The organism is Streptomyces sp. NPDC031111, assembly GCF_055570675.1.
The window spans coordinates 113,910-164,410 of the sequence record NZ_JBVIGS010000019.1; the positions used below are offsets into that span (position 1 = coordinate 113,910).

Annotated in this window: 47 protein-coding genes (1 of these 47 only partly in view); 25 read left to right on the top strand and 22 right to left on the bottom strand. The window is 71.8% G+C overall.

Annotated elements, in window-relative coordinates; genetic code table 11:
- A protein-coding gene (locus ACZ470_RS31885; RefSeq protein WP_468432845.1) for a Bax inhibitor-1/YccA family protein crosses the window boundary here: on the top strand, positions 1-644 show its 3' portion. It extends 253 nt beyond the left edge of the window; the window shows 644 of its 897 coding nt (coding positions 254-897); its start codon lies off the left edge, out of view; its stop codon occupies positions 642-644.
- A gap of 82 nt (positions 645-726) precedes the next feature.
- Here the strand turns inward: ACZ470_RS31885 and ACZ470_RS31890 are convergent, their stop codons facing one another.
- Positions 727-957 carry a DUF4287 domain-containing protein gene (locus ACZ470_RS31890; protein WP_184765993.1) on the bottom strand — a complete coding sequence of 77 codons (231 nt, stop codon included), beginning with the start codon at positions 955-957 and terminating at the stop codon, positions 727-729.
- Positions 958-1,059: 102 nt separating this feature from the next.
- Between ACZ470_RS31890 and ACZ470_RS31895 the strand changes: the two genes are divergently transcribed.
- Positions 1,060-1,371: a hypothetical protein gene (locus ACZ470_RS31895; protein WP_468432846.1), complete on the top strand. Its 312-nt coding sequence runs from the start codon at positions 1,060-1,062 to the stop codon at positions 1,369-1,371.
- Positions 1,372-1,390: 19 nt separating this feature from the next.
- Here the strand turns inward: ACZ470_RS31895 and ACZ470_RS31900 are convergent, their stop codons facing one another.
- The 3 genes from ACZ470_RS31900 to ACZ470_RS31910 form a co-directional block, all read right to left on the bottom strand.
- Complete coding sequence (locus ACZ470_RS31900) at positions 1,391-2,170, bottom strand: hypothetical protein (RefSeq protein ID WP_468432848.1); 780 nt, start codon at positions 2,168-2,170, stop codon at positions 1,391-1,393.
- Between the two features lie 284 nt (positions 2,171-2,454).
- Complete coding sequence (locus tag ACZ470_RS31905; RefSeq protein ID WP_468432850.1) at positions 2,455-3,675, bottom strand: acetyl-CoA C-acetyltransferase; 1,221 nt, start codon at positions 3,673-3,675, stop codon at positions 2,455-2,457.
- A gap of 293 nt (positions 3,676-3,968) precedes the next feature.
- Positions 3,969-4,994 carry an SGNH/GDSL hydrolase family protein gene (locus ACZ470_RS31910; protein WP_468432852.1) on the bottom strand — a complete coding sequence of 342 codons (1,026 nt, stop codon included), beginning with the start codon at positions 4,992-4,994 and terminating at the stop codon, positions 3,969-3,971.
- Positions 4,995-5,157: 163 nt separating this feature from the next.
- Between ACZ470_RS31910 and ACZ470_RS31915 the strand changes: the two genes are divergently transcribed.
- Positions 5,158-6,546 (top strand): cystathionine beta-synthase, encoded by a 1,389-nt coding sequence (locus ACZ470_RS31915; RefSeq protein ID WP_468432854.1) that lies wholly within the window; start codon positions 5,158-5,160, stop codon positions 6,544-6,546.
- Between the two features lie 364 nt (positions 6,547-6,910).
- Here the strand turns inward: ACZ470_RS31915 and ACZ470_RS31920 are convergent, their stop codons facing one another.
- From ACZ470_RS31920 to ACZ470_RS31965, 10 genes are all read right to left on the bottom strand, one after another.
- A complete protein-coding gene (locus ACZ470_RS31920; RefSeq protein WP_468432978.1) occupies positions 6,911-7,333 on the bottom strand; it encodes a hypothetical protein in 423 nt (140 codons plus the stop codon).
- A 102-nt stretch (positions 7,334-7,435) separates the two neighbouring features.
- Positions 7,436-9,109, bottom strand: a complete 1,674-nt coding sequence (locus ACZ470_RS31925; RefSeq protein WP_468432856.1) for an LCP family protein — start codon at positions 9,107-9,109, stop codon at positions 7,436-7,438.
- 217 nt (positions 9,110-9,326) lie between these two features.
- Positions 9,327-9,773 (bottom strand): protein-tyrosine phosphatase family protein, encoded by a 447-nt coding sequence (locus ACZ470_RS31930; protein WP_468432858.1) that lies wholly within the window; start codon positions 9,771-9,773, stop codon positions 9,327-9,329.
- Positions 9,770-10,738, bottom strand: coding sequence for a lysylphosphatidylglycerol synthase transmembrane domain-containing protein (locus tag ACZ470_RS31935; RefSeq protein ID WP_468432860.1), 969 nt, complete (start codon positions 10,736-10,738; stop codon positions 9,770-9,772). Before ACZ470_RS31935 ends, ACZ470_RS31930 begins: the two co-directional genes overlap by 4 nt.
- Positions 10,735-13,119, bottom strand: coding sequence for a PEP/pyruvate-binding domain-containing protein (locus ACZ470_RS31940; protein WP_468432861.1), 2,385 nt, complete (start codon positions 13,117-13,119; stop codon positions 10,735-10,737). Before ACZ470_RS31940 ends, ACZ470_RS31935 begins: the two co-directional genes overlap by 4 nt.
- Positions 13,112-14,191, bottom strand: a complete 1,080-nt coding sequence (locus ACZ470_RS31945; RefSeq protein WP_468432863.1) for a Rieske 2Fe-2S domain-containing protein — start codon at positions 14,189-14,191, stop codon at positions 13,112-13,114. The genes ACZ470_RS31940 and ACZ470_RS31945 overlap by 8 nt, the downstream gene beginning before the upstream one ends.
- Before the next feature lie 46 nt (positions 14,192-14,237).
- Entirely contained in the window at positions 14,238-15,239 is a 1,002-nt protein-coding gene (locus tag ACZ470_RS31950; protein ID WP_468432865.1) for a Rieske 2Fe-2S domain-containing protein, read from the bottom strand.
- Positions 15,236-16,345: a Rieske 2Fe-2S domain-containing protein gene (locus ACZ470_RS31955; RefSeq protein WP_468432867.1), complete on the bottom strand. Its 1,110-nt coding sequence runs from the start codon at positions 16,343-16,345 to the stop codon at positions 15,236-15,238. Before ACZ470_RS31955 ends, ACZ470_RS31950 begins: the two co-directional genes overlap by 4 nt.
- Entirely contained in the window at positions 16,342-17,259 is a 918-nt protein-coding gene (locus ACZ470_RS31960) for a polyprenyl synthetase family protein (protein ID WP_468432869.1), read from the bottom strand. The genes ACZ470_RS31955 and ACZ470_RS31960 overlap by 4 nt, the downstream gene beginning before the upstream one ends.
- A 76-nt stretch (positions 17,260-17,335) precedes the next feature.
- The gene (locus ACZ470_RS31965) at positions 17,336-18,136 is read right to left on the bottom strand and encodes a TauD/TfdA family dioxygenase (protein WP_468432871.1); all 801 of its coding nucleotides are present in this window, start codon (positions 18,134-18,136) and stop codon (positions 17,336-17,338) included.
- Between the two features lie 756 nt (positions 18,137-18,892).
- Here ACZ470_RS31965 and ACZ470_RS31970 point away from each other — a divergent pair.
- The 7 genes from ACZ470_RS31970 (at position 18,893) to ACZ470_RS32000 (ending at position 25,404) form a co-directional block, all read left to right on the top strand.
- Complete coding sequence (locus ACZ470_RS31970) at positions 18,893-20,029, top strand: transmembrane-type terpene cyclase (protein ID WP_468432873.1); 1,137 nt, start codon at positions 18,893-18,895, stop codon at positions 20,027-20,029.
- Between the two features lie 61 nt (positions 20,030-20,090).
- On the top strand, positions 20,091-20,969 hold the full coding sequence (locus ACZ470_RS31975) for a methyltransferase domain-containing protein (RefSeq protein ID WP_468432874.1): 879 nt from the start codon (positions 20,091-20,093) through the stop codon (positions 20,967-20,969).
- On the top strand, positions 20,966-21,625 hold the full coding sequence (locus ACZ470_RS31980; RefSeq protein ID WP_468432875.1) for a phosphatase PAP2 family protein: 660 nt from the start codon (positions 20,966-20,968) through the stop codon (positions 21,623-21,625). Before ACZ470_RS31975 ends, ACZ470_RS31980 begins: the two co-directional genes overlap by 4 nt.
- Entirely contained in the window at positions 21,625-22,557 is a 933-nt protein-coding gene (locus ACZ470_RS31985) for a hypothetical protein (RefSeq protein ID WP_468432876.1), read from the top strand. The genes ACZ470_RS31980 and ACZ470_RS31985 overlap by 1 nt, the downstream gene beginning before the upstream one ends.
- Positions 22,554-23,753, top strand: a complete 1,200-nt coding sequence (locus ACZ470_RS31990) for a cytochrome P450 (protein ID WP_468432878.1) — start codon at positions 22,554-22,556, stop codon at positions 23,751-23,753. Before ACZ470_RS31985 ends, ACZ470_RS31990 begins: the two co-directional genes overlap by 4 nt.
- A gap of 116 nt (positions 23,754-23,869) precedes the next feature.
- Entirely contained in the window at positions 23,870-24,712 is an 843-nt protein-coding gene (locus ACZ470_RS31995; RefSeq protein ID WP_468432879.1) for a MurR/RpiR family transcriptional regulator, read from the top strand.
- 107 nt (positions 24,713-24,819) lie between these two features.
- The gene (locus tag ACZ470_RS32000; RefSeq protein ID WP_468432880.1) at positions 24,820-25,404 is read left to right on the top strand and encodes a hypothetical protein; all 585 of its coding nucleotides are present in this window, start codon (positions 24,820-24,822) and stop codon (positions 25,402-25,404) included.
- A gap of 14 nt (positions 25,405-25,418) precedes the next feature.
- Here ACZ470_RS32000 and ACZ470_RS32005 read toward each other — a convergent pair whose 3' ends face one another.
- Positions 25,419-26,834 carry a type III PLP-dependent enzyme domain-containing protein gene (locus ACZ470_RS32005; RefSeq protein ID WP_468432882.1) on the bottom strand — a complete coding sequence of 472 codons (1,416 nt, stop codon included), beginning with the start codon at positions 26,832-26,834 and terminating at the stop codon, positions 25,419-25,421.
- 119 nt (positions 26,835-26,953) lie between these two features.
- Between ACZ470_RS32005 and hutU the strand changes: the two genes are divergently transcribed.
- The 4 genes from hutU (at position 26,954) to hutI (ending at position 32,491) form a co-directional block, all read left to right on the top strand.
- On the top strand, positions 26,954-28,618 hold the full coding sequence (hutU, locus tag ACZ470_RS32010) for a urocanate hydratase (protein ID WP_468432883.1): 1,665 nt from the start codon (positions 26,954-26,956) through the stop codon (positions 28,616-28,618).
- A 125-nt stretch (positions 28,619-28,743) separates the two neighbouring features.
- Positions 28,744-29,946, top strand: coding sequence for an allantoate amidohydrolase (locus ACZ470_RS32015; protein WP_468432884.1), 1,203 nt, complete (start codon positions 28,744-28,746; stop codon positions 29,944-29,946).
- A complete protein-coding gene (locus tag ACZ470_RS32020) occupies positions 29,943-31,286 on the top strand; it encodes a formimidoylglutamate deiminase (RefSeq protein ID WP_468432885.1) in 1,344 nt (447 codons plus the stop codon). The genes ACZ470_RS32015 and ACZ470_RS32020 overlap by 4 nt, the downstream gene beginning before the upstream one ends.
- Before the next feature lie 20 nt (positions 31,287-31,306).
- Positions 31,307-32,491, top strand: coding sequence for an imidazolonepropionase (gene hutI / locus ACZ470_RS32025; RefSeq protein WP_468432887.1), 1,185 nt, complete (start codon positions 31,307-31,309; stop codon positions 32,489-32,491).
- 10 nt (positions 32,492-32,501) lie between these two features.
- Here hutI and ACZ470_RS32030 read toward each other — a convergent pair whose 3' ends face one another.
- Together ACZ470_RS32030 and ACZ470_RS32035 are read right to left on the bottom strand one after the other, a co-directional pair.
- Positions 32,502-34,058, bottom strand: a complete 1,557-nt coding sequence (locus ACZ470_RS32030; RefSeq protein ID WP_468432889.1) for a ricin-type beta-trefoil lectin domain protein — start codon at positions 34,056-34,058, stop codon at positions 32,502-32,504.
- Positions 34,059-34,265: 207 nt separating this feature from the next.
- The gene (locus tag ACZ470_RS32035) at positions 34,266-35,192 is read right to left on the bottom strand and encodes an RNA polymerase sigma factor SigF (RefSeq protein WP_468432890.1); all 927 of its coding nucleotides are present in this window, start codon (positions 35,190-35,192) and stop codon (positions 34,266-34,268) included.
- A gap of 240 nt (positions 35,193-35,432) precedes the next feature.
- On the opposite strand from ACZ470_RS32035, the gene ACZ470_RS32040 reads away from it, so the two are divergent.
- Together ACZ470_RS32040 and ACZ470_RS32045 are read left to right on the top strand one after the other, a co-directional pair.
- Positions 35,433-35,810 (top strand): STAS domain-containing protein, encoded by a 378-nt coding sequence (locus tag ACZ470_RS32040; RefSeq protein ID WP_468432892.1) that lies wholly within the window; start codon positions 35,433-35,435, stop codon positions 35,808-35,810.
- Positions 35,811-36,007: 197 nt separating this feature from the next.
- Entirely contained in the window at positions 36,008-36,547 is a 540-nt protein-coding gene (locus tag ACZ470_RS32045; protein ID WP_468432894.1) for an ATP-binding protein, read from the top strand.
- A 188-nt stretch (positions 36,548-36,735) separates the two neighbouring features.
- On the opposite strand, the gene ACZ470_RS32050 is transcribed toward ACZ470_RS32045, so the two are convergent.
- On the bottom strand, positions 36,736-38,232 hold the full coding sequence (locus ACZ470_RS32050; protein ID WP_468432895.1) for an oligopeptide:H+ symporter: 1,497 nt from the start codon (positions 38,230-38,232) through the stop codon (positions 36,736-36,738).
- 513 nt (positions 38,233-38,745) lie between these two features.
- On the opposite strand from ACZ470_RS32050, the gene ACZ470_RS32055 reads away from it, so the two are divergent.
- Positions 38,746-39,423, top strand: a complete 678-nt coding sequence (locus ACZ470_RS32055) for a response regulator transcription factor (RefSeq protein ID WP_468432897.1) — start codon at positions 38,746-38,748, stop codon at positions 39,421-39,423.
- 32 nt (positions 39,424-39,455) lie between these two features.
- Complete coding sequence (locus tag ACZ470_RS32060; protein ID WP_468432899.1) at positions 39,456-40,730, top strand: ATP-binding protein; 1,275 nt, start codon at positions 39,456-39,458, stop codon at positions 40,728-40,730.
- A gap of 33 nt (positions 40,731-40,763) precedes the next feature.
- On the opposite strand, the gene ACZ470_RS32065 is transcribed toward ACZ470_RS32060, so the two are convergent.
- Positions 40,764-41,258, bottom strand: a complete 495-nt coding sequence (locus ACZ470_RS32065) for a GtrA family protein (protein ID WP_468432900.1) — start codon at positions 41,256-41,258, stop codon at positions 40,764-40,766.
- 154 nt (positions 41,259-41,412) lie between these two features.
- Between ACZ470_RS32065 and ACZ470_RS32070 the strand changes: the two genes are divergently transcribed.
- The 4 genes from ACZ470_RS32070 (at position 41,413) to ACZ470_RS32085 (ending at position 45,590) form a co-directional block, all read left to right on the top strand.
- A complete protein-coding gene (locus ACZ470_RS32070) occupies positions 41,413-42,552 on the top strand; it encodes a 5-(carboxyamino)imidazole ribonucleotide synthase (RefSeq protein ID WP_468432902.1) in 1,140 nt (379 codons plus the stop codon).
- Positions 42,549-43,073 (top strand): 5-(carboxyamino)imidazole ribonucleotide mutase, encoded by a 525-nt coding sequence (purE, locus tag ACZ470_RS32075; RefSeq protein ID WP_468432904.1) that lies wholly within the window; start codon positions 42,549-42,551, stop codon positions 43,071-43,073. The genes ACZ470_RS32070 and purE overlap by 4 nt, the downstream gene beginning before the upstream one ends.
- Positions 43,074-43,087: 14 nt before the next feature.
- Positions 43,088-44,266, top strand: a complete 1,179-nt coding sequence (locus tag ACZ470_RS32080) for a dipeptidase (RefSeq protein ID WP_468432905.1) — start codon at positions 43,088-43,090, stop codon at positions 44,264-44,266.
- Between the two features lie 196 nt (positions 44,267-44,462).
- A complete protein-coding gene (locus ACZ470_RS32085) occupies positions 44,463-45,590 on the top strand; it encodes a dipeptidase (RefSeq protein ID WP_468432907.1) in 1,128 nt (375 codons plus the stop codon).
- An 11-nt stretch (positions 45,591-45,601) separates the two neighbouring features.
- Here the strand turns inward: ACZ470_RS32085 and ACZ470_RS32090 are convergent, their stop codons facing one another.
- Positions 45,602-45,994 (bottom strand): VOC family protein, encoded by a 393-nt coding sequence (locus tag ACZ470_RS32090; protein WP_468432908.1) that lies wholly within the window; start codon positions 45,992-45,994, stop codon positions 45,602-45,604.
- 24 nt (positions 45,995-46,018) lie between these two features.
- Complete coding sequence (locus ACZ470_RS32095; RefSeq protein WP_468432910.1) at positions 46,019-46,378, bottom strand: VOC family protein; 360 nt, start codon at positions 46,376-46,378, stop codon at positions 46,019-46,021.
- Positions 46,379-46,487: 109 nt separating this feature from the next.
- Between ACZ470_RS32095 and ACZ470_RS32100 the strand changes: the two genes are divergently transcribed.
- On the top strand, positions 46,488-46,994 hold the full coding sequence (locus ACZ470_RS32100; RefSeq protein ID WP_468432911.1) for a CGNR zinc finger domain-containing protein: 507 nt from the start codon (positions 46,488-46,490) through the stop codon (positions 46,992-46,994).
- Between the two features lie 211 nt (positions 46,995-47,205).
- Here ACZ470_RS32100 and ACZ470_RS32105 read toward each other — a convergent pair whose 3' ends face one another.
- The gene (locus ACZ470_RS32105; RefSeq protein WP_468432913.1) at positions 47,206-48,549 is read right to left on the bottom strand and encodes a UDP-glucose dehydrogenase family protein; all 1,344 of its coding nucleotides are present in this window, start codon (positions 48,547-48,549) and stop codon (positions 47,206-47,208) included.
- A 181-nt stretch (positions 48,550-48,730) separates the two neighbouring features.
- Between ACZ470_RS32105 and ACZ470_RS32110 the strand changes: the two genes are divergently transcribed.
- Positions 48,731-49,888, top strand: a complete 1,158-nt coding sequence (locus ACZ470_RS32110; protein WP_468432915.1) for an acyl-CoA dehydrogenase — start codon at positions 48,731-48,733, stop codon at positions 49,886-49,888.
- A 102-nt stretch (positions 49,889-49,990) separates the two neighbouring features.
- A complete protein-coding gene (locus ACZ470_RS32115) occupies positions 49,991-50,359 on the top strand; it encodes a four-helix bundle copper-binding protein (RefSeq protein ID WP_468432917.1) in 369 nt (122 codons plus the stop codon).
- Positions 50,360-50,501: the final 142 nt, after the last annotated feature.

A 50,501-nucleotide genomic window follows, 5' to 3' on the forward strand; every position in this document is an offset into this window, starting at 1 on the left:
GCACGCTCGGTGTGCTCATCGTCACCGCCGCGCTCTCCTGGGCCCTGCTGCCGGTCGACGACGCCAACATCAGCCGGTCCTACGGCATCGGCATCGGCGCCGCGCTGATCGGCATGGTTCTGGCGCTCGTCCAGTCCTTCAAGCGCAAGGCCTCGCCGGCGCTGATCCTGACGTACGCCGCGTTCGAGGGCGTCTTCCTCGGCGTGATCTCCAGCATCGTCGACAACCGCATCGCCGACGGTGCGGCCATGCAGGCGGTGATCGGCACCATGGCGGTCTTCGCCGGTGTGCTGGTCGCCTACAAGGCGGGCTGGATCCGCGTCAACCGCCGCTTCTACGGCTTCGTGATGGCGGCCGCGCTCGGCTTCATCCTGCTGATGGCCGTGAACCTGCTGTTCGCGGTGTTCGGCGGCGGTGACGGCCTCGGCTTCCGCAGCGGCGCGCTCGGCGTCGTCTTCGGCGTCATCGGCATCATCCTCGGTGCCTGCTTCCTCGCCCTGGACTTCAAGCAGGTCGAGGACGGCATCGCCTACGGTGCCCCGCGCGAGGAGGCCTGGCTCGCCGCCTTCGGCCTCACGCTGACGCTGGTGTGGATCTACCTGGAGTTCCTGCGGCTCATCTCGATCCTCAACAGCAACGACTAGCGGACCGGCGGCACACAGCCGCGGCACCGCAGCCGTACGACAAGGGCCCCGGGTTCGTCCCGGGGCCCTTTTGTCCTGCGCGCTAGAGCAGTTTGCGCGCGGCCCTCCTCAGGTCGTACTCGTGGACGATCGCCTTGGCGTGGCCGTACGCCAGGTCGTATTCGTGGCGGAGCCAGCTGACCTTCTCCTCGAAGCGGAAGAGCGCCGGGCCTTCTTCGACGGTGCGCAGCCAGTCGGAGATCTCACGACCGGTGCAGTGGGGAATGCGGGCGAGCATGTTGCGATGGGTCTCTGCGGAGAAGACTTGGGACATCGGCGCCTCCGGACGCATGGGATGTAAGCCGGTCCTTCAGGTCACCGTGCCTGAGCGTTCGCCCGTTGGCAACAGTCCTGCCGCGCCGCGTACGCTCGCCGCGTGGTTGATACGACGCCCTTCACCCGTGCCGTGGATCATTTCGCCGACCGTCTGCGGGCCGCCCCGCAGAGCCGGCTCCAGCGGGGCGGGGCCGCCGAGGCGCTCGCGCTGGCCAGGGAATTGGCGCGGCGCACCCAGCTCGTCGAGGAGCCGGGCACCGAGCCCCGGGAGATGCCCGACGCGGGCATGTTCGCCGCCGCGGACCAGATCACCGTCGCCGGCCGCGACCTGGCGCTCGTACTGAAGAACGAGGACGAGGTCGAGGAGGCCGTACGGCTCGTGGAGGAGGCACGCGGACGCGCCGGGGTGTAGGGGTGTCCGCAGCCGGGCGTCAGAGGGACGCGATGACGCGGTCCGCCAGGATGTAGACGTTCTCCTCGCCGCAGGAGAAGGTCAGCGTGTACGCCCCCGAGATGCCGGAGCCGCCCAGCAGGAACGGGGTCTCGCCCGCGCGCAGGGCCCCGGCCAGGCGCTCCGCGGTCTCGCGGTGGCCCGGCGTCATGCACAGCGTCGTACCGTCGGCGAAGACGTAGACGTCCAGCGTGCCCAGCGGTCCCGGGCGGACGTCGGTCAGCTCGGTCCGGGCGGCGGCCAGCTCCTCCAGGGTGGTCACCGTGCGCTCGTGGTCGTTCACGACCGGCGAGGGGTTGGGGACGAAGTCCGGGTGCGAGGGGTGACGGCGGCGGGCCGCGGCCAGCTCGGGGGAGTCCCCGGAGTACTCCTCGGCGTCGGCGCCGGGCTCGGTCACCGGCTCCAGGCCCACGAAATCGGCCTGCCGGGGCAGGAACAGCTCGCTGTCGGCCAGGCCCAGCAGGGAGGGCGCGTCGGAGGCGTCACGCGCCTCCTGGGCGGCCCAGAAGGCACGGGCCTCGGCGAGTTCGCGCTCCCGCTCCTCGGCGAGCGCGTCCGCCACGGCGGCGCGTATCTCGTCGGTGCCGGCCGCGCGGGCGGAGGGGACGTGCGCGCGGGTGGCGGCGGCGCGGTTCTCGGCCAGCTCGGTGTGCAGGGCCGCGACCTGGCGGCGCAGCACCATGATGCTGCGCAGGACGGCGACGCCCACGGCGCCGGTGGCTGCCGTGGTGATCAGCAGGGCGATCGGCATGGCGCTCACTGACGTACTCCCGGTTCAAAGTCGACCCCCGACTTCCTACATCAGCTTGAAGGGCGGACTAACCATCTGTCAGTGCGTAACGTCACGAAACGGACAGGTCTTTGGTGGAGTGCCCGAAAGGGGTCCGGTCCTGACCTGCGCGAATCCCGCCGGCGAGGGAGATAGGTCACATCCTGGGGGAGATTGGATCACGAAACGGCCCGGCCCCCCGGAGTTTCCGGGGGGCCGGGCCACGGCCTCACCGACCGTACCGCGACGGCTACGGTGTGCCCGCGGTACGGGGTTCAGCTCAGGCGCTCGATGACCATCGCCATGCCCTGGCCGCCGCCGACGCACATGGTCTCCAGGCCGAACTGCTTGTCGTGGAACTGGAGGGAGTTGATGAGCGTGCCGGTGATGCGGGCGCCGGTCATGCCGAAGGGGTGGCCGACGGCGATGGCGCCGCCGTTGACGTTCAGCTTCTCCAGCGGGATGCCGAGGTCGCGGTAGGAGGGGATCACCTGGGCGGCGAACGCCTCGTTGATCTCGACCAGGTCGATGTCGTCGATGGTCAGGCCGGCGCGGGACAGGGCCTGCTTGCTGGCCTCGACCGGGCCGAGGCCCATGATCTCGGGGGAGAGGCCGGAGACACCGGTGGAGACGATCCGGGCCAGCGGGGTGAGGCCGAGCTCGCGGGCCTTGGTGTCGCTCATGATGACGAGCGCGGCGGCGCCGTCGTTGAGCGGGCAGCAGTTGCCGGCGGTGACCAGGCCGTCGGGGCGGAAGACCGGCTTCAGGCCGGCCACGCCCTCCATGGTGACGCCGGCGCGGGGGCCGTCGTCCTTGGAGACCACCGTGCCGTCGGGGAGCGTCACCGGGGTGATCTCGCGCTCCCAGAAGCCGTTCTTGATCGCCTCCTCGGCGAGGTTCTGCGAGCGGACGCCGAACTCGTCCATGTCCTGGCGGGTGATGCCCTTGAGGCGGGCCAGGTTCTCGGCGGTCTGGCCCATCGCGATATACGGGTCGGGGACGAGGCCGTCCTCGCGCGGGTCGTGCCAGGTGGAGCCCTCCGACTCGGCGACGGCGGCGGTACGGGCCTCGGCCTCGGCGAACAGCGGGTTGCGGGTGTCCGGGAGGCTGTCGGAGTTGCCCTTGGCGAAGCGGGAGACCGTCTCGACGCCGGCCGAGATGAAGACGTCGCCCTCGCCGGCCTTGATGGCGTGCAGGGCCATGCGGCTGGTCTGGAGGGACGAGGAGCAGTACCGCGTGATCGTGCAGCCGGGGAGGTGGTCCATCCCCATCTGCACGGCGACGATGCGGCCGAGGTTGTTGCCCTGCTCGCCGCCGGGGAGGCCGCAGCCGAGCATCAGGTCGTCGATGTCCCTCGGGTCCAGCTCGGGGACCTTGGCGAGGGCGGCCTGGATGATCGTGGCGGTGAGGTCGTCCGGGCGCAGGTCCTTCAGGGAGCCCTTGAAGGCGCGGCCGATGGGGGAGCGGGCGGCTGAGACGATCACGGCTTCGGGCATCGGGGCTCCAGAGGGTAGGGGTGGCGCGTAGCGCCTCATTGAGGGGTGGTGGTCGGGCGACGGGAGGGCATACCGGTTGGTTGGTGCGGGGCTTCTTGGGAAGTTACCCGGACGTATGAGCGGGGTCACGGGTGACGCCATGTGACATGGACCGCAACTGTCTAAGCGCTTGCTTGGCATGAGCGCGGCCGCACCCACCCAGCCGCGCCCCGCCCGCCTCCGCGGCAGCACCGCCGCACTCCGCGGGCAGTCGTGCCGCCCCAGCGGCACGACTGCCCGCAGCTGCGGAGGGGTTACGTCGACTGGGTCGAAGGTTCTGGTTCTGTTTCTGGGAGCCTGCGGCGCCGGCGGCGCTTCAGCAGGGCCCACGGCCCCCGCGGCCCCGTCGGCATCGCCGCGGTCACCTCCGTGCCCGCCTCCGACGCCGCCTCCGCCGCCGCCCGGGCCACCGGCAGGAACCCCTCCCGGCGGGCGGCGTCCGGACGCTCCTCCTCCGCCGGCCACAGCCCCAGCGCCGCACACACCGTCGGCAGCACCGCCATCGCGGCCGTGGCGTACCCCTCCACCGAGGGGTGGTAGCTGTCGGGCCCGAACAGCTCCCGAGGGTGCGCCGCGAACTCCGGCCCCAGCAGGTCCCCCAGCGACACCGTCCGCCCGCCCTGCTCGACCACGCCGATCGTCTGCGCCGCCGCCAGCTGCCGGGAGGCCCGCCGGGCCAGCCAGCGCAGCGGCTGCCGCACCGGCTCGATGGTGCCGAGATCGGGGCACGTGCCGACGACCACCTCCGCACCGGCCGTCCGCAGCCGGCGCACCGCCGAGGACAGATGGCGTACGGAGTGGGCGGGCGGCATGCGATGGGTGACGTCGTTGGCGCCGACCATGATCACGCAGACGTCGGGCACCCGGGACGGATCCGACAGCGCCAGCGTCACCTGCCGGTCCAGATCGTCGGAGCGCGCCCCGGGCAGCGCCACGGTGCTCAGCCCCACCGGACGTTCCGCGATCGCCGCGACCCCCGACGCCAACAGCGCGCCCGGCGTCTGCCCGGCCCGGTGCACACCCTGCCCGGCCGCCGTGGAGTCGCCCAGCATCGTCAGCCGCAGCGCCGGCTCGCCCGGCACCGTGTACGCGGCGCCGTACAGCCCGTCCGCGTTCGGCACGTGAGGCGTCGTGCCGTTGCCCACCCGGCGCCGCGCCAGCTGGGCCTCGGCCAGCAGGAGCCCCACGGTGGCCGCCCCGGCCAGGCCGATGCCCCCACCGCCGTACGCCGCGCCGGCCGCGATCCGCCGGGCCACCCTCGCCCTCGACATGCCCGTCATGCCTCGCCGCCACCTCCTCGAACCCGTACACCCAGTGCTTGCCCCGTACGGACGGTGGTCCAATCCCAACAGGGAGTGAACGACCCCGCCGGGTCCGGGCCCGTGAGGGCCTAGGCTGGCATCACCACTACGACCACCTCTTTTGCAGCATCCGGAGACAACGGTGCAATTTCACGACTCGATGATCAGCCTCGTCGGCAACACCCCGCTGGTGCGGCTCAACAGCGTGACCAAGGGCATCAGGGCGACCGTCCTGGCCAAGGTGGAGTACTTCAACCCGGGCGGCTCCGTGAAGGACCGCATCGCCCTGCGCATGATCGAGGCGGCGGAGCAGAGCGGGGAGCTGAAGCCGGGCGGCACCATCGTCGAGCCGACCAGCGGCAACACCGGGGTCGGACTCGCCATCGTGGCCCAGCAGAAGGGCTACAAGTGCATCTTCGTCTGCCCGGACAAGGTCTCCACGGACAAGATCAACGTATTGCGGGCCTACGGCGCCGAGGTCGTCGTCTGCCCGACCGCGGTGGCGCCCGAGCACCCCGACTCCTACTACAACGTCTCCGACCGGCTGGTGCGCGAGACGCCGGGGGCCTGGAAGCCGGACCAGTACTCCAACCCCAACAACCCGCTCTCCCACTACCACTCCACGGGTCCCGAGCTGTGGGAGCAGACCGAGGGGAAGATCACGCACTTCGTGGCCGGCGTCGGCACCGGCGGCACCATCTCCGGCACCGGGCGCTACCTGAAGGAGGCCAGCGACGGCGGCGTGAAGGTGATCGGCGCCGACCCCGAGGGCTCGGTGTACTCCGGCGGCTCCGGGCGTCCGTACCTGGTCGAGGGTGTCGGCGAGGACTTCTGGCCGACGGCGTACGACCGTGACGTCGCGGACGAGATCGTCGCCGTCTCCGACAAGGACTCCTTCCAGATGACCCGCCGGCTCGCCAAGGAGGAGGGCCTGCTGGTCGGCGGCTCCTGCGGCATGGCGGTCGTGGCGGCGCTGGAGGTGGCCTCGCGGCTCGGCGAGGACGACGTGGTCGTCGTCCTGCTGCCGGACAGCGGACGCGGCTACCTCAGCAAGATCTTCAACGACGAGTGGATGGCCGACTACGGCTTCCTGGAGGACGCCGGCCCCAGCGCCCGCGTCGGCGACGTCCTCGACGACAAGGAGGGCGGCCACATCCCCTCCCTCGTCCACATGCACCCCGACGAGACGATCGGCCAGGCCATCGAGGTGCTGCGCGAGTACGGCGTCTCGCAGATGCCGGTGGTGAAGCCGGGCGCCGGTCACCCGGACGTGATGGCCGCCGAGGTCGTCGGCTCGGTGGTGGAGCGGGAGCTGCTGGACGCGCTGTTCAGCAAGAGCGCCTCGCTCGACGACCCGCTGGAGAAGCACATGTCCGCGCCGCTGCCGCAGGTCGGCTCCGGTGAGCCCGTCGCGGACCTGATGGCCGTGCTGGGCAAGGCGGACGCGGCGATCGTCCTCGTCGAGGGCAAGCCGACCGGCGTGGTCAGCCGCCAGGACCTGCTGTCCTTCCTGGCCAAGACCGGGAAGTGACGGCGTGTTGACGGCGCGTCGGGCGAACCACCGGTGAACCCGTAGTGAACGGCCGGGTGTTGGCGCGTTCGTGATCTTCGTGGACTTCGCGGAAGTGGTACGAGCGTGTCACGTCCGCGCAGCACTCGCTTAACACGGGTCCGGCACATTGGTGGGTGTCGGCAGGGCGGGAGCGGCTCCCCGTTCCGGCCGGCGACCGAACGGCGTCGAAGGACCTCCGGAGCGGCTCCCGGACCTCCATGGACGCCTCGGACGCGCCGTCCGCCTCAACGGGCGCGCGTCCCTCGCGGGGACCGCCGTCGTCCCGCCCCCCGGTCACGGGGGTGCGGCGGTCCCCGCGCAACAGGTCCCCAGGGGTGTTCCCCTAGTCCTCCCAGTCGCTGTCCTGCGACGACTTCCGGCGGCCGAACAAGCCCGGGTTGGTACGGACGGCCTGGACGACGTTGACGCCGACGATGCCCAGCCAGGTGACCACCAGACCGGGCAGATGGCCCACACCCCCGCCGATGGCGGACAGGGGCACCGCCAGGACCAGCGAGACGATCCCGAATCCGAAGCGCTCGCCCCAGGTGTCCGTGACCTTCGGCGACCGGGAGTCCCGCGCCACCGTCATCTGCTGCTCGGCGAGCTGCCGGCGCACCCGGCGCTCCACCGCGCCGTCGATGCGCTGGTCGACCTTCTCCAGGAACGAGTCGACCAGCGCGGACTCGTACTCCTCGCCCAGTTCCCCGCGAGCCCGCAGGGAGGCGTGGAGTTCCTTCTTCAGCTCGGTGTCCCGCGCGTCCATTCCGGTCATGCGTCCCACGCTAGGCAGGTGGGAGGCCGGTGGCACTGGGGATAGCCCCCCTTTCGGCCTCGGGTTCGCCGGGGCGGACCGGCCGGGGCGCGGCTACTTCTTGCACATCTTCTCGTCGGCCCGCGACTGTTTGGCATCCACCTTCTTCGGCGGGGCGACGGGGACGCCGGCCTTCTTGAAGTCCGGGCCGAGGGTGAGGACCATCGGGGTCGTCGCGTCGGCGTCCGTCGTGCCGGGCTTCAGGGCGGAGGCGGGCAGGCCCATCAGATCGGCGAGCGCGCGTGCCTGGTCGGCCTGGTTCGGCGCGTACTCCAGCCGCGTCTTGTCGACCTTCGCCGGTGCGTTGCCCTTGTTGGTGGAGGCGGCCACGCCCTCTTCGGTCCGGAGCCAGACCAGGGTGTCCTGCGCGGCACCCTGCGGCCCGCCGCCGTTGAAGACGTCGACGCGGACCTCGGACGCCTCGGCCCGCGGGCCCTCCAGCAGTTCGGCCTGCTTGTCCTTGGCGTCCTTCTCCTTCTTCTTCACCTCGGTGAGGGAGGTGTCGTTCTGGAGCATGCTGAAGAGCTTCGGTGCCTCGGTCGGGTGCGGTACGACGGTGACGGGCGTGGGCTCGGCCGGATTGTCGACCACCGGCAGGGTCATCAGGGTGATGTTCTTCAGGTCGATCTTGCCGAGTTCCCTGGCGAGGGTGAGCAGCTTGCCGGGGCTGCCTATGCCCTTGTCGACGGTGAGGGACTTGGTGGCCGCGTCGGCGACGTCGAGCAGCTTCGTCGGGCTGTCCAGCGTGTCCTCCTTCAGCCGGCGGAGCATCGACGCGACGAACTTCTGCTGCATCTCGATCCGGTCCAGGTCGCTCTCGTTCTTCAGACCGTGCCGGTTGCGGAGGAACGACAGCGCGTCCTCGCCCTGGATCGTGCTCTCCCCGGCCGGGAGGTCGAGCCCGGAGCCGCCCTCCAGGTCCTTGATGGGCTCGTCCAGGCACACCTTGACGCCGCCGACCGCGGTGGACAGGGTCTTGACCGCGTTGAAGTCGAACATCATGAAGTGGTCGACCTCGAGGTCGGTGAGCTCCTCGACGGTGAGCATGGTGCAGCCCGGGTCGCGGCCGTTCACCCCGTAGGACTCGTTGAACTTGGTGGGGACCGTGGAGCCGGGTATGTCCTTGGTCGAGCCGTCGGACTGTTTGGACGTGCAGTCCGGGATGTCGATCATCAGGTCCCGGGGGATGCTCACCACGGTCGCGTTGCTGCGGTCCTCGGCCACGTGGAACAGCAGCGTGGTGTCGGCGTGGCCGGTGACGTTGGTGCGGTTGCCGTAGTCCTCGTTGCCCTCGCCGGTGCGGACGTCGTTGCCGATGACCAGGATGTTGACCGGCCCGTCCGCGAGGACCTTGTCACTGCCCACGTCACCGATGTCGACGGTGTTGATGTTGCCGTAGAGGCGGTCGTACCAGTAGTACGCGAACGCGGAGCCGCCGACGAGGACCAGGCCGAGGACGCCTCCCGTCCACATCAGCGCCTTCCTCTTGCCGCTCCGCTTCTGCTTGCGCTCGCGGCGGCCGGCGCCGGTCGTGTCCTGCGGGGCGGGTGCCGCCGCGCGGCGGCCGCGCTGGGCGGGGACCCGGGGCGTGGGAGAACCGGGGCGGGGTGCTCCCGGCCGCTGCGCTGAATCGTTCAGTCGCAGTTCGTACTCGCCGGTACGAGGGTTGAGCACCCACTGGTCGGCAGGATCGGTTCCATCCGCCTGCCCACGACTCTGCGCGTCCACGCTCGTTCCCGTTCTCCGTCGGATGCCACTGGGGTCACAAGCGCCTCAAGACGCTCTGTTGTTCGAGGAGTTACGCTATCCGGCCGATTCGGGATGCGGTGACGTCGTAGCAAAATCGTCGAGTTCCGGATCTGTCGCACAGCGGAACGCCCGGCCGGATGGTTCCGGCCGGGCGTTCCGCTCAGCTCTCGGTCATTGCTCGGTCACGGCCGGTCGCTCACCCGGAGGCGCGGGCGGCGAAGACCTGGCGGACGAACCGCCGCTGCCAGGGCACCTCGACCGCGCGGGAGTGGTAGTTCCGCCGCACCCACTTGACCGCCTCCTTGGGGTCCATGCCCTCGAAGACGCAGATCGCGGACAGCGCCGTACCGGTCCGGCCGACGCCACCGCCGCAGCAGACCTCCACGCGTTCGGTCTCGGCGCGCTCGTGGGCGAGACGGAGTTTGCGCATCGCGTCCATGGGGTCGGCGGGGAGCCAGAAGTCCCGCCAGGGGACCCATACGGACTCCCAGGGCGGATCGGCGGGCTGATGGTCGGTCAGGTGCACCGCGAACGTGGGGGTCTGTCCCTCCGGCAGGTCGTATCTGAGGCCACGCCCCCGGATCAGCCGCCCCGAGGGCAGCTGGATCACCTTGGGAGTATCGGCGTTCCACAGTTCGGTCATGTCGAATCCTGTTTCGATCGGTCGCGTAGCAGCGAATTGCCTGCCATCGTCATCATCCCCAGGGGGATCTGGGGAAGCACTTGTTGCGCATGGAAGACCAGTGCGAAGGCCAGCCCTTCGGCCTCACCGAGGACGCCCGCCGTCGCGCCCAGCACGGCCGCCTCGAAGGTGCCCAGCTGACCCGGCAGGGTCGGCAGGATGTTGGACACCTCGACCGACAGCAGGACCAGCACCAGGACGGCCGCCGAGAGCCCCAGACCGAGGGCCTTCGCGACGGCCGTCGCCGCCGCGAGGTCGAGCGCCCGGGTGGCGACCCCGGCCGCCCCCACCTCGGCGAAGACCCGCGGGCGGCGCACCGGTCCGAGCGAGGTGCGCGCGTCGAAGACGATCCGCCGCAGCCGGCTCTCCCGGGTCGGCGCGGACGGGGTGCGCGCGACCCGCACGATCAGCACGGACTCCACCGTCAGCACCGCCAGGTACGCCCAGGCGAGGGCCACCGCCCAGCCCGGCACCCCGCTGCCCGGCCACCAGACGACCACCAGGAAGGGCACCAGACCCAGGCTGGAGAAGAACTTGCGGACCAGCATGAGCGTGACGGTCACCGTCCTGGTCACCCCCTCGCGCAGGAGGTAGCCGACCCGGACGAACTCGCCCACCCCCTCCGGGCTGACGGCGGCCGCCGCCTGCACGGCGAACTCGATCCGCACCAGCAGGGGGAACCGGATCCGGGAGTCGGTGAACATGGCGTTCCAGCCGAGGGCCCGGGTCACCTGCGAGGCCACGTTGGCCAGGACGGCCACGGCCAGCCAGCGCGGGTCGGCGTCGGCCAGCACCTCCCACAGGTGGTCCGGATCCATGCCCCGCAGGGTGATCACCAGGCTGACGGCCACCGCGGCGAACAGCAGGGCCCGGATCACCCTGTCCCGCGTGCGGCGGTCCTTCGGCGGGGGCCCGGCCGGGGTCACGGCTCCCCTTGGAGCCGGACGGTGCCCGAGTCGCCGTCCACCGTCAGCAGGTCCCCGGTGACGATCCGCGAGGTCGCGGTCCTGACCCCCATCACCGCCGGGATGCCGTACTCGCGCGCCACCACCGAGCCGTGGGACAGCGCGCCCCCGACGTCGGCCACCACCGCGCCGGCCCGGGCCAGGAGCGGCGCCCACGCCGGCGTCACCTGACGCACGACGAGGACTTCCCCCTTCTCCAGCGCGTCCGACTCCGCGATCTCGTGGACGACCCTGGCCCGGCCCGTGTGGCTGCCCGGGCTCACCGCCGAACCGCTCAGCCCGCCCTCCTCGTCCTCCGGCCGCTCGACCCCGAACAGCGCCAGGGAGGTGATGTCCGAGCCGAAGAGCATGATCCGGGCGTCGGCGGGGACCACATCGGGCGGGTTGAGCCGCCGCTGCCACTGACGGCGCATACGGCGCTCGCGCACCAGGCCGCGCCAGCCCGCGTCACCGGTGCCGGTCCTCACCCAGCCGGACAGTTCGTCCCCGGTCAGATAGAAGACGTCGTCGTCGGCGTCGAGCAGTCCGGCCCGCACCAGCCGGCGGCCGAGATCGAGGTATCCGGCCCGCATGAACGGCCAGCCCAGGGTGAAGTGGTGCAGCGCCTCGTCCCGTACGCCGCTCCAGTGGTTCGCCCACCGGTGGACCCCGCGCCGCAGCGGGCCGAGCGGCCCGCGCCCGAGACGGCGGACCGGGTCGGCGGCGCCGGTGACCGGCACCGGCGCCGCGGCCGGTTCGCCGGCGGCCGCGTCGCCGCGGCGGCCGGCTATCACCGAGCGGAGCATCGAGGGATCGTCGATCGCGGTGGGCTCGGCCGGGTCGAGGCTGTACACCAGGTGGCCGAAGCGCCGCAGATACGCGTCGAGCAGCCGATCCTCCTCCTCCGGGTCCGCGGAGGCGACCCGGTCCAGGGCCCGGTCGGCCTGGTGGGCCAGGCGGTCCCCGCCCACGAGCAGGGCCCCGGCGGTGAGTCCGGCGGTGCGCCGGCCGCCGCGCGCGAGGACCGCCTCCAGCAGCCACTCGGTGGTGTTCCAGTGCCAGGCGAGGCCACCGATGACCGCCCAGTAGCGGGCGCTCAGCTCCTCGATCGTCCGGATCCGCCGCAGCACCTCGACCGGCGTGAGATCGGCGAGGGGCGTGTCCCGCACCCGCTCCAAGCCGTCCCGGAGCGCGGGCAGCACCTCGCCGCGCCAGCGCCGCTCCACGGGCGAGAGGTGGAAGCCGAGCCAGCGCGCGGTGAGCCGCAGGGTGCGCAGGGGGTGCCGGGAGAGGGGGAAGTCGAACCGCAGATAGGCGAAGCCGTTGACGGTGCCGTGCATCGGCTCCGGGATCAGCGGGCTCCGCGCGCGTCGCTCGGTCGGACCGCCCCAGTTGGTGGCCCACCGGTCGATCAGCGTCGGGAACAGTGTGGTGGCGAAGAGCGGGGAGAGCGGATCGGACAGCCACGAGTCGCAGATGCTCATCCGGGCCCACCGCGCGCCGGGGACCTCGCTCACCCAGTCGCCGAACCGGTTCGGACGCGGAACCGCGGCGGTGATCGGACGGGCCTGGAGCAGGTGGAGTCCGTCGTCGTCCAGGGCCCACTCGATGTCCTGCGGTCCGCCCAGCGCCCGCTCCACCGCCAGCGCCGTCCGCACCAGCTCGCGGAGGGGGCCCTCACGCCCCCGCGTCTCGCCCATCCGCTCCCCGAACGCGGTGCTGAACGCGGGCGCGTGCGGCTCGCTCCGGGCGAACGCGGCCCGGTTCGGCTCCACCACCCCGTCGACGAGCTGCGCGCCGAGCCCCTCGACCGCCTCCACGAGGACCAGATGATCGGCCTCCGCGACCGGGGCCTCCGCCGTGAACACCACCCCGGCCCAGGTGGGGTCCACCATCGCCTGCACCACGACGGCCATCGCCGGGGCCGCGCCGTCCAGGCCCGTCCGGTCCCGGTAGATCCCGGCGGCCGCGGAGTGCCGGGACCGCTGACACCGGCCGACGGCGGCCAGCAGCTCCTCGAAGGTACGGACGCCGAGCACGCTCTCGTACTGGCCGGCGGCGCTGCTCGCCGCGCCGTCCTCGCTGGTGGCCGACGACCGCACGGCGACGCCGTGCGGCGCGTGCAGGGACTCCCAGCGCTCCCGTACCCGCGCGACCGCCGAGGGCGGGAGCCCCGACCCGCCGGGGCTCCCGTCGTCCTCCTCCCGGCCCGCCGAGGCGGCGAAGAGGTCCACCGGGAGGCAGAAACCGGGCGGCACGGGGAAGCCCGCCGCCGCCAGCCGGCCCAGCCCCTTGGCCTTGCCCCCGACCCGCTCCACGGGCAGCTCGGCGGCCTCGATGAGATCCACGACGTCCTCAGCCACGCTCTGCCCACTCCACCCACTGCTGGTAGAACCGCCGGAACCGGCGGACCGCCTCGTCCCCCGGCACATAGATGCCGTGCCGGTCGCCCGGCAGCAGGGTGTCGAAGACCGGGAGGTCCTGGCGCGCGGCCACCTGCACCTCGGCACGGTGGACCAGCGCGCGCAGCAGGCCCACGATCCCCGCGCCGTCGGGGTCCACGGCGGCGTTGATGTGCTGGACGCTGTGGTGCTCCCCGATCGGGGTGACCGCCAGGACCATCCGGTACAGGCGCCGGCCGTCGGCGAAGTACTCGATCTCCTGGCAGCTCGCCCAGCCGCGCATCCGCAGGGTGAACTCGTCGGCGTTGAGCCCGAACACGTTCGACACCGCGCCCAGCGGGCCCCGGTACGAGGGCCAGGTCAAGGTCGCGTCGCAGCGCTCCTCCGGGCCGCCGTCCGCCGCCCCGGCCGCCTCCGTCGAGCCCGGCGCCCCGCCGCTCAGCGCCCTCTCGCGGGCGGCCGGGAACGTGATCCGGGCCTCCCCGGCCACGGTCAGCCCGTGCAGGGCCACCAGGTGGTCCGGATCGTAGGTGTTCTCCAGGATCCTCCGGGTGGTGGCCCGGGTCGGGTCGGCCAGCCGGAAGGCACGGGTGCTCGGGAGCCGCCGGGGCCGGAGGTCCGGCAGGTCCGGCGGTTCGTGGCGCGGCGGCCCGGGGCCGTACCAGACCCACACGTAGCCCGAGCACTCGCGGGTGGGCAGCGCGGTGACGGCGGCCCGGGCCGGCGGGCGCCGTCCCGGCACGGACACACACGCCCCGGTCCCGTCGAACCGCCATCGGTGGAACGGGCACTCCAGCGTCCCGTCGACCACCTTGCCGCCGTACAGGGCGGCGCCCGCGTGCGGGCAGACCGCGCTCTGCACATGGGCGCGGCCGTCGTCCCCCCGCCAGGCCACGTACACGTGCCCGAACAGGGTCGCCCTGCGCGGAGCGCGCCGTAACTCCGTCGAGGGGAGCGCGACGTACCAGCCCGAGGCAAGGTGCGTCACCGGTCGCGCCGACGCGGTCAGCCGCTCGGACGTCCTCTTCCTCATCCGGTCCCCTCCGCGCCGGCCCGCCGTGGTCCTCGTGTCGGTGTCCTCACTCCGTCCCCCGCCCCGTCCAGCGGCGGTGGAACTTGCGGAACCGCAGCACGCCCTCGTCGTCCGGGGTGTTGATCGAGCCGTCGGTCTCCTCGGCGTCCCGGTAGATGCGCAGGTCCGCGCGGGTGCCCCACCAGTGCTGGAGCCGGTACGCCCAGAAGACGGGGGCGGAGCCGAGCAGACCGCCGGCCCGCGGCATGACGGTCCAGCCGTGCATCGTGGTGGCGCCCTCGGACACCGGCGTCACGGCCAGCAACTCGTGGGCCACCGGGCGGTCGTTCAGCTCGAAGGTCAGCACCTGGTACGAGGGCGTCGAGCGCAGGTGCAGACAGAGCCGCCCCAGTCCGCCCGGGCGCCGGTCCAGCGGTCCCGGGAGGGCGATCGAGTCGGTGGTGATGCGCGCCCCGATCGTGTGCTTGTTCTCCTCCGTGTCCCAGGTGAGCCGCAGATCGCCGGCGATCCCGTGGACCACCGGGAAATGGGGCAGGTCGAAGCCGTTCTCCAGGACCCGGCGGGCCGGCGCGTTCGTGTCGAAGACGAACCGGTAGCGCCGGTGGGCCGGGGACGTCCGGTCCAGGTGGGGGAAGTCCGGCGGCGGGTACTCCGGGACCGCCGAGCCCACCCAGGCCCAGACGTAGCCGAGCCCCTCCCAGGACGGGTGGACCGGGGCCGAGGCGCCGCGCGGCACCCGCCGGGTGGCGGGGGCGGCCACGCAGGTCCCCTCGCTGTCGAACCGCCAGTGGTGGAAGGCGCAGCGCAGCGCGCCGTCCACCACCCGGCCCAGCTCCAGTGCGGCGCCCTGGTGCGGGCAGAAACGGTCCATGACCACGGCCGCGCCGTCGCCCGCGCGCCACACCACCACCTCCGCCCCGGCCACCGCGGCGGCCCGGGGCCGCCGTCCCACCCGGGTGGAGCGCTCGACCACGTACCAGCCGCGCGCCAGATCGCGCGGCGGTTCGAGAGCGCGGGGCGGCTGCCCCCGCACCGGCGCGAGACTCATGTGCCGACCTTTCCGTCGTCCGCCGCCCGGTCCACCCACGACTGGTAGTAGCGGCGGAACCTGAGCAGCCCGTTGTCGTAGCGCACGTACACCGTGGGCTGGGCGTTGCGGGTGGAGTCGTAGACGGGCACGTCCTGGAAGGTCCCCGCGCGGTTCTGGACCCAGAACAGGACGTAGTGGAAGAGGGTGCGGTGCCACCGTCCGGTGCGTCGGACGCCCGCCCAGCCGACCTGCCGGGTGGCCCGGTCCCCCTCGGGGACGATCCCCATGATCACTTTGTAGATCTCGGTGCCGTCCACGTACGCCGTGAACCGCTGTCCGCCCGGCCAGCCGTCGACCAGCAGCTCCATACGGCGGCCCATCGCGAAGGTGGAGACCACGCCGGTGAGCCAGCCGAGGGGGGAGCGGCGCAGGGGCGGCCGCCAGGGCCGGCCGGAGAACCACACGCCGAACCAGGCGTCGTCGCGGGACAGCGGCGGGCCGTTGTCCGCCGCCTCGGACTGCTCGGTCAGGACGCGGAACTCCACGCCGTCCAGGTCCAGTCCGTGCAGCGCGCTGAAGTGCTGGTGGTCGACGGCGTTCTCCAGCAGTTGACGGACGGTCCCGGTCGTGGAGTCGTCGTAGTGGAAGCCGAGGTAGCGGCGGGGCCTGTGGGACAGCGCCGGGAACTCCGGCAGTTCGAAGAGGGGCTCGGCGGAGCCGTACCAGACCCAGACGAATCCGTGGGCCTCGCGCGTGGGGTACGACCGGGTGCGGGCGGTCGTCGGAATGCGCGGGACGCCCGGGATGGCGGAGCAGATCCCGTTCCCGTCGAAGCGCCAGTGGTGGAAGGGGCAGCGCAGCTGTCCGTCGACGACGTCCCCGAGACCGAGGTCGGCGCCCTGGTGCGGGCAGTGCGCGGCGACGCACCGGGCCGCTCCCCGCCGGTCGCGCCAGAGCACCACCTCGCGCCCGAACAGCCGCATCCGGTGCGGTCCCTTGCCCAGCTTCGAACTCCTGATCGCGGCGTACCAGGAGGCGGCGATGTTCGCCCCGGCCGGGTTCGGCGGGACGGCCGAGGGCGGGCTGGTCTCCAGCTCCTCCGGGGAGCCGTGCGCGCCGATCACGCGGCGGCCCGGTCGTGCACGACCTGGGCGGCCCAGCGGAGCATCGACGCGCCCTCACCGAACCCCTCGAGCTCCTCGACCGCCCGAGTGATCAGTTCGCGTACCCGTTCGCGCGCCTTCTCCACACCCATGAGCCGGGGATACGTCCACTTGCCCGCGGCCCGGTCCTGGCCGACCTCCTTGCCGAAATCGTCGAAGCTGGACGTCTCGTCGAGTATGTCGTCGACGATCTGATAGGCGAGGCCTAGGTTTCTCGCATAGGTCGTGAGGCGGGATATGTCGTCCTGCGACGCGCCTCCGAGAATCGCCCCGGTGACCACCGAGGCCTCGATGAGGGCTCCCGTCTTCTTGATGTGCATCTCCTCCACGGTCCAGGGGTCGACCTGCTCGCGTCCCTGGCAATGGAGGTCGATCGCCTGACCGCCGGAGAGCCCGGACGGGCCCACCACCTCGATCAGTTTGGCCATGACGGCCAGGAGTCTCTCCGGACGCAGTGCACCGGCGTTCTGGAGGATGAACTCCAGGGCGTAGGCGAGCAGTGCGTCACCCGCCAGCAGTGCCATTCCCTCGCCGAAGACCCGGTGATTGGATGGATTTCCACGCCGGAAATCATCGTTGTCCATGGCCGGCAGGTCGTCGTGGATGAGCGACGCCGTGTGCAGCATTTCCAGGGCGCAGGCGGTGGGGAGAGCGATCGCCACATCGGTGTCGAAAATCTCAAAGGTCAACAGGCACAGAGTGGGGCGGATGCGCTTTCCGTCGGCCAGTAACGAATAGGCCATCGCCTCACGCAGCCGAGGCGGTTCCACCGAGTCCACGGAGGAGCGCAGCTTTTCGTTCACCTGGCGGCGGAAATTCTCCATCGGGACCGGGAAATCCACGTCCGCCTGGGCGTTGTCAACTGTGAAGGACACGAGCGTTCACTCCCCCATGTATTCGCTGAACACGTCGTCGAGTGACTGGGCGGCGCTGTTGGAGCCGTGATTCTCCTCAGGCCGGCAGCGGTCTGCCGGTCACGCTCATGCGCTTCAGCCAGCGGTCCGTGCCGTCGTACCGCGGCCGGAAGGCCCGACGGCCGTGCACGGCCCGGTAGTTGTCCACGATCAGCGCGTCTCCCTCGCCGACCACCACGTCGCGCTGGACGCGGCTCAGCTCGTCGACGACCGCCGCGAGGGCCTCGGCGGCCTCGGCGTCGCCGGGCAGGGCGGTCGTGTAGGGCGCGTCGATGCGCAGGCAGGGAGCCTCGGGGTCACCGAAGAGGACGGCGACCGGCTCCGGGTTGTCGTTCATCTCGTGCGTGCGCCGGAGTATCTCGCTGTCGGGGGCGAACTCGGCCAGCTGGCGCAGATGTTCCAGGTCGGGGCGGATGAGGAAGCGCTTCTCGCGGAGCACGGACCGGTGGTGCCGGCTGAGCCGCACGTCGTGGACGCTGCCGAGCGTGGTGGGTATCCGGTCGGGGTTCCTGATGCCGAGGAGCGCGAGATAGCGGCACCGGTCCTGGTGGAAGCCGTCCTCGGTGTGCCACTCCAGGGCGACCGAGCCGTGACCGCTCTGCTCCTCCCGGTCGCTCTCGACCGGGAACAGGTTCTGCACCATGCGGCCCCGCTGGATGGTCGGCCAGGCGAAGACCTCGCCCAGGCAGACCGCCAGGAGGGCCAGTTGGGCCTCCTCCAGATCCTGCCGGCTGTCGTCGAGGGCCTCCTGCCAGGAGAGCGGGGTGGGCCCGCAGCGATCCGGGTCGACCCGCAGTCCCGAGATGTGCAACGCGCACAGGGAGGGTGATTCCCTCAACTCACTCAATACCGCGAGAAGTGAGTCCGGTATTCGATGGACGTGCTCTTCGAGGCCCTTATAGAAAAGGGGGTTCGCAGGAGATCCCAGTGCCGTCAGTGCGGCCTCGGCCGCCGTGCACAACTCGGCCGCCTCTTTGGCCGGGAGTAAGTGTTCAGAAATGACGTCCATTGCATGCCCCCGTGGTGTGCGGAAGGTCTTGCGCGTCAGCCTGGGCGGTGCAGATCATAATGGTACATCATGTTCACCGTCCGTTCGGGTGAACGTAGCCCGGAATTCGCCATTCCGCCATGGTGGTTGCGCGTCCGCGGATCGGGCCGGCCGTGCGGGATACGACTCCAGGAGGCTGGATTGAGCACGTTGACCGTCCTGAGGACATCCGCTTCTCGGCGCGCCAAACGCCTGTTGACCTCGGTCGTCACCCAAGTGACCCCACCGGTGCGCCGAAGTACCGAGGTGGCCGTATCGGAGGGCGTCCACGCCCCTGTCCTGGGGGCGTCCCTGAAATGGCAACTTCGTGCCACGCCCATACGCTTGACAGCGCGATACCTCGCATTCGCGATGAAGCGCGGCCGTCTCGCGGCACTTGCTCCGGAACCGGTCGGAGGCCGCATCTTCGGGCAACTCGCGGGGATTCGGGACGCCTGCGTCGAAAGGGCCCTGGCGCGGCTCTGCGCCCGCATTCCCGAGGGCGCCCGCGCACACCGGGACATCGCGGAACTCGCACAAACGGAATTCGCGGTCCGGAAAGGAGCGGTGGATTCCGGCCAGTTGCGCCGCCTCATGGAACTGGCGCCCAGCGAGCTGCGCGTCGTCCGTGACCTCGGCCGTTCATGGCGGCGCCCCGGCGACGAGGCGCTCCGCGAGGCGCTTCGCCCGGCCGAGACCCTGGCCTATGTCGCCTCGGACCTGACGCGGTACGCCGGCGACACCGCCACGGTCGAACGCACCAACATCTACGCCGCCTTCGTCGACGCCTACGGTGACTCCGCCGCCGAGCGGCTGCGCGACGAAGTGGCCGATTTCAGAGCCCAGTTCGAGAAACGGCTGCTGTCCCTGGAAGCGGCGGACCGCGAACGGCTCCGGCGCGCGGTCGCGCGCCACTGCGCCGCCGCCTGGGGCGACTATCCGGATCCGGCGGTCGAACGACACGAGGAGGAGAGCACGGCCGAGGGGGTGTCCAGCGCCGTCGTCCTCTTCGGCATGCTGTGCGTGCTCGGATGGCTGGTCGCCTATGCGGCCATCATCTACCGGGGCTTCGCCGACCAGACCTACGGAGTACCGCTCGCCGCGCTCTTCGCCAACCTCACCTGGGAGTTCGCCTACGGCTTCCTCCTGGACCCGCTGGGCGACTACTTCCACACCGCGAGCGTCTTCGGGTTCCTGGTCGACGCCGTCATCGCCTGGCAGGTGTGGAAGTACGGCGCGGCCCAGTTCCCCGACAGCGCCCTCGGACGGTACTTCCGCCCGCTGTTCGGGCTGTGCCTGGCCGTCGCCCTGTCGGTCAACTACCACGCGTTCATCGATCTGGCCGATCCCGACGGGGAGTACACCGGGTTCGGGATCAACCTGATGATGTCGATCCTCTACATCAAGATGCTGGAGGACCGCGGATCGCCCGCGGGCCAGTCGATGTACATCGCCGTCGGCAAGTGGCTGGGCACGCTGTGCGCCTGGATCGCCACGGCGCTCACCGTCACCACCACACCGCAGCGGACCTGGCCGACGAGCTGGTCCGACTTCACGCGGAAGGCACTGGGCAACCGCTCGTACCCGCTGACGCCGCTGATCAACGTCATGTACGGGTGGACGTTCCTGCTCGACGCCGCCTACTGCGTCCTGCTCCACCGCCGCCTGCGAGCCGCCGGAATGTCGCCCTGGCGCAGGTTCTGACAGTGCTCCACTCCACCACGGGGATGCCGTTCCGCGATCGGACGGCAGGAAGGGAATGGCCATGAGCGCGACTCGTCAACAGGTCGTCGACTACTTCGAGGGAACCCGCTGGGACTACCGCCATCTGTGGCGCAGCGAGAAGGCCGGCGCCCTGCACTTCGGCTTCTACGACCAGGGGATCCGGAACCACGTCACGGCACTGCGCCGGATGACCGGCTACCTGGCGTCGGTCGTCGGGATCACCCCCGAGGACCGGATCATGGACGCCGGCTGCGGGATCGGCGGCTGCGTGATCCGCATCGCCGAGCGGTTCGGCTGCCGGGCCACCGGTGTCAACATCACGCCCTTCCAGGTCGAGGCCGCGCGGGAGGCCGCCCGCCGGGCGGCCGTCGACGACGTCGTGGAGTTCGTGGAGGCCGACTTCACCGACACCGGGCTCCCCGCGGAATCGCACACCGTGGTCTGGGCGCTGGAGAGCGTCGTCCATGTCGACGACAAGGAGGCCTTCGTCCGCGAGGCCCACCGGGTGCTGGCCCCCGGCGGCCGGCTGATGATCGCCGAGTACCTGGTCCGCGAGGACCCGGCACCCACCCCGGCCGAGGAGGAGGAGCTGCGGACCTGGTGCCGGGGGTGGGCGATGCCCGGCCTGCTCACCGACGCCGAGTACGAGCGGCTGCTGCGCAAGCAGGGCTTCGAGGACATACGGATCGTGGACATCTCCCGGTACGTCGCCCCCTCCCTGCGGCGGCTGGGATGGCTGGTGCGGCTGCTGGGACCCACCGCGCCGGCCTTCCGCCGGCTCGGGGTGCTGGCCCCGGTGCCCGCCGACAACCTGATCGCGTCCGCCGCGCAGATCCGGATGTTCGACGCCGGTGTCTGGAACTACAAGGTGGTCACGGCCAGGAAGCCCGGCGGCACCGCCGCAGAGCCCACGGCGTGACCGGCGCCGGAGCCGGGACCGCCGCCCGGTACCTGGTGGGCTCGGCGGTCTCGGCGGTGGCGCTCGTCGTGCTGGCCGCGCTGGTGGCAGCCGGGAACGGTGCCGTCAGGGCCTTCGACGCGGACGCCCGGGACCTCGTCGGCCGTGCGCTCGGGACGTCCGGCGACGACTGGCTCGGCGCCGGCGGGTGGGCCGACGTGACCGGCTCGGCCCTGCTGGGGGTGGGCGTACTGGCCGTCCTCGGCCTGCTGCTGGCCCGCCGCCGCTTCGCCGCCGCCCTGTGGGTGCTCGCCGGCCTGACCGCGCAGTTCGCGGCGGAGACCCTGCTCGAATCCCTCGTGGGCCGGACGGCCCCGGTGCCGGCCGACGGCACACCCGCCGACACCGGGTTCAGCTTCCCGTCCGGCCACACGGCCACGGCGACGCTCGTCCTCGTGGTGCTGCCGGCGGTGGTGTCCGCCGGCACACGGCTGTGGTGGCTGTGCCTGGGGGCCGGCGCACTCCTCGTGACGGCCGTCGGGATCTCCCGCGTCCTGGCCGACGCCCACCACGCCGCCGATGTCGCGGGCGGCTGCCTGCTGGGACTCGCGGTCGGTCTCGCGGTCGCCTGGCGCCTCGGCGCCCGCTCCCCGAACACCTTCGGAAAGGAAGCGTGATGAACAACGCGGTCGGCCTCGCGTCGACTCCCCTGGGAAAGGCCGCGGGCATCGTGCGGGACTACGTGCTGCGGATGTACTACGTGGTGGACGAGGTGCCGCGCCGGCAGCGCCTGCGGCTGACACCCGTACTGCTCGGCGTCGAGTACCTCGTCTACCGCGTCGACTCCCTGGCCGAACGCAACGCGGCGGTGGACCTCGACGCCGTACGGGGCAGCGACTACGAGGCGTTCCACACCTACAAGAGGGCGTTCGAGAAGGCCCTGCGGGCGCTCGGGGCGTGGAACGAGGACGTGGCCTTCCTGGTCGACGAGGCGGAGCGGTTCATCCGCCTGGAGAACGGCACCACCTCCCGCGGGACCGTCACCCGCGAGGACGCCCTCGCCATGGTCGAACTGCGGCCCACCGACGTACGCCTGCTGCGCGCCATGACCTTCGCCCTGCGCGGGCGCCCGATGGACCCCGCGACCCGGGACCTGCTCTGGCCGGTGGAGGTGCTCGCGGACATCGCGAACGACCTCCGGCACTACGAACGGGACGTCGCCTCGGGCACCTTGAACGTCTACTCCCTGTTCGTGGAGCTCTTCGGCGACGCGGCCGCCACGGAGCTCCGACGCGAGGTCGACCGCTACGAGTCGATGTTCCTCGAGCGCCTCTCCGCGCTGCCGCCCGAGCGGCGAACGCGGATCGCGGAGGTCTGCCGACGCCGCTACACGGCGGCCCGTGAGCCCTACCCCCGGGCGATCACCCACCCCCCGGCCCCCGCGCCGCCTTCCCGGCCCGCGGGCACGGGCCTGCGCAAGGGCGCCGTCGTCGGCGCCGCCCTGGCCGTCGGCGCGCTCGCCGCGGCCGTGCACCGGCGCGGACGGCCCCGGACCTCGCCGGCCCCCATCTCCTTACCGTTCCGCACGACGAGAGGACGTACGCCATGAGCGGCCCGACGCGCCCAGTCCCGGTCATGTTCAACCCGCTGTCCGACGGCTTCATGGAGGACCCGCACCCCCACTACGCCGAGGTGCGCCGGCACGCGCCGGTGCACGAGCACCCGGGCGGCTTCTGGATGGTCTCCCGGTACGAGGACGTGGAGGCGCTGCTCCGCGCGGACCTCTCCGTCGACAAGCGCAACGCGCGGGGCGCCGCCGATCCCGCGCGCCCGCCACGCCTCAAAGGACTCGCGCTGATCGACCAGGATCCACCGCACCACACCAGGCTGCGCAAACTCGTCTCCCAGGCGTTCACCCCCCGGGCCATGAGCGGCATCGAACCGGTGGTGCGCGACCTGGCCGGAAAGGCGCTGGACGACCTGGGCCGGGAGGGTGGCGGAGACCTCGTCGAAACCCTCGCCTTCCCGCTGCCGTTCGCCGTGATCACCCGGATCCTCGGGATGCCGAAGGTCGACACGGCGCGTCTGCGTGAGCTGACCGGCCTGCTGATACGGCTGGGGGAGCCCGGCGCGGGCTCCGACGCGAAGTCCGGCGTCGAAGCCGCCGACGCCGAGATGGTGGAGCTGGTCTCCGACGCGATCTCCCGCAAGCGCCAGGACCGCGGCAACGACCTGCTCACCGCCCTCATCGACGCCGAGGACGACGGCGACCGGCTGAGCCACGACGAGCTGGTCGCCCAGGTCGCCATGATCTACGTCGCCGGCTACGAGACGACGGTGAACCTGATCTCCGGCGGCGTCCTCGCGCTGCTGCGCCACCCCGACCAGCTCCGGCTGCTGCGCGCCACACCCGGCCTCGACCGGAACGCGATCGAGGAACTGCTCCGGTACGAACCCCCGGTGCACCTCGCCCGGCGCATCACCCTCCGTCCCCATCGGGTGGGCGGACACGACGTCCCGGCCGGCTCGGTCGTCCTCGCGAGCCTGGCCGGCGCCAACCGCGACGAGGAGTTCTGGGGCCCGGACGCCGACCGGCTGCGGCTCGACCGGGAGAACGCGCGCCGGCACGTCTCCTTCGGCGGCGGCGCCCACTACTGCATCGGCGGGGCGCTCGCCCGGATCCAGGGACGGATCGCCATCGGCGAACTGGTCCGCCGCTTCCCGGACCTGGAGCAGGACGGCGAGGTCCGCTGGAACGGCCTGCTGAGCCTGCGCGGCGCCGCCCACCTCCCGGTCCGCCTCTGACCGTCCGCCGGGGGACGACGTACGCCGCGCCCACGATCGTGCGTCCGCACACGTGCGCCTGTATAACGGCATGCAGGAGTTGCGATCGGTGAATGGGTCGAGGGGGACGTCACGTCATGAGCGGCACCGAGAGCCCCGCCGCGCGCCTTCAGGCGCTCTTCGAGGGGCACCGGCTGACGCCGACCCAGCGGCGCATCGCCCACAGCATGGTGCGGCGCGCCGCCGACGTGCCGTTCCTGTCCAGCGTGGAGCTGGCCGAGCTGGCCGGGGTCAGCCAGCCGTCCGTGACCCGGTTCGCCGTCGCCCTCGGCTTCGACGGCTATCCCGCGCTGCGCCGGCATCTGCGCGAGGTGGCGCCCGCCGAACCCGCCCCGGGGACCGGCTCGTACAACGAGTACCAGCAGGCCGTCGAGGCCGAGATCGAGAACCTGCGGCATCTGGCGGAGGTGCTGGCCGACCCCCGGCCCGTGCGGCAGGCGGGGCGGGTGCTGGCGGGGAGCCGTCCGCTGCCCGTGCTGGGGCTGCGGGCGGCGGCGGCCCAGGCGCACGGGTTCGCGTACTTCGCCGCCAAGGTCCATCCGGACGTCCGGCTGCTCAACGAGGGCGGCACGATGCTCCACGACCGGATCGACGCCGCCGCGCGGGCCGGGGCGAGTGCCCTGCTGTGCTTCGCGCTGCCCCGGCATCCCCGCGAGGTCGTGGACACCCTCGTCCACGCCAAGGAGACGGGGCTGACCGTGGTGACCGTCGCCGACTCCCCGTTCGCGCCGGTCGCCAAGGTGTCCGACCTGCTGCTGCCCGCCGCCGTCGGCACCGGGCTGGCCTTCGACACGGCGTGCGCGCCGATGCTGCTGGGCCGGGTGCTGCTGGAGGCGATGTGCGACGACCTGCCCGACGCGCAGGCGCGGCTGGAGGAGTTCGACGCGAAGGCGGCGGCGCGCGGCCTGTTCGTGGACTGACGGCACGAGCGGCGGCACGGCTTCCGGGTTCTCAGACTCGTCTCACCTTCCGCCGCTAACCTCCTGTGCGCACTGAGTTCACTGACGTGAGACACGGGAGGCTGGACGTGACGCGCGGAGGACAGGGGCTGGCCAGGGTGGCCGTCGTCGTGCGGGCCGGGGCCGCGCCACTGTGGTGGCTGGGAGTGGTCGCGGCGGGCACCGGGGCCCTAGTACCGGGACTGACCGGGCGGCGGATCGGTGTACTGGCGGGAGCCGCGCTGTTCATCGTGGCGGCCGCCGTCGTGGCGTACGGGCGGCGGGGCCGGTATCGCGCGTCGGCCCGCTCGGCGGCCCGGGCGGGGCGGCACGACGTGCTCCAGGACCGCGCGGTGACCGTCCGCAACTGGCGCCGCGGGCACCGCTGGTGGCTGCTGCTCGCCTTCCTCGCCGCGCTGGGCACGGCGTTCGCGGTGCCCGCCGCGGGCGGTCTGCTGCTCGCCGGGTGCGGGGCCGGCCTCTGGCTGAAGGCGGCCTGGATCGGCCGTCTGGAGCGGGACGGCGAGGCCCTGCTCTGGGTGCGCGTCGACTGGCTCCGGGCGGGGGTGGGCCGGCCCGCAGGCAGGACGGTCAAGGGCTACCGCACCACGGGGATCGCGGCCGGCGACGCGGCACCGGGCGGCGCCCGCCGCCGGGCGCCGGCCCTCGTGTGACCTGCTCGTGTGACCTAGCGGATCAGGGCGTCGGTGTGGGCGGCGCCCGACTCCGCGACGATCTCCTCGATCGTCTGGGGGCCGCGTACCGTCGCGAAGGTGACGCCGGACCCGCCGTCCGGGGTGAAGCCGTAGACGCCGGGGCGGGGGAGCGAGTTGTAGGCGTAGTGGTGGGCGAAGTAGTACGCGCCGGTGTCCAGCGCCGCCGCGTAGTCGCCCTGCTCCAGCAGCGGCAGTGACTGCGCCTGGGCGAGCAGGTCACCGGCGAAGCACGCCGGTCCCGCCACGTCCTGCACGACCGGCGTGCCCTCCTTGGGCCGCCCCTTCGCGTCGTACGCGGCGATCCTCAGCGGCCACGACGCCGGCGCGTACACCGTCCGCGTCGCCACCTGCACGCCGGCGTGCGTCACCGCGACCGGACGCCCGCCCGCGCTCTTGGCGTACTCCACCCGCGCGACCACCGTGCCGTGCTTGGCCAGCAGCGACCGGCCGAACTCGGTGACCAGCCCGTACCGCCCGTCGAACAGCCCCGGCACCGTCTCCCTCAGCAGCCGTGCGTACCGCGTGTACGTCGGCGTGCTCGCCTCGGAGGCGAAGTTCACCGGCAGCCCGCCGCCGATGTCGACGGTGTCGACCTGGTGTCGTCCCGCGCGCCGGTTGATCTCCTCCGCCAGTTCGTACGTCTCCGCCACACCCCGCGCCATCATCGACAGCGCGATGCCCTGCGACCCGGTGTGCGCGTGCAGCCTGGTCAGCCACGGCCGGTCCAGATACGCCCGTACGACCCACTCCCGCGCCCCCTCGTCGCGCAGCGCCACCCCGAACTTCGAGGTCGCCGTGGCCGTGGACAGGGCCTCGATGGACCCGCCGCCGACCTGCGGGTTCACCCGGATGCCGATGGGGGAGCGGGAGGCGGATTCCGCCATCAGGGCGTCGAGGCGGGCCAGCTCCTGCGGATTGTCCGCGTTGACGGCGATGCCCAGCGCGAGCGCCTCCCGCAGCTCGGCGGGTGTCTTGGCCGGCGAGTCGAGGACCGTCCGCTCGGGCTCGACCCCCGCCGCCCGCGCCAGCGCCAGCTCACCCGGGCTCGCCACCTCCGCGCCGATGCCCTCCTCGCGCAGCAGCCGCAGCACCGGCACCAGCGGGCTCGCCTTCACCGCGAAGGCGTGCAGCACCGGCGTGCCGGGCGCCGTCACCGTCTCGAACGCCGCCCGCAGCTCGGCCGCCGACTCCCGGATGCCGGTGACGTCGAGCAGGGCCACCAGGGGGCTGTCGGCGTCGAGCAGTCCCTGCTCCACGGCGGCCCGCACCGCCTCGTCCCGTCGGGCCGCCCGCCCGGCGGCGTACGGGTCCACCTCGTCCGTCCGGTCGTCGTCGTAGGCCACCACCGCGTCCCCCGTCCCCTTGGCGTTCTCCGTGTTCGCGCGCATGAACCCAGCCAAACATCCCCCGCACGGCGGTGCCGACCCGCCCCCGTCTTGACTAGTTCTATTCAGCTGACGAGGATGTGAATATCTGCAGTAATCGTCGGCAGTACAGGAGGCAGACCATGTCCGGACCCCGCCCTGTCCGAGCGCCGCGCGGCACGGAACCGAGCGCCCTGGGATGGCAGCAGGAGGCCGCCCTGCGGATGCTGCAGAACAACCTCGACCCCGAGGTGGCCGAGCACCCCGACAAGCTCGTCGTCTACGGCGGCACCGGCAAGGCCGCCCGCGACTGGCGCTCCTTCGACGCCATGGTCCGCACGCTGAAGACCCTCAAGCAGGACGAGACGATGCTCGTCCAGTCCGGCCGCCCCGTCGGCGTCATGCAGACCCACGAATGGGCCCCGCGCGTCCTCATCGCCAACTCCAACCTCGTCGGCGACTGGGCCAACTGGGAGGAGTTCCGCCGCCTGGAGGCCCTCGGCCTGACCATGTACGGGCAGATGACCGCCGGCTCCTGGATCTACATCGGCACCCAGGGCATCCTCCAGGGCACCTACGAGACCTTCGCCGCCGTCGCCGCGAAGAAGTTCGGCGGCACCCTCGCCGGGACCATCACCCTCACCGCCGGCCTCGGCGGCATGGGCGGCGCCCAGCCGCTCGCCGTCACCATGAACGACGGCGTCGCGATCTGCGTCGACTGCGACCCCCGCGCGATCGACCGCCGCATCGAGCACCGGTACCTCGACGTGAAGGCCGACTCCCTCGACCACGCCCTCCAGCTGGCCGTCGAGGCCCGGGACCGGCGCAAGCCCTTGTCCATCGGCGTCCTCGGCAACGCCGCCGAGCTGGTCCCGCAGCTGCTCGCCATGGGCGCCCCCATCGACATCGTCACCGACCAGACCTCCGCCCACGACCCGCTGGCGTACCTCCCCGTCGGGATCGCCTTCGACGACATGGCCGACGCCGCCGTGAAGGACCCGGCCGGTTTCACCACCCGGGCCCGCGAGTCCATGGCCCGGCACGTCGAGGCGATGGTCGGCTTCCAGGACGCCGGCGCCGAGGTGTTCGACTACGGCAACTCCATCCGCGGTGAGGCACAACTGGCCGGGTACGAGCGGGCGTTCGCCTTCCCCGGCTTTGTGCCGGCGTACATCCGGCCGCTGTTCTGCGAGGGCAAGGGACCCTTCCGGTGGGCCGCGCTGTCGGGCGACCCCGCGGACATCGCCAGGACCGACAAGGCGATCCTGGAGCTGTTCCCGGAGAACGAGTCCCTCGCGCGCTGGATCAGGATGGCGGGGGAGCGGGTGCACTTCCAGGGGCTGCCCGCGCGGATCTGCTGGCTCGGGTACGGGGAGCGGGACAGGGCCGGTGAGCGGTTCAACGACATGGTGGCGAGCGGGGAGCTGGCCGCGCCCATCGTGATCGGGCGGGACCATCTCGACTGCGGGTCGGTGGCCTCTCCCTACCGGGAGACCGAGGCGATGCGGGACGGGTCCGACGCGATCGCCGACTGGCCGTTGCTGAACGCGATGGTGAACGTGGCCTCCGGGGCGTCGTGGGTGTCGATCCACCACGGTGGGGGTGTCGGCATGGGGCGGTCGATCCACGCGGGGCAGGTGACGGTGGCGGACGGGACGGCGCTGGCGGGGGAGAAGATCCGGCGGGTGCTCACCAATGACCCGGGGATGGGTGTGATCCGTCATGTCGATGCCGGGTACGACATCGCGGAGTCGGTGGCGGGCGAACGGGGTGTGCGGGTGCCGATGCGGGAGGGTGAGTCGTCGTGAGTGTGCCGAGCGGCGACCGTCCGGTGGGGGCTGAGGTCTCGTCGCCGGCTGCGGGTTCGGCTGTGCCCACCTGTTCCGCCCTGCGGAACGACTGCCCACAGCCTGTGCCGGCTTCCTTTCATGAGATGTGGGCGCAGTTGTTGCCCATCGGGCGCAGTGCCGTCTCCGGGGGTTACCGGAGGTTCGCGTGGACCGGGGCCGACTTGGAGTGTCGGAGGTGGTTCGAGGAGCAGGTTCGCAGCCGGGGGCTGAGCTACGAGGTCGATCGCAACGGGAACCAGTGGGGCTGGCTCGGGGATCCCGCGCGGGGGGACGCCGTCGTCACCGGGTCGCATCTGGACTCCGTTCCCGACGGAGGGGCCTTCGACGGGCCCCTGGGGGTCGTGTCAGCCTTCGCCGCCCTCGACGAACTGCGCCACCGAGGCGTGCGGTTCGCCAAACCGCTCGGCATCGTCAACTTCGGGGACGAGGAGGGCGCCCGGTTCGGGCTCGCCTGTGTCGGCTCCCGGCTCACCGCCGGGGCGTTGACGGTCGAGCAGGCCCACCGGCTCACCGACGGGGACGGCATCACGCTCCCCCGGGCCATGGAGGCCGCCGGGTACGACCCCGACGCCATCGGCCCCGACCCCGAACGGCTCGACCGCATCGGCGCCTTCGTCGAACTCCACGTCGAACAGGGCCGGTCCCTGGATCTGTCCGGCGACCGGATCGGCATCGCCTCCGCCATCTGGCCGCACGGGCGCTGGCGGTACGACTTCCGGGGCGAGGCCAACCACGCCGGCACCACCCGGCTCGCCGACCGGCGCGACCCGATGCTGTCGTACGCCGAGACCGTCCTCGCCGCCCGCCGCGAGGCCGAACTCGCCGGAGCCGTCGCCACCTTCGGCAAGATCGCCGTCGAGCCCAACGGCGTCAACGCCATCCCCTCCCTGGTGCGCGGCTGGCTCGACTCCCGCGCCGCCGACCAGGAGAGCCTGGACACCGTGGTCGGCGGGGTGGAGAAGGCGGCCCGCGCCTACGCCGCCGCCCACGGCGTCACCCTCGACGTCGAACGTGAGTCCTTCACCCCCGTCGTCGAGTTCGACCACGCCCTGCGCGACGAACTCGCCCGCGTCCTCGGCAGCGACACGGACCTCAAGGTGCCCGTCCTGGGCACCGGCGCCGGACACGACGCCGGAATCCTCTCCGGACGCGTCCCGACCGCCATGCTGTTCGTGCGCAACCCCACCGGCGTCTCGCACTCCCCGGCCGAGTTCGCCACCGAGGACGACTGCGTGGCCGGGGTCCTCGCACTCGCCGACGCACTGGAAGGACTGGCCCGCACGTGACTGCCACCCAGCGGACGTACTGGCTGGAGCACGCCTGGCTCGGCACCCATGTCGAGCCGGGCGTGACCCTCGTCGTCCGGGACGGCCGCATCACCGCCGTCCGCCAGGACACCCCCGCCCCGCCGCCCGGCGCCGAGATCCTGCGCGGACTGACCCTGCCCGGACTGGCGAACGCCCACAGCCACGCCTTCCACCGCGCCCTGCGGGGCAGCGTCCAGGTCGGCTCCGGCACCTTCTGGACCTGGCGCGAGACCATGTACGCCACGGCCGACCGGCTCACCCCGGACAGCTACCACGCGCTCGCCCGGGCCGTGTACGCCGAGATGGCCTTGGCCGGCATCACCACCGTCGGCGAGTTCCACTACGTCCACCACGCCCCCGGTGGCACGCCCTACGCCGACCCCAACGCCATGGGCGAGGCGCTCGTCGAGGCCGCCGCCGAAGCCGGTATCCGCATCACCCTCCTCGACACCGCCTATCTCTCCTCCGGCTTCGGACAGCCCCCCACCACCCACCAGCTCCGCTTCTCCGACGGCGACGCGGACGCCTGGGCCGAACGCTGTTCAGTTCTCAAGGAACGGGATCACGCGCGGATCGGGGCGGCGATCCACTCCGTCCGGGCCGTACCGGCGGAGCAGTTGGCCACCGTGGCGCGGTGGGCCGAGGAGCGGCGGGCCCCGCTCCATGTGCATCTGTCCGAGCAGACCGCCGAGAACGACGCCTGCCGGGAGATCCACGGGTGCACCCCGGCGCAGCTCCTGGCCCTCCACGGCGTCCTCGGCCCGCGCACCACCGGCGTCCACAACACCCACCTCACCGCCGAGGACATCTCCCTCATCGGCGGCAGCGGCACCGGCACCTGCATGTGCCCGACGACCGAACGGGACCTCGCCGACGGCATCGGACCCGCCGCCGCCCTCCAGAACGAGGGCTCCCCGCTCTCCCTCGGCTCCGACAGCCACGCCGTGATCGACCTGCTCGAAGAGGCCCGCGCGATGGAGCTGAACGAGCGGCTCCGCACCCGCACCCGCGGCCACTGGACGGCCGCCGCCCTGCTGCGGGCCGCCACCGCCGACGGACATGCCGCCCTCGGCTGGGACGGCATCGGGAGCATCGAGGCCGGGGCGCGCGCCGACCTCACCACCCTCGCGCTCGACTCGGTCAGAACCGCGGGGCCGCTGCCCCGGCTGGGCGCCGAGACGGCCGTATTCGCCGCGACGGCAGCGGACGTCCGCCACACGATCGTGGGAGGCCGCCACGTCGTACGCGACGGGGCGCACACGCTGGTACCCGATGTGCCCGGAGCCCTCGCGCAGGCAGTCGAGGCACTGCGCGCCTGACGACCACCCCTGAGGACACCATGAGCAGCACCGTCATCAGCAACATCGCCACGCTGGTCACCAACGACCCCTCCCTTGGTGACAATTCCCCTCTCGGTCTGGTCCGGGACGCGGCCGTCGTCATCGAGGACGACCGCGTCGTGTGGACCGGTGAATCAAGCAAAGCACCCGCCACTGACAACCGGGTCGACGCCGGCGGCCGGGCGGTCCTGCCGGGCTTCGTCGACTCCCACTCCCACCTGGTCTTCGCGGGCGACCGCACCGAGGAGTTCAACGCCCGGATGTCCGGCCGCCCCTACAGCGCCGGCGGCATCCGCACGACCGTCGCCGCCACCCGGGCCGCCGACGACGCGGAACTGGAGGCGAACCTCACCCGTTTCCTCGACGAGGCGCTCCGCCAGGGCACCACCACCTTCGAGACGAAGTCCGGGTACGGCCTGACCGTCGAGGACGAGGCCCGCGCCCTGCGCCTGGCCGCCCGCCACACCGACGAGGTCACCTACCTCGGCGCCCACATCGTCGCCCCCGAGTACGCCGAGGACCCGGCCGGCTACGTCGCCCTGGTCACCGGCGAGATGCTGGACGCCTGCGCGCCGCACGCCCGTTGGATCGACGTCTTCTGCGAGAAGGGCGCCTTCGACGGCGACCAGGCCCGCGCGATCCTCACCGCAGGAAAGGCGAGGGGCCTGCACCCGCGCGTCCACGCCAACCAGCTCTCGTACGGCCCCGGTGTCCAGCTCGCCGTCGAGCTCGACGCGGCCAGCGCCGACCACTGCACCCACCTCACCGACGCCGACGTGGACGCCCTCGCCGGCGGGAACACCGTCGCCACCCTGCTCCCCGGCGCCGAGTTCTCCACCCGCGCCGAGTGGCCGGACGCCCGTCGGCTGCTGGACGCCGGGGTCACGGTCGCGCTGTCCACGGACTGCAACCCCGGCTCGTCGTTCACGTCCTCCGTCCCCTTCTGCATCGCCCTCGCGGTGCGGGACATGGGGATGACGCCGGACGAGGCGGTCTGGTCGGCCACGGCGGGCGGAGCCAGGGCCCTGCGCCGCGACGACATCGGCCGCATCGCCCCGGGCGCCTACGCGGACCTGCTGCTCCTCGACGCCCCGTCCCATGTCCATCTGGCCTACCGTCCCGGTGTGCCCCTGGTCCGCGCGGTCTGGCGGAAGGGACGCCGAGCCGAGCGGCGGGAGGTGTGAGACGGGTCCGTCACCCCGCCCCGGCCCGCCACCGCTGGTCCGCCCGGCCCGCCTCCCGGACCAGTGACACCGACCCGTCGCCGTCCGGTGTCACGGCGTGGTCCGGCGCGACGGCCGGGCGGATCACACCGCGCGCGTCGACGGCGAAGCGGAGGTTCTGGCCGTTGCGCCCGTCCACCGAGTCGCACTGCCAGATGCCGACGCCCCGGTACACCGCGCCCCGGCTGTCCAGGCAGTAGTCGGGGTCGGCGGCCGACTGGAGCACACCGCGCTCGGCGTCGACCCGCCACAGCTGGGTGGCGGAGGAGGTGCAGCGGGCGGTGACGACGTCCGTGCGGTTCTCCAGCTCGCCGTCGATGTCCAGGCACAGACCCGAGTCCAGGTTCACCACCTGGGCGTACGTGCCGCCCGGCGGGGGATACGTCGGCGTGGTGCGGGTGGGCGTGGGCGAGGGGCGCGCGGTGCGGGACGGGCTGGGCTTCGCCGTCCGCGACGGCGAGGGCGAGGGCGAGGTCCGCGTCGGGGACGCCGTGGGCGACGACGGCGCGGTGGCCGTCACCGTCACCGGCGGCGGGACGGACGAGGGGACGGTCGTCCGCGCGGCGCGCTCGGACGGCGCGTCGGTCGGCGACAGCAGGAAGAGCAGCAGCGGCACGACGGCCACGCCGAGTGCCGTCGAGGCCAGCGCCAGGCGTCGCGACCGCGGCCAGACGGGAACGGTGCCGAAGCGGGTGTCCGGCTCCGCCGCGACCGGACCGGAGACGGCGTACGCCGTGCCCGCCCACGGCAGCAGTCCCTCGGCGAGGGTGGTCCGCGGGTCGTCCCGCAGGGCGCACAGCTCCGCGTGGGCCGCGGCGCAGTGGGCGCACCGCGCCATGTGCGTGTGCAGGTCGGCGCTGTCGCGGGGGCTGTCGGGCCGTACCGATTCCTCGATGAGGCGGCGGAAGTCGGCGCACCGGGGGTCGTCCGAGGCGGCCAGCCGGGACCGCAGACAGGCCTGGCCCAGGGTGTGCAGCGCCGGGTCCGTGCCGTAGGCCACGTCCTGGGGCGTGACGCCGAGGAAGGCCGCCGTACGGTCCGCGGGCTCGCCCTCCACGATCCCGTACCAGAGGAGGCCCTGCGCCCGGTACGGCAGTGTCCGGAAGGCGGTGAGCATCGTGGGGACGGGGCCGTCGGGGCCGGAGGAGCTGAGCACGAGGTGCAGCCCGGGGTCGAGCCCGCCGGCCCGTCCGTCCACCGCCCAGGACGCGGCCACCTGCGCGGTCAGCAACAGCAGATGGTGCCTCAGCGGGCCCCCGGGATCGGTGCCGCGGGCGGTCTGACGGGCGGCCAGCGTGAAGGCCTGCGCGGTGAGCTGGCGCGCGGTCGAATCGCCCGCGGCGCACCGGCGGGCGTAGGCGAGGACCGAGGGGCCGTGCCGTGCGCGCAGTTCCTGGAGGGCCGAGTACGCGGTCGGCGTGTCACCGCGCAACGACTCGGTCAGCCGTGTGTCGGGCACCTCGGAGTGCGCTCCGTGGCGCCCGCCGTCGGACCCGGCACCGTCCGCGCTCCCGTCCCCCCGAGCCATCCCCAGCCTCCCGGCACCCGTGGGCCTGCCCGGCCCGCCCTCCGACCTACCGGCCGGTTTGCGCGCCCATAGTGGAGGAAGACGGCCCCCCGGGAAAGGGGTGACCGCGGGTAAGGGGGCGCGCCCCGCGCCCGGCGGGCGCCCGGTGCCCGGAGGGGGCATCCGGCGCCCGCAGGGCGCGGGGCGCGGTCACGGACGAACGCTCCGTCACTCCTCGAGCGTGAGCCCCTTGCGCAGTTTCACCAGTGTGCGCGAGAGCAGGCGCGAGACGTGCATCTGGGAGATGCCCAGTTCCTCGCCGATCTCCGACTGGGTCATGCCCGCGACGAAGCGCAGCGAGAGGATCTTCCGGTCCCGCGGCGGCAGTTCGGCGATGAGCGGCTTCAACGACTCGACGTACTCGATGCCTTCGAGCCCGTGGTCCTCGTAGCCGATCCGGTCCGCCAGCGCGCCCTCGGCGTCGTCCTCCTCCGGCTGGGCGTCCAGCGAGGAGGCGGTGTACGCGTTCGACGCCGCCATGCCCTCGACGACCTCGTCGTTGGTGAGGCCCAGGCGCTCCGCCAGCTCGGCCACCGTCGGCGCGCGGTCGAGCTGCTGGGCCAGTTCGTCACCGGCCTTGGCCAGGTCGAGCCGGAGCTCCTGCAGCCGGCGCGGTACGCGCACGGACCACGAGGTGTCGCGGAAGAAGCGCTTGATCTCGCCGATGATGGTCGGCATCGCGAAGGTGGGGAACTCCACACCGCGCGACAGCTCGAAGCGGTCGATCGCCTTGATCAGGCCGATGGTGCCGACCTGGATGATGTCCTCCATCGGCTCGCTGCGCGAGCGGAAGCGGGAGGCGGCGAACTTGACCAGGGCGAGGTTCAGTTCGACGAGCGTGTTGCGTACGTACGAGTACTCGTGGGTGCCTTCCTCCAGCGACTCCAGGCGCTCGAAGAGGGTCTTGGACAGGGCCCTGGCGTCGACCGGGCCCACCTCGTCGTACGGGGGGATCTCCGGGAGTCCGGCGAGTAGGTCGTCCGGGACGACACCCGGGTCGTCCTGCTCGATGGGATCCAGATGTTCCGGAAGGGGTGTCGACGTCGCTTTCGGGGTAGGCGATGCGTCGAGCCGGGGTGACATGATGTCCTCCATCGTTCTCGGCATATGGCTGCCGAAGCCGATACGTGCACTGCGGTGTGCGGCGCCTCCAAAGCCGGCCGTGGTCGGTTACGTGTCCTTACTAGCCCTACCCGCTATCCCGAGCAGACCGCAAGTGCGTTATGTTCTCATATGTCCATTTGTGTGTGATTGTTCGGCTGTCGGAGCATGGCCGGAAGGCGTAATGTTCGAGGACGTCAGCAGGCAGCCACGACCTCGGGAGAGAGAGACGGCATGGACCGCGGGACGGTCGGCAGCGCACAGTCGGGCCGGCTTCTGGTCGAGGTGCGAGAAGAGGGCCCCAGTGCCGTCGTGACCCCGGCGGGTGAGTTGGATCACCACACCGCCGATCTGTTGCGTGAGCCACTGGAGGACTGCCTCGCCAAGGGATTCAAGCGGCTTGTCATCGACTGCTCCCGGCTTGAGTTCTGTGACTCCACGGGGCTGAACGTGCTGCTCGGCGCCCGGCTGAAGGCCGAGGCCGCCGGGGGCGGGGTCCACCTCGCCGGGATGCAGCCCGTGGTCGCGCGCGTTTTCGAGATCACGGGAGCGGACGCGGTGTTCTCCGTCCACGACACTCTCGAGGCGGCGCTCGCCGACGATTCCGCGTGACTCGCCGCGCCTTTCCGCGCGCACACGGGCGCGAATATGGGGGTGTCCCCTCGGCCCGCTCGGGCAGGAGTCATCCTGAACGTGCCGGACGGGGTGGTCGCGAGGGTGCCGGGAACCGGCTGAGCCCCGCGCGCGTGACTGAACGGGTACGGAATCTTGTGAATCGTGAACTGGTGACACGGTGAGGTGAAGCGCTGATGAGCACCACCCGGCCCTACTCGCCGGGGGACCACGGTCCGGAGCCCGGCGGCGCTTCCGGGACGCCCGGGGGCGGCGCTTCGGCGGGGAGCGCGTCCGACGGGGGCGTTGCCGTGCCCACGGCGCCTTCGGGGTCCTCCCGCCGGCTGAGCTTCGACGGCCAGAGCGGTGTCGTGCCGCTCGCCCGTGACTTCACCCGCCAGGCGCTGTACGCGTGGGGCTGGCTGCCCGCGGCCACCGCGGATCAGCGGGCCGCCGCCGAGGACGTCCTGCTCGTCGTCTCGGAGCTGGTCACCAACGCCTGTCTGCACGCCGAGGGGCCGGATCTGCTGGTCATCACCTGCGAGAAGAAGGTGATCCGGATCGAGGTCACCGACCGGGGGACGGGGCAGCCGGCTCCGCGGACCCCGCACCGGGCGGGCCGCCCCGGCGGCCACGGCATGTTCATCGTGCAGAGACTCTGCCTGGACTGGGGGGTCGTCCGGGCCCCGGACGTCACGGGCAAGACGGTCTGGGCGGAGCTCGGAGCCCCCGCGTAGCGTTTTCGCCCCCGCCGCCCCTTCCCGTCCCGAACCTGGGGCTCCGCCCCAGACCCCGCTCCTCAAACGCCGGAGGGGCTGAAATCAGCCCCTCCGGCGTTTGCGCCCCCTGGGGCTTGTGGCCGCACGCCCGAAGGCCCCGCATCCAGCCGGATGCGGGGCCCTTCGGTGAGCCGTGGGGGGAAGGCTCAGCGCACGTCGCCCATGAGGGCCTTGACCTTCTTGCGGTACATCCACACCGCGACACCGGCGACCACCGCAAGGCTCGCCTCCATCGCGACGATGCCCGTCTTGTTCAGGTCGACCCCGGCGATGGAGAGCAGACCGGTCGTCGCGTCACCGGCGGTGACCGCCAGGAACCAGACACCCATCATCTGCGAGGCGTACTTCGCGGGCGCCATCTTCGTGGTGACGGACAGACCGACCGGGGAGAGCAGCAGCTCACCGACGGTCTGCGTGAAGTAGATCGCCACCAGCCACAGCGCCGCGGCCTTGTGACCGCCCTCGGCGATCGACAGCGGGGCCAGGAAGAGGAAGAAGGAGACACCGACCAGCATCAGACCGGAAGCGAACTTCACGATCGTGCTCGGCTCCTTGCCGCGCCGGTTCAGCGCCAGCCAGATCCACGCGAAGACCGGGGCCAGCGCCATGATCAGGACCGGGTTGACCGACTGGTACCAGGAGACCGGGAACTCCCAGCCGAAGACGCTGTTGTCGGCCGACGAGTCGGCGAAGATCGACAGGGTCGAGCCGCCCTGGTCGTAGATCATCCAGAAGATCGCCGCGGCGACGAAGAACCAGATGTACGCGGACATCTTCGACTGCTCGGCGGTGTCCAGGTCCTTGTCGCGCTTGATGCGGGCGATCACCATCACCGGGACGATCACACCGAGCAGCGTCAGCGGGACCAGGATCCAGTTCAGGGTGTAGTTGCCGCTGAAGCCGATGACGGCGTACGCGACGACGGCGATGCCCGCCCACAGCGCGGACTTGCGCAGCGTCGAGGCCTTCTCCTGCGCGGACAGCGGCTTCGGGACGACGCTGGAGCGCGCGTCCAGGTGACGGCTGCCGAGCAGGAACTGCGCGACACCGAGACCCATGCCCAGCGCGGCGAGCGCGAAGCCCAGGTGCCAGTTGACGCTCTCACCGATGGTGCCGATGATCAGCGGCGCGGCGAAGGCACCCAGGTTGATGCCCATGTAGAAGACGGTGAAGCCACCGTCCCGGCGCGGGTCGTCCGGGCCCTGGTAGAGCTGGCCGACCATCGTGGAGATGTTGGCCTTCAGCAGTCCGGAACCGATGGCGACCAGACCGAGGCCCGCGTAGAAGGTGCCGGAGGACGGCAGGGCCAGCGTCAGGTGGCCGAGCATGATGATTCCGCCGGCGACGGCGACGGTCTTGCGGGGACCCCAGACACGGTCGCCGAACCAGCCGCCCGGCATCGTGAGCAGGTACACCAGCGAGAGGTACACCGAGTAGATCGCGGTCGCGGTGCCCGCGCTCAGCCCGAGGCCGCCCGGCGCGACGAGGTACAGCGGGAGGAGAGCCCTCATGCCGTAGTAGGAGAAACGCTCCCACATCTCGGTCATGAAGAGAGTGGCCAGTCCGCGGGGGTGGCCGAAGAAGGTCTTCTCGGAGCCGGGGGTGCCCGGAGTGACCGAGTCCTTCGTCAGGCTGGACGCCATGGTCGTTCCTTGCTGGTCGGGACGCGTCGCGCGAGCGTGTACGCGCCCGGTGGGGGGCGGCCGGCACCGGCGGGTCCTACCGTCCACCCCACGCCCGAGGGCAGCCGATCCGGATCACGGAGCGGCGGACGGCGACCACCGGGATCCACGCCTGTACGCGCGTCAGTGCGCGGTCCAGGCCCGGCCACAGGTCATTCCTTCCGGGGCCGGCCCGGAAGCCGGCCCGCACACAAAAGAGACCCTCAGCGTGGAGTGCGCCAAAGGTCCCCGTGGTGCAACAGGCGTTGACTCACCATACGGCAGGACACTGCCGGATATGGAAGGACTTGAGACACGGATCACAGGTTTTGGTGGAACCGTGATCACCCATTCGAAGGTCCTTCCCAGGATCGCACCCCACAGCCGCAGGTGTGCAACCGGGCACCGGAGGTGAGAAACGGGTATGCCGGAGGTAAGAGTCAACGCTCGCGATCACACCTCGGGGCCATGGGCGGCGGGACTACCATCACTGGCATGACCCGTGTACTGCTCGCCGAGGACGACGCGTCCATCTCGGAGCCGCTGGCCCGCGCCCTGCGCCGGGAGGGCTACGAAGTCGAGGTGCGTGAGGACGGACCCGCCGCTCTCGAAGCCGGAATGCAGGGCGGCGTCGACCTGGTGGTGCTGGACCTCGGGCTGCCGGGCATGGACGGCCTGGAGGTCGCCCGCCGGCTCCGCTCCGAGGGGCACACGGTTCCGCTGCTGATCCTCACCGCCCGCGCCGACGAGGTGGACACGGTCGTCGGCCTGGACGCGGGCGCCGACGACTACGTCACCAAGCCGTTCCGGCTCGCCGAGCTGCTGGCCCGGGTGAGGGCCCTGCTGCGGCGCGGTGCCGCCGAGCCCCAGCAGCCGCCCGCCACCCACGGGGTGCGCATCGACGTCGAGTCGCACCGGGCCTGGATGGGCGACGAGGAGCTCCAGCTCACCGCGAAGGAGTTCGACCTGCTGCGGGTGCTGGTGCGGGACGCGGGCCGGGTCGTCACCCGGGACCAGCTGATGCGCGAGGTCTGGGACACCACCTGGTGGTCCTCCACCAAGACCCTCGACATGCACATCTCCTGGCTGCGCAAGAAGCTGGGCGACGACGCCGCCAACCCCCGCTACATCGCGACCGTGCGCGGTGTGGGCTTCCGCTTCGAGAAGAGCTGAACCCCCCGGGGTTCACCAGTGAGTAAGAGAACATGCGCCGCCGCCTGATCCAGTCCACGCTCGCCGTGGTGCTCGTCGTGATCGCCGTCTTCGGCGTCTCCCTGGTGATCGTCGAGACCCGCACCATCAGTGAGAGCGCCAGGGAGCGGGTGGAGTCCGAGGCGGTACGGCTCGCCAGCATCGTCGACAGCCGGCTCCTCGTCGAGGACAAGGTCACCGCCGAGATCATCAGCGACCAGGTCACCGAGGACCGGTACGCCGTCATCCGGATCCCCGGCAAGCCGCCCATCGAGGTCGGCACCAAGCCGGACGGCGACGCCATCAGCGCCACGGCACCCGGCGAGGAGGGCGAGACGGTCACCGTCCAGGAGCCGCGCTCCTCGGTGACCCGGGAGGTGGCCCGCACCCTGCTGATCATCGGACTGGTGGCGCTGCTGGCGGTGGTCGCGGCGGTGCTGCTGGCGGTCCGCCAGGCCAACCGGCTCGCCTCACCGCTCACCGACCTCGCGGAGACCGCCGAGCGCCTCGGCTCCGGAGACCCGCGCCCCCGCCACCGCCGCTACGGCGTTCCCGAGCTGGACCGGGTCGCGGACGTGCTGGACCGCTCCGCCGAGCGCATCGCCCGCATGCTGACCGCCGAACGGCGCCTCGCCGCCGACGCCTCCCACCAGCTCCGCACCCCCCTGACCGCGCTGTCCATGCGCCTGGAGGAGATCACCCTCACCGACGACCCGGACACGGTGAAGGAGGAGGCCACGATCGCGCTGGCGCAGGTCGAGCGGCTGACGGACGTGGTGGAACGGCTGCTGACCAACTCCCGCGACCCCCGCACCGGCTCCGCGGTCACCTTCGACCTCGACGAGGTGATCAAGCAGCAGCTCGCGGAGTGGCGCCCCGCCTACCGCAGCGCGGGCCGGGCGATCGTCACCTCCGGCAAGCGGGAGCTGCGGGCGGTGGGCACCCCGGGCGCGGTCGCCCAGGTGCTGGCCGCGCTGATCGAGAACTCGCTGATGCACGGCGGCGGCACGGTCGCCCTGCGCACCCGGGTCACCGGCAACCAGGTCGTCGTCGAGGTCACCGACGAGGGCCCCGGCGTCCCCGCCGAGCTGGGCTCGCGGATCTTCGAACGGGCGATCAGCGGCCACAACTCCACCGGCATCGGACTCGCCGTCGCCCGGGACCTGGCGGAGGCGGACGGCGGCCGACTGGAGATGCTCCAGGCCAAGCCGGCCGTCTTCGGCCTGTTCCTGTCCCGCACGCCTCCGCAGAAGTCCCCGGACGAGGAGAACCGCAGGACGGTCCGCTGACGGCTGGGCGACAGGACGGCTGGGCGACAGGCCCTACGGAACCCGCTGCCTGGGGCGGTGGCCCTCGTCCTCGGGAACCTCGGCCACCGGTGCCGGCTCACGGGCCGGCAGGGCGCGGAAGACCCAGGTGCGGTACGACCAGAAGCGGAACAGGGTCGCGACGCCGATGCCGAGGAACTTGAAGATGTTGCTCTGGAGCGGGCTGTCCCAGCCGAAACCGTACGTCGCCGTGTACAGCACGCCGTTCTCGATGACCAGTCCGATGGCGCTGAACAGCAGGAACAGGGACATCTCACGGGTGCGCCCGGACTTGTCGCGGTCCCGGTAGGTGAAGTAGCGGAAGCCGACGTAGTTGAAGATGATCGCCACGACGGTGGCGATGACGCTCGCCCGCACCACCTGGAGGTCGGTCACCTGCCGGACCAGGTTGAACACGCCCAGGTTGACCAGTACGCCGGCTCCCCCCACCGCGCCGAACTTGGCCACTTCCCGGAAGAGCCGTTGAAGCCCCGAGGAACCACGTTCCATCGTCTGAAGGCTCCCGTCCGTCGAATGCGTCAACTCAGTCATGCTAACCACCCGCACGCGCGATCTTCCTGCGGACGCGGGCCGTTGATCGCGGACCTTCCCGTGGGAGGGGCGCGAAATCGGCCACGGTGGCGCGGGCCGATACCCTGGGGGCGTGACGTTCCCGGTAGTCGGCATGGTCGGCGGGGGGCAGCTCGCTCGTATGACACACGAGGCGGGCATCCCGCTCGGCATCAGGTTCAAGCTCCTCAGTGACACTCCGCAGGATTCCGCGGCGCAGGTGGTCGGCGATGTCGTCGTCGGCGACTACCGCGACCTGGACACGCTGCGCGCGTTCGCGCGCGGCTGCGACGTGATCACCTTCGACCACGAGCACGTGCCCACCGAGCACCTCAGGGCCCTGGAGGCGGACGGCATCCCCGTCCGCCCGGGCCCCGACGCGCTCGTGCACGCCCAGGACAAGGGCGTGATGCGCGCGAAGCTCGACGCGATCGGCGTGCCGTGCCCGCGGCACCGCATCGTCGCCGACCCCGCGGACGTGGCCGCGTTCGCGGCGGAGGGCGATGGCTTTCCCGTCGTGCTGAAGACCGTCCGCGGCGGATACGACGGCAAGGGCGTGTGGGTCGTCGACTCCGTCGAGGAGGCCGCCGAGCCGTTCAAGGCCGGTGTGCCCGTCCTCGCCGAGGAGAAGGTCGACTTCGTGCGCGAGCTGGCCGCCAACGTGGTCCGCTCCCCGCACGGCCAGGCCGTCGCCTACCCCGTCGTCGAGTCCCAGCAGGTGAACGGCGTCTGCGACACGGTCATCGCCCCCGCGCCCGGCCTCGACGAGGGCCTCGCCCTGAAGGCCGAGGAGATGGCGCTGAACATCGCCAAGGAGCTCGGCGTCGTCGGCCACCTCGCGGTGGAGCTGTTCCAGACCCGGGACGGCCGCATCCTTGTCAACGAACTCGCGATGCGCCCGCACAACTCCGGCCACTGGTCCCAGGACGGCGCGATCACCTCGCAGTTCGCCAACCACGTGCGCGCCGTCCTCGACCTCCCGCTCGGCGACCCCCGCCCGCGCGCCAAGTGGACGGTCATGGTCAACGTCCTCGGCGGCGACTACCCGGACATGTACTCCGCGTACCTGCACTGCATGGCCCGCGACCCCCAGCTGAAGATCCACATGTACGGCAAGGACGTGAAGCCCGGCCGCAAGGTCGGACACGTCAACACCTACGGCGACGACCTGGACGACGTGCTGGAGCGCGCCCGTCACGCAGCCGGCTACCTGAGAGGCACGATCACCGAATGAGCCCTGTTGTCGGCATCGTCATGGGGTCGGACTCCGACTGGCCCGTCATGGAAGCGGCGGCCAAGGCCCTCGACGAGTTCGAGATCGACTACGAGGTCGACGTCGTCTCCGCGCACCGCATGCCCCGCGAGATGATCGCGTACGGCGAGCAGGCCGCGGACCGGGGGCTCAAGGCGATCATCGCGGGCGCGGGCGGCGCCGCGCACCTGCCCGGCATGCTCGCCTCGGTCACCCCGCTGCCCGTCATCGGTGTGCCCGTGCCGCTGAAGCACCTCGACGGCATGGACTCCCTGCTGTCCATCGTGCAGATGCCGGCCGGTGTCCCGGTCGCCACCGTGTCCGTCGCCGGCGCCCGCAACGCGGGCCTGCTGGCGGTCCGGATCCTCGCCGCCCACGACGAGGAACTCCTCGGCCGCATGCGGGAGTTCCAGCAGGACCTCAACGACCAGGCCACCGAGAAGGGCAAGCGCCTGCGCGCCAAGGCCGAGGGGTCCGGCGGCGGCTTCGGATTCGGCAAGTGAGCGGGGTGGGTTCGATGACGTCCCTCGACGACGCCCGCGCGCTGCTGGCCGAGTTCCCCGTCGTCGACGGGCACAACGACCTGCCGTGGGCGCTGCGCGAGCAGGTCCGCTACGACCTCGCCGCCCGTGACATCGCCGGTGACCAGTCCGCGCACCTGCACACCGACATCCCCCGGCTGCGCGCGGGCGGGGTCGGCGCGCAGTTCTGGTCGGTGTACGTCCGCGCGGACCTGCCCGACCCGGTGCCGGCGACCCTGGAACAGATCGACTGCGTACGGCAGTTGCTGGCGCGCCACCCGGAGGACCTGGCGCCCGCGCTGACCGCCGCCGACATGGAGGCGGCGCGCGGACAGGGCCGTATCGCCTCCCTCATGGGCGCGGAGGGCGGCCACTCGATCGCCAACTCCCTCGGCACCCTGCGCGGGTTGTACGACCTCGGCGTGCGCTATCTGACCCTCACCCACAACTTCAACGTGGCGTGGGCGGACTCGGCGACCGACGAGCCCGGTGTGGGCGGTCTGTCGGCGTTCGGCCGCGAGGTGGTGCGGGAGATGAACCGGCTCGGCATGCTGGTCGACCTCTCCCACGTCGCCGCGACGACCATGCGGGACGCGCTGGACGCCACCTCCGCGCCGGTGATCTTCTCCCACTCCTCCGCCCGGGCGGTCTGCGACCACCCGCGCAACATCCCGGACGACGTGCTGGAGCGGCTGCCCGCCAACGGCGGCGTCGCGATGGTGACGTTCGTGCCGAAGTTCGTGCTCCAGGCCGCCGTCGACTGGACGGCCGCCGCCGACGAGAACATGCGCGCGCACGGCTTCCACCACCTCGACACCACCGCCGAGGCGATGAAGATCCACCGAGCCTTCGAGGAGGCCCACCCGCGCCCCGTCGCGACGGTGTCCACGGTGGCCGACCACCTGGACCACATGCGCGAGGTCGCCGGCGTCGACCACCTCGGCATCGGCGGCGACTACGACGGCACGGCCTTCACCCCCGACGGCCTGAACGACGTCTCCGGCTACCCGAACCTGCTCGCCGAGCTCCTCGACCGCGGCTGGTCCAGGTCCGACCTGGCCAAGCTCACCTGGCAGAACGCGGTACGGGTCCTGGCCGCGGCGGAGGACGTGGCCCGCGACCTCCAGAAGACCCGGTCCCCGTCCAACGCGACCCTGGACTCCCTGGACGCCTGACCTTTCAGCCCGTCCGGCGCAACCCAGCCCCTCCGGCGTTTGAGGAGCGGGGTCCGGGGCGGAGCCCCGGGGACGGGAAGGGAAGGGGCGGAGGGGGCGACTCAAATACCCCGAACGCCCCACCCACCAGGAACCCCCCACCCGCCCCGTGCGACGGTGACCGTATCGCCGAGGTCACCGACGTACGGAGCCCGTGATGGCCGATCTCCAGGACGACCTGCCCGCCACCGCCGAGATCGGCCGCGTCGAGGACCCGTACCCCGAGGAGGCGGTACTCGTCGCACCGGAGACGTACGAGCCCGTCTCCGACCCGGACGCCGAGCCCCTGACCCGCGCCCGCGCCGTCCTCACCGCCCACCCCGTCGCCGACGGCTACAGCGGACTCCCCCGGGCGCTGCGCCGACTGCCCTGGTACGACCTCGACCTCGGGGAGAGCGCCGTCGACGCGGACGTGCCCCGGCTCCGCGAGGGCAGCGTCGGCGCCGTGTTCTGGTCGCTGCACCTCCCCGAGGGACTCGACGGCGACCGGGCCGTCGGCGCCACCCTGGACCAGCTCGACCTGGCGAAGTCGGTGGTCGCCGCCCACGACGAGGGCCTGCTCCCCGCCCGGACCGCGGGAGAGGTCAGCGACGCCCGCAACCGCGGCCGGGTCGCGGTCCTGTTCGGCCCCGCCGGAGCCGCGGCTCTCGGCGACTCCCTCGGCGTCCTGCGCTCGCTGCACACCCTCGGAGTGCGCGTGCTCACCCTGGCGGGCGCCTCCTGGGCGGGAGCCTCGGGACTGACCCGGTTCGGCGAGGAGGTCGTCCGCGAGATGAACCGTGTCGGCATGATCGCCGACCTCTCGTACGCCTCCCCGCCGACGATCCGCCGCGTCCTCACCCTCTCCAGGGCGCCCGTGCTGTTCAGCCGTTCCGCCGCCGGCGAGCTGCGCCCCCACCCGGCCAACCTTCCCGACGACCTGCTCGCCGACGTCGGCAGGGCCAAGGCCCTGTGCATGGTGCCGCTGACCGCCGAGCAGTCCGGTCCGACCGTCCGCGACGTCGCCGACCACCTCGACCACATCCGCGCCACCGCCGGACCGGAGAGCGTCGGCCTGTCCGGCGCGTACGACACCGGCGACACCCACCCCCAGGAGCTCCGCGACACCTCCTGCTATCCGAGGCTGATCGCCGAACTGCTGCGGCGTGGCTGGGACGAGACCGAGGTCGCCCTGCTGACCTGGGGCAACGTCCAGCGGGTACTGCGCGGCGCCGGCTTCACCGCTCACGCGGCCCAGCAGCGCCGCCCTCCGTCGACGGCGACCATCGCCGAGCTGGACGGCTGACGGCGGGAGGGTCAGGGCTGTTCGATCCGGCAGAGGCAGAAGGGGTGACCCGCCGGGTCGGCGTACACCCGGAAGTCCTTGCTCTCGTAGTCCTCCCGGTCCAGCACCCGCGCCCCCAGCGCCAGCACCTTCTCCTCCGCCGTGTCGATCTCCTCCCAGGTCCCGCCCGCGTCGAAGTCGAGGTGGAACTGCTGGGAGTCGTGGTCGGCGCGCGGCCACTCGGGCGGGGTGTGCCCCGGCGCCCGCTGGAAGGCCAGCCGCGGCCCCGCCGGGACCTGGAGCACCACCCAGTCCGCGTCCTCCTCCACGGGCGTGCCACCGGCGACCGCCGCGTAGAAGACCGCCAGCTCACGCGGGTCGGGGCAGTCGAGGACGACGGAACGCAGACGGGCCACGGCGGCCATGGGTCCTCCCGGTGTCAGCAGGTGTCAGCAGGCGCAGAGACAGAACGGGTGCCCGGCCGGATCCGCGTAAACCCGGAAGGTCCGCGCGCGGTCCTCGGCGTCCAGCGGCCTCGCGCCCAGCGCCAGCACCTCCTTCTCGGCGGCGTCCAGGTCCTCGACCGTCAGGTCCAGGTGGAACTGCTGCGCGCCGTCGTCGGACGGCCACGTCGGCGGGACGTACGCCGGGGCGGCCTGGAAGGCGAGGACCGGACCGCCGGGCACCTTCAGGTCCACCCACTCGCCCTCGTCCACCACCGTGCCGCCCACCACCTCGGCGTAGAAGTCCGCCAGCGCGCGCGGGTCCGGACAGTCCAGGACGACGGAGCCCACTGTGGCAAAGGACATGACTGCCTCCTTGTTGTTACCTTCAGAGCGGGGTTACGGGTAACCGTTACCGCATGCTGCCGCATGGGGGGTAACGTCGCAAGGGAATAGCGGGAGGTAGCGTCCAGGCATGAGTGAGCGAGCGGCCCCGCCCGGGGGACTGGTCCTGGTGCGGGACCTGGTCAACACGCTGGACATCGAGTCGGGCGCCGACGCGCTGGACACGGCGGACGTCCGGGCGCGCTTCGGACTCACCGAGGACGCCGTCGCACCCGCCCGCGAGCTGCGCGAGTCGCTGCGCGCCACGCTGCTCGCCCACGCCGGACACGCGCCCCACCGGGAGGTCACCCCGCTCGGCGAGCTGCTCGCCCGTGCCCCGCTGGTGGTCACCGTCGACACGGCGGACGGCTCGGCCGCCCTCGTCCCCGTCGACGACGGGCCCCTGCTCTCGCGCATAGCCGGCGCCGTCGCGGAGGCGGTCACGGCGGACACCTGGAACCGGCTGAAGGCGTGCGAGGCCGCGGACTGTCACTGGGCGTACTACGACCGCAGCCCCGCGGGACGCGGCCGCTGGTGCTCCATGCGGGTGTGCGGGGCCCGCGCGAAGATGCGCCGCTACCGGGCGAAGGGGGCGTGAACGCTCCGCTGGGTCTCCGTGGTCGTCCGCGGCGCCGTCGTGGCTGGTCGCGCAGTTCCCCGCGCCCCTTCAGGGCGCGTGACGCCGGGCGTCGTTGTGCCCCTTTGGGGCGCGTAGGGCCGCCGGGGGCGCATCGCTTGGGGCAGAATGCAGCAGGGCGCCGGTTCGGCCGACTGAGCCTCGGCCGAACCGGCGTCACCCGCGGGATGCCCTATGCGGTGGGGCGACCCATCGCGCGGTAGCGCCAGCCGGCCCGCCGCCAGGCTTCCGGGTCCAGCGCGTTGCGGCCGTCGAGGATCAGGCGGTCCGCCGCCACCTCGCCCAGCGCCGCCGGGTCCAGCTCGCGGAACTCCCGCCACTCCGTCAGGTGCAGCACCACGTCCGCGCCGCGCACCGCCTCCAGCGCCGAATCGGCGTACCCCAGGGTCGGGAAGAGGCTGCGGGCGTTGTCCATGCCCTTCGGGTCGTACACCGTGACCTGGCCGCCCTGGAGGTGGATCTGCCCGGCCACGTTCAGCGCCGGCGAGTCCCGTACGTCGTCCGAGTCCGGCTTGAAGGTCGCGCCCAGCACCGCCACCCGCTTGCCCAGGAACGCCCCGCCGCCCAGCGCCTGCCGGGTCAGCTCCACCATCCGGCCGCGCTGCCGCATGTTGATCGAGTCGATCTCCCGCAGGAACGTCAGCGCCTGGTCCGCGCCCAGCTCACCGGCGCGCGCCATGAACGCCCGGATGTCCTTCGGCAGACAGCCGCCGCCGAAACCGATCCCGGCGCGCAGGAACTTCTTGCCGATCCGGTCGTCGTAGCCGATGGCCTCCGCCAGCTTGGCGACATCGCCGTCCGCGGCCTCGCACACCTCCGCCATCGCGTTGATGAACGAGATCTTGGTGGCCAGGAAGGAGTTCGCGGAGGTCTTCACCAGCTCCGCCGTGGCGAAGTCGGTCACGACGAACGGCGAGCCCTCCTCGATCGGCGTGGCGTACACCTCCCGCAGCACCTTCTCCGCCCGCTCGCTGCGCACGCCCACCACGAGCCGGTCCGGGTGCAGGGTGTCCTCGACGGCGAAGCCCTCGCGCAGGAACTCCGGGTTCCACGCCAGCTCGGCGTCCTCCCCGGCCGGGGCGTGCTCGGCCAGATAGGCGGCCAGCCGGTCGGCCGAGCCGACGGGCACCGTCGACTTCCCGACGACCAGCGCGGGACCCTTCAGATGCGGTGCGAGCGAGGCGAACGCGGAGTCGACGTACGACATGTCGCAGGCGTACTCGCCGTGCCGCTGCGGGGTGTTCACACAGACGAAGTGGACGTCGCCGAACTCACCGACCTCGGCCCAGTCCGTGGTGAACCGCAGCCGCCCGCTGGACCCCTCGATCCCGGCGACATGCCGGCGCAGCAGCTCTTCCAGCCCCGGCTCGTACATCGGGACCTCACCGCGCCGGAGCTTGTCGATCTTCTCCGGTACGACATCGAGACCCAGCACCTCGAAGCCCAGCTCCGCCATGGCAGCCGCGTGGGTCGCGCCGAGATAACCGGTGCCGATCACGGTGATCTTGAGGGCCATGGGAGCTCCAGGGGTAAACGGCATGCAGTGCGGGCCCGAGCATAACCGGGGCCCCCGGGGCGTCAGCGCAGGGCTGTCGCCCAGCTCACCTATCCACAACAGTGGATGAAGGCCTAAAATTTGAGTTACTTAACGGTAGTTAGCGTGACCAGCATCGCAGTGTTTTGGAGCGTGAGAGACCTTGGCCGGATCGGCTGACTTCGACCTGTACCGCCCGTCCGAGGAGCACGACATGCTCCGCGACGCCGTCCGCTCACTGGCCGAGGCGAAGATCGCGCCGTACGCCGCCGCGGTGGACGAGGAGGCCCGCTTCCCCCGGGAGGCACTCGACGCGCTCGTCGCGAACGACCTGCACGCCGTCCACGTCCCCGAGGAGTACGGCGGCGCCGGCGCGGACGCCCTCGCGACGGTCATAGTGATCGAGGAGGTGGCCCGCGTCTGCGCGTCCTCCTCCCTCATCCCCGCCGTGAACAAGCTGGGCTCGCTGCCCGTCATCCTGTCCGGCTCCGAGGCGCTGAAGAAGAAGTACATGACCCCGCTCGCCAAGGGCGACGGCATGTTCTCGTACTGCCTCTCCGAGCCCGACGCCGGCTCCGACGCCGCAGGGATGAAGACCAAGGCGGTCCGCGACGGCGACACCTACGTCCTCAACGGCGTGAAGCGCTGGATCACCAACGCCGGCGAGTCCGAGTACTACACGGTGATGGCCGTCACCGACCCCACCAAGCGCTCCAAGGGCATCTCCGCCTTCGTCGTGGAGAAGTCCGACGAGGGCGTCTCCTTCGGCGCTCCGGAGAAGAAGCTCGGCATCAAGGGCTCGCCCACCCGCGAGGTCTACCTGGACAACGTCCGCATCCCCGCCGACCGCATGATCGGCGAGGAGGGCACCGGCTTCGCCACGGCGATGAAGACGCTGGACCACACCCGCATCACCATCGCCGCCCAGGCCCTCGGCATCGCCCAGGGCGCCCTCGACTACGCCAAGGGCTACGTCAAGGAGCGCAAGCAGTTCGGCAAGCCGATCGCCGACTTCCAGGGCATCCAGTTCATGCTCGCCGACATGGCCATGAAGATCGAGGCCGCCCGCCAGCTGACGTACGCGGCCGCCGCCAAGTCCGAGCGCGGCGACGGCGACCTCACCTTCCAGGGCGCCGCCGCCAAGTGCTTCGCCTCGGACGTCGCCATGGAGGTCACCACGGACGCCGTGCAGCTCCTCGGCGGCTACGGCTACACCCGCGACTACCCGGTCGAGCGGATGATGCGCGACGCCAAGATCACCCAGATCTACGAGGGCACCAACCAGGTCCAGCGGATCGTGATGGCCCGCAACCTGCCGTAGCGGGGTCCGTTTCGTCCGTCCTGTGGTGGTCTTGGGGCCGGGGGCGTAGGACGGAGGGGCGAGGGCCGAGCCCCGGCCCTCTCCGTCCCCCCGGGAGGAACCATGACTCAGCAGCAGCCCTCCACCATGGAACCGATGAGCCGGCAGATGCAGGACTGCATCCAGGCGTGCATGGCCTGCCACAGCGTGTGCGAGGAGACCATGAGCTCCTGTCTGCACATGGGCGGCCAGCCCCAGATGCGGATCATGCGGGCGCTCATGGACTGCTCGGAGATGACCCGCATGTGCGCGGACATGATGATGCGCCGCTCGCCGCTGGCGAACGAGATGTGCATGATGTGCGCGCAGGCGTGCGACATGTGCGCCGAGGCGTGTATGTCCATGCCGGACGACGACCGGATGATGAGCTGCGCCGACTCCTGTCGCCGCTGCTCGGAGATGTGCCGTGCCATGGCGGGCGCCACGATGTGACGCCCCCGGACACAGGTGTGGGGACCCCGCGGGGTGCCCCCCGCCGGTTTCGTTTTTCTTTGCGGTGACCTTTTCTTCTTTTTTTCGCTTGCTCCCCCCCTGTTTCCCCCTCGCCCTTTCCCCAAAACGATTTCCGCCCCTG

Bases quoted from the DNA above. Each gene is read 5' to 3' on its own strand.
- ACZ470_RS31985 (WP_468432876.1), top strand. From the start codon at position 21,625: ATGAACAACGCGGTCGGCCTCGCGTCGACTCCCCTGGGAAAGGCCGCG.
- ACZ470_RS32095 (WP_468432910.1), bottom strand. From the start codon at position 46,378: ATGTCCTTTGCCACAGTGGGCTCCGTCGTCCTGGACTGTCCGGACCCG.
- ACZ470_RS32060 (WP_468432899.1), top strand. From the start codon at position 39,456: ATGCGCCGCCGCCTGATCCAGTCCACGCTCGCCGTGGTGCTCGTCGTG.
- ACZ470_RS31975 (WP_468432874.1), top strand. From the start codon at position 20,091: ATGAGCGCGACTCGTCAACAGGTCGTCGACTACTTCGAGGGAACCCGC.
- ACZ470_RS31890 (WP_184765993.1), bottom strand. From the start codon at position 957: ATGTCCCAAGTCTTCTCCGCAGAGACCCATCGCAACATGCTCGCCCGC.
- ACZ470_RS32055 (WP_468432897.1), top strand. From the start codon at position 38,746: ATGACCCGTGTACTGCTCGCCGAGGACGACGCGTCCATCTCGGAGCCG.
- ACZ470_RS32105 (WP_468432913.1), bottom strand. From the start codon at position 48,549: ATGGCCCTCAAGATCACCGTGATCGGCACCGGTTATCTCGGCGCGACC.
- ACZ470_RS32065 (WP_468432900.1), bottom strand. From the start codon at position 41,258: ATGGAACGTGGTTCCTCGGGGCTTCAACGGCTCTTCCGGGAAGTGGCC.
- ACZ470_RS32015 (WP_468432884.1), top strand. From the start codon at position 28,744: ATGTGGGCGCAGTTGTTGCCCATCGGGCGCAGTGCCGTCTCCGGGGGT.
- ACZ470_RS32080 (WP_468432905.1), top strand. From the start codon at position 43,088: ATGACGTCCCTCGACGACGCCCGCGCGCTGCTGGCCGAGTTCCCCGTC.
- ACZ470_RS32115 (WP_468432917.1), top strand. From the start codon at position 49,991: ATGACTCAGCAGCAGCCCTCCACCATGGAACCGATGAGCCGGCAGATG.
- hutI (WP_468432887.1), top strand. From the start codon at position 31,307: ATGAGCAGCACCGTCATCAGCAACATCGCCACGCTGGTCACCAACGAC.
- ACZ470_RS31920 (WP_468432978.1), bottom strand. From the start codon at position 7,333: ATGGACGCGCGGGACACCGAGCTGAAGAAGGAACTCCACGCCTCCCTG.
- ACZ470_RS32100 (WP_468432911.1), top strand. From the start codon at position 46,488: ATGAGTGAGCGAGCGGCCCCGCCCGGGGGACTGGTCCTGGTGCGGGAC.
- ACZ470_RS31945 (WP_468432863.1), bottom strand. From the start codon at position 14,191: ATGAGGAAGAGGACGTCCGAGCGGCTGACCGCGTCGGCGCGACCGGTG.
- ACZ470_RS32005 (WP_468432882.1), bottom strand. From the start codon at position 26,834: ATGCGCGCGAACACGGAGAACGCCAAGGGGACGGGGGACGCGGTGGTG.
- ACZ470_RS32030 (WP_468432889.1), bottom strand. From the start codon at position 34,058: ATGGCTCGGGGGGACGGGAGCGCGGACGGTGCCGGGTCCGACGGCGGG.
- ACZ470_RS31910 (WP_468432852.1), bottom strand. From the start codon at position 4,994: ATGACGGGCATGTCGAGGGCGAGGGTGGCCCGGCGGATCGCGGCCGGC.
- hutU (WP_468432883.1), top strand. From the start codon at position 26,954: ATGTCCGGACCCCGCCCTGTCCGAGCGCCGCGCGGCACGGAACCGAGC.
- ACZ470_RS32050 (WP_468432895.1), bottom strand. From the start codon at position 38,232: ATGGCGTCCAGCCTGACGAAGGACTCGGTCACTCCGGGCACCCCCGGC.
- ACZ470_RS31950 (WP_468432865.1), bottom strand. From the start codon at position 15,239: ATGAGTCTCGCGCCGGTGCGGGGGCAGCCGCCCCGCGCTCTCGAACCG.
- ACZ470_RS31905 (WP_468432850.1), bottom strand. From the start codon at position 3,675: ATGCCCGAAGCCGTGATCGTCTCAGCCGCCCGCTCCCCCATCGGCCGC.
- purE (WP_468432904.1), top strand. From the start codon at position 42,549: ATGAGCCCTGTTGTCGGCATCGTCATGGGGTCGGACTCCGACTGGCCC.
- ACZ470_RS32040 (WP_468432892.1), top strand. From the start codon at position 35,433: ATGGACCGCGGGACGGTCGGCAGCGCACAGTCGGGCCGGCTTCTGGTC.
- ACZ470_RS31995 (WP_468432879.1), top strand. From the start codon at position 23,870: ATGAGCGGCACCGAGAGCCCCGCCGCGCGCCTTCAGGCGCTCTTCGAG.
- ACZ470_RS32035 (WP_468432890.1), bottom strand. From the start codon at position 35,192: ATGGAGGACATCATGTCACCCCGGCTCGACGCATCGCCTACCCCGAAA.
- ACZ470_RS32090 (WP_468432908.1), bottom strand. From the start codon at position 45,994: ATGGCCGCCGTGGCCCGTCTGCGTTCCGTCGTCCTCGACTGCCCCGAC.
- ACZ470_RS31990 (WP_468432878.1), top strand. From the start codon at position 22,554: ATGAGCGGCCCGACGCGCCCAGTCCCGGTCATGTTCAACCCGCTGTCC.
- ACZ470_RS31930 (WP_468432858.1), bottom strand. From the start codon at position 9,773: ATGACCGAACTGTGGAACGCCGATACTCCCAAGGTGATCCAGCTGCCC.
- ACZ470_RS32045 (WP_468432894.1), top strand. From the start codon at position 36,008: ATGAGCACCACCCGGCCCTACTCGCCGGGGGACCACGGTCCGGAGCCC.
- ACZ470_RS32085 (WP_468432907.1), top strand. From the start codon at position 44,463: ATGGCCGATCTCCAGGACGACCTGCCCGCCACCGCCGAGATCGGCCGC.